The 56,413-nt window shown below is 54.1% G+C and carries 60 protein-coding genes and 1 tRNA gene (1 of these 61 running past the window's edge); 18 read left to right on the forward strand and 43 right to left on the reverse strand.

Annotated features, from left to right (window positions below; translation table 11 throughout):
* The 3 genes from ABJI08_RS03605 to ABJI08_RS03615 form a co-directional block, all read left to right on the forward strand.
* Positions 1-907, forward strand: partial view of a MerR family transcriptional regulator gene (locus ABJI08_RS03605; protein WP_348400454.1) — the 3' portion only. It extends 128 nt beyond the left edge of the window; the window shows 907 of its 1,035 coding nt (coding positions 129-1,035); its start codon lies beyond the left edge, outside the window; its stop codon occupies positions 905-907.
* Positions 908-965: 58 nt separating this feature from the next.
* Positions 966-1,042 (forward strand) — tRNA-Pro (locus ABJI08_RS03610).
* Positions 1,043-1,100: 58 nt separating this feature from the next.
* Positions 1,101-2,177: a 2'-deoxycytidine 5'-triphosphate deaminase gene (locus ABJI08_RS03615; RefSeq protein ID WP_348400455.1), complete on the forward strand. Its 1,077-nt coding sequence runs from the start codon at positions 1,101-1,103 to the stop codon at positions 2,175-2,177.
* A gap of 72 nt (positions 2,178-2,249) precedes the next feature.
* Here the strand turns inward: ABJI08_RS03615 and ABJI08_RS03620 are convergent, their stop codons facing one another.
* The 7 genes from ABJI08_RS03620 to ABJI08_RS03650 all read right to left on the reverse strand — a co-directional run bounded on the left by ABJI08_RS03620 (position 2,250) and on the right by ABJI08_RS03650 (position 9,010).
* Positions 2,250-2,459 carry a hypothetical protein gene (locus tag ABJI08_RS03620; protein ID WP_348400456.1) on the reverse strand — a complete coding sequence of 70 codons (210 nt, stop codon included), beginning with the start codon at positions 2,457-2,459 and terminating at the stop codon, positions 2,250-2,252.
* Positions 2,460-2,546: 87 nt separating this feature from the next.
* On the reverse strand, positions 2,547-3,203 hold the full coding sequence (gene scpB, locus ABJI08_RS03625; RefSeq protein WP_348400457.1) for an SMC-Scp complex subunit ScpB: 657 nt from the start codon (positions 3,201-3,203) through the stop codon (positions 2,547-2,549).
* Entirely contained in the window at positions 3,196-3,993 is a 798-nt protein-coding gene (locus ABJI08_RS03630) for a ScpA family protein (RefSeq protein ID WP_348400458.1), read from the reverse strand. The genes scpB and ABJI08_RS03630 overlap by 8 nt, the downstream gene beginning before the upstream one ends.
* A 12-nt stretch (positions 3,994-4,005) precedes the next feature.
* Positions 4,006-4,989, reverse strand: a complete 984-nt coding sequence (gene nagZ / locus ABJI08_RS03635) for a beta-N-acetylhexosaminidase (RefSeq protein ID WP_348400459.1) — start codon at positions 4,987-4,989, stop codon at positions 4,006-4,008.
* Positions 4,986-5,987, reverse strand: coding sequence for an SPOR domain-containing protein (locus ABJI08_RS03640; protein WP_348400460.1), 1,002 nt, complete (start codon positions 5,985-5,987; stop codon positions 4,986-4,988). Before ABJI08_RS03640 ends, nagZ begins: the two co-directional genes overlap by 4 nt.
* 80 nt (positions 5,988-6,067) lie before the next feature.
* Complete coding sequence (argS, locus tag ABJI08_RS03645) at positions 6,068-7,813, reverse strand: arginine--tRNA ligase (protein WP_348400461.1); 1,746 nt, start codon at positions 7,811-7,813, stop codon at positions 6,068-6,070.
* Positions 7,814-7,864: 51 nt separating this feature from the next.
* Positions 7,865-9,010 (reverse strand): deoxyguanosinetriphosphate triphosphohydrolase, encoded by a 1,146-nt coding sequence (locus tag ABJI08_RS03650; protein ID WP_348400462.1) that lies wholly within the window; start codon positions 9,008-9,010, stop codon positions 7,865-7,867.
* Between the two features lie 98 nt (positions 9,011-9,108).
* Here ABJI08_RS03650 and ABJI08_RS03655 point away from each other — a divergent pair, with 98 nt between their 5' ends.
* Positions 9,109-9,432, forward strand: a complete 324-nt coding sequence (locus ABJI08_RS03655) for an iron-sulfur cluster assembly accessory protein (protein ID WP_348400463.1) — start codon at positions 9,109-9,111, stop codon at positions 9,430-9,432.
* Here ABJI08_RS03655 and ABJI08_RS03660 read toward each other — a convergent pair whose 3' ends face one another.
* Genes ABJI08_RS03660 through ABJI08_RS03670 form a run of 3 tightly spaced genes read right to left on the reverse strand, consistent with a single transcriptional unit; the run spans position 9,433 to position 12,229 of the window.
* Complete coding sequence (locus tag ABJI08_RS03660; protein ID WP_348400464.1) at positions 9,433-10,383, reverse strand: DMT family transporter; 951 nt, start codon at positions 10,381-10,383, stop codon at positions 9,433-9,435.
* Positions 10,383-11,459, reverse strand: coding sequence for a hypothetical protein (locus ABJI08_RS03665; RefSeq protein ID WP_348400465.1), 1,077 nt, complete (start codon positions 11,457-11,459; stop codon positions 10,383-10,385). Before ABJI08_RS03665 ends, ABJI08_RS03660 begins: the two co-directional genes overlap by 1 nt.
* A gap of 59 nt (positions 11,460-11,518) precedes the next feature.
* Positions 11,519-12,229: a hypothetical protein gene (locus ABJI08_RS03670; RefSeq protein ID WP_348400466.1), complete on the reverse strand. Its 711-nt coding sequence runs from the start codon at positions 12,227-12,229 to the stop codon at positions 11,519-11,521.
* 418 nt (positions 12,230-12,647) lie between these two features.
* On the opposite strand from ABJI08_RS03670, the gene xth reads away from it, so the two are divergent.
* On the forward strand, positions 12,648-13,427 hold the full coding sequence (gene xth / locus ABJI08_RS03675) for an exodeoxyribonuclease III (RefSeq protein ID WP_348400467.1): 780 nt from the start codon (positions 12,648-12,650) through the stop codon (positions 13,425-13,427).
* A 111-nt stretch (positions 13,428-13,538) separates the two neighbouring features.
* Here the strand turns inward: xth and ABJI08_RS03680 are convergent, their stop codons facing one another.
* Together ABJI08_RS03680 and dksA are read right to left on the reverse strand one after the other, a co-directional pair.
* Positions 13,539-14,711, reverse strand: coding sequence for an FAD-dependent monooxygenase (locus tag ABJI08_RS03680; protein WP_348400535.1), 1,173 nt, complete (start codon positions 14,709-14,711; stop codon positions 13,539-13,541).
* A 69-nt stretch (positions 14,712-14,780) separates the two neighbouring features.
* Positions 14,781-15,203 carry an RNA polymerase-binding protein DksA gene (gene dksA, locus ABJI08_RS03685; RefSeq protein ID WP_348400536.1) on the reverse strand — a complete coding sequence of 141 codons (423 nt, stop codon included), beginning with the start codon at positions 15,201-15,203 and terminating at the stop codon, positions 14,781-14,783.
* Between the two features lie 184 nt (positions 15,204-15,387).
* Here dksA and ABJI08_RS03690 point away from each other — a divergent pair, with 184 nt between their 5' ends.
* The 8 genes from ABJI08_RS03690 (at position 15,388) to ABJI08_RS03725 (ending at position 22,178) form a co-directional block, all read left to right on the forward strand.
* Positions 15,388-16,227 (forward strand): MoxR family ATPase, encoded by an 840-nt coding sequence (locus ABJI08_RS03690; protein WP_348400468.1) that lies wholly within the window; start codon positions 15,388-15,390, stop codon positions 16,225-16,227.
* A 173-nt stretch (positions 16,228-16,400) separates the two neighbouring features.
* Complete coding sequence (locus ABJI08_RS03695) at positions 16,401-16,853, forward strand: GNAT family N-acetyltransferase (protein WP_348400469.1); 453 nt, start codon at positions 16,401-16,403, stop codon at positions 16,851-16,853.
* On the forward strand, positions 16,850-18,214 hold the full coding sequence (locus tag ABJI08_RS03700) for a DUF2927 domain-containing protein (RefSeq protein ID WP_348400470.1): 1,365 nt from the start codon (positions 16,850-16,852) through the stop codon (positions 18,212-18,214). Before ABJI08_RS03695 ends, ABJI08_RS03700 begins: the two co-directional genes overlap by 4 nt.
* Positions 18,215-18,220: 6 nt before the next feature.
* Positions 18,221-18,388 (forward strand): hypothetical protein, encoded by a 168-nt coding sequence (locus ABJI08_RS03705; RefSeq protein ID WP_348400471.1) that lies wholly within the window; start codon positions 18,221-18,223, stop codon positions 18,386-18,388.
* 5 nt (positions 18,389-18,393) lie between these two features.
* Positions 18,394-19,578 (forward strand): VWA domain-containing protein, encoded by a 1,185-nt coding sequence (locus ABJI08_RS03710; RefSeq protein ID WP_348400472.1) that lies wholly within the window; start codon positions 18,394-18,396, stop codon positions 19,576-19,578.
* 102 nt (positions 19,579-19,680) lie between these two features.
* Entirely contained in the window at positions 19,681-20,151 is a 471-nt protein-coding gene (locus ABJI08_RS03715) for a GFA family protein (RefSeq protein ID WP_348400473.1), read from the forward strand.
* Between the two features lie 203 nt (positions 20,152-20,354).
* Positions 20,355-21,443 carry a Xaa-Pro peptidase family protein gene (locus tag ABJI08_RS03720; protein ID WP_348400537.1) on the forward strand — a complete coding sequence of 363 codons (1,089 nt, stop codon included), beginning with the start codon at positions 20,355-20,357 and terminating at the stop codon, positions 21,441-21,443.
* A 42-nt stretch (positions 21,444-21,485) separates the two neighbouring features.
* Complete coding sequence (locus ABJI08_RS03725; protein WP_348400474.1) at positions 21,486-22,178, forward strand: M48 family metallopeptidase; 693 nt, start codon at positions 21,486-21,488, stop codon at positions 22,176-22,178.
* A gap of 35 nt (positions 22,179-22,213) precedes the next feature.
* Here ABJI08_RS03725 and ABJI08_RS03730 read toward each other — a convergent pair whose 3' ends face one another.
* The 24 genes from ABJI08_RS03730 to ABJI08_RS03845 form a co-directional block, all read right to left on the reverse strand.
* Positions 22,214-24,148 (reverse strand): CoA-transferase, encoded by a 1,935-nt coding sequence (locus tag ABJI08_RS03730; protein WP_348400475.1) that lies wholly within the window; start codon positions 24,146-24,148, stop codon positions 22,214-22,216.
* A gap of 423 nt (positions 24,149-24,571) precedes the next feature.
* Positions 24,572-28,006 carry a glycoside hydrolase/phage tail family protein gene (locus ABJI08_RS03735; protein WP_348400476.1) on the reverse strand — a complete coding sequence of 1,145 codons (3,435 nt, stop codon included), beginning with the start codon at positions 28,004-28,006 and terminating at the stop codon, positions 24,572-24,574.
* A gap of 488 nt (positions 28,007-28,494) precedes the next feature.
* Positions 28,495-28,935: an NlpC/P60 family protein gene (locus tag ABJI08_RS03740; RefSeq protein ID WP_348400477.1), complete on the reverse strand. Its 441-nt coding sequence runs from the start codon at positions 28,933-28,935 to the stop codon at positions 28,495-28,497.
* Positions 28,935-29,822 (reverse strand): DUF2163 domain-containing protein, encoded by an 888-nt coding sequence (locus ABJI08_RS03745; protein ID WP_348400478.1) that lies wholly within the window; start codon positions 29,820-29,822, stop codon positions 28,935-28,937. Before ABJI08_RS03745 ends, ABJI08_RS03740 begins: the two co-directional genes overlap by 1 nt.
* Positions 29,822-30,454, reverse strand: coding sequence for a DUF2460 domain-containing protein (locus tag ABJI08_RS03750; protein WP_348400479.1), 633 nt, complete (start codon positions 30,452-30,454; stop codon positions 29,822-29,824). Before ABJI08_RS03750 ends, ABJI08_RS03745 begins: the two co-directional genes overlap by 1 nt.
* A gap of 14 nt (positions 30,455-30,468) precedes the next feature.
* Positions 30,469-31,128 (reverse strand): phage tail tape measure protein, encoded by a 660-nt coding sequence (locus ABJI08_RS03755; RefSeq protein WP_348400480.1) that lies wholly within the window; start codon positions 31,126-31,128, stop codon positions 30,469-30,471.
* Positions 31,121-31,324 carry a rcc01693 family protein gene (locus ABJI08_RS03760; RefSeq protein WP_348400481.1) on the reverse strand — a complete coding sequence of 68 codons (204 nt, stop codon included), beginning with the start codon at positions 31,322-31,324 and terminating at the stop codon, positions 31,121-31,123. The genes ABJI08_RS03755 and ABJI08_RS03760 overlap by 8 nt, the downstream gene beginning before the upstream one ends.
* Positions 31,321-31,647 (reverse strand): gene transfer agent family protein, encoded by a 327-nt coding sequence (locus ABJI08_RS03765; RefSeq protein ID WP_348400482.1) that lies wholly within the window; start codon positions 31,645-31,647, stop codon positions 31,321-31,323. Before ABJI08_RS03765 ends, ABJI08_RS03760 begins: the two co-directional genes overlap by 4 nt.
* 1 nt (position 31,648) lies before the next feature.
* Positions 31,649-32,062, reverse strand: a complete 414-nt coding sequence (locus tag ABJI08_RS03770; RefSeq protein ID WP_348400483.1) for a phage major tail protein, TP901-1 family — start codon at positions 32,060-32,062, stop codon at positions 31,649-31,651.
* 17 nt (positions 32,063-32,079) lie between these two features.
* Positions 32,080-32,496: a DUF3168 domain-containing protein gene (locus ABJI08_RS03775; protein WP_348400484.1), complete on the reverse strand. Its 417-nt coding sequence runs from the start codon at positions 32,494-32,496 to the stop codon at positions 32,080-32,082.
* On the reverse strand, positions 32,493-32,828 hold the full coding sequence (locus ABJI08_RS03780; protein ID WP_348400485.1) for a phage head closure protein: 336 nt from the start codon (positions 32,826-32,828) through the stop codon (positions 32,493-32,495). The genes ABJI08_RS03775 and ABJI08_RS03780 overlap by 4 nt, the downstream gene beginning before the upstream one ends.
* Complete coding sequence (locus ABJI08_RS03785) at positions 32,825-33,427, reverse strand: hypothetical protein (RefSeq protein WP_348400486.1); 603 nt, start codon at positions 33,425-33,427, stop codon at positions 32,825-32,827. The genes ABJI08_RS03780 and ABJI08_RS03785 overlap by 4 nt, the downstream gene beginning before the upstream one ends.
* A 143-nt stretch (positions 33,428-33,570) precedes the next feature.
* Positions 33,571-34,752 (reverse strand): phage major capsid protein, encoded by a 1,182-nt coding sequence (locus tag ABJI08_RS03790; RefSeq protein WP_348400487.1) that lies wholly within the window; start codon positions 34,750-34,752, stop codon positions 33,571-33,573.
* A 31-nt stretch (positions 34,753-34,783) separates the two neighbouring features.
* Positions 34,784-35,341, reverse strand: a complete 558-nt coding sequence (locus tag ABJI08_RS03795; protein ID WP_348400488.1) for an HK97 family phage prohead protease — start codon at positions 35,339-35,341, stop codon at positions 34,784-34,786.
* A gap of 21 nt (positions 35,342-35,362) precedes the next feature.
* The gene (locus ABJI08_RS03800) at positions 35,363-35,590 is read right to left on the reverse strand and encodes a hypothetical protein (RefSeq protein WP_348400489.1); all 228 of its coding nucleotides are present in this window, start codon (positions 35,588-35,590) and stop codon (positions 35,363-35,365) included.
* Entirely contained in the window at positions 35,583-36,764 is a 1,182-nt protein-coding gene (locus ABJI08_RS03805) for a phage portal protein (RefSeq protein ID WP_348400490.1), read from the reverse strand. The genes ABJI08_RS03800 and ABJI08_RS03805 overlap by 8 nt, the downstream gene beginning before the upstream one ends.
* Before the next feature lie 144 nt (positions 36,765-36,908).
* Entirely contained in the window at positions 36,909-38,195 is a 1,287-nt protein-coding gene (locus tag ABJI08_RS03810) for a terminase family protein (protein ID WP_348400538.1), read from the reverse strand.
* A 557-nt stretch (positions 38,196-38,752) separates the two neighbouring features.
* Positions 38,753-39,904, reverse strand: a complete 1,152-nt coding sequence (gene mltG, locus ABJI08_RS03815) for an endolytic transglycosylase MltG (protein WP_348400491.1) — start codon at positions 39,902-39,904, stop codon at positions 38,753-38,755.
* Positions 39,904-41,163: a beta-ketoacyl-ACP synthase II gene (gene fabF / locus ABJI08_RS03820; RefSeq protein WP_348400492.1), complete on the reverse strand. Its 1,260-nt coding sequence runs from the start codon at positions 41,161-41,163 to the stop codon at positions 39,904-39,906. The genes mltG and fabF overlap by 1 nt, the downstream gene beginning before the upstream one ends.
* A gap of 188 nt (positions 41,164-41,351) precedes the next feature.
* Positions 41,352-42,098, reverse strand: coding sequence for a 1-(5-phosphoribosyl)-5-[(5-phosphoribosylamino)methylideneamino] imidazole-4-carboxamide isomerase (locus ABJI08_RS03825; RefSeq protein ID WP_348400493.1), 747 nt, complete (start codon positions 42,096-42,098; stop codon positions 41,352-41,354).
* Positions 42,099-42,332: 234 nt separating this feature from the next.
* Positions 42,333-42,566 (reverse strand): acyl carrier protein, encoded by a 234-nt coding sequence (locus tag ABJI08_RS03830; protein WP_348400494.1) that lies wholly within the window; start codon positions 42,564-42,566, stop codon positions 42,333-42,335.
* Positions 42,567-42,801: 235 nt separating this feature from the next.
* Positions 42,802-43,539, reverse strand: a complete 738-nt coding sequence (fabG, locus tag ABJI08_RS03835) for a 3-oxoacyl-[acyl-carrier-protein] reductase (RefSeq protein ID WP_348400495.1) — start codon at positions 43,537-43,539, stop codon at positions 42,802-42,804.
* Between the two features lie 30 nt (positions 43,540-43,569).
* Positions 43,570-44,508 carry an ACP S-malonyltransferase gene (gene fabD / locus ABJI08_RS03840; protein WP_348400496.1) on the reverse strand — a complete coding sequence of 313 codons (939 nt, stop codon included), beginning with the start codon at positions 44,506-44,508 and terminating at the stop codon, positions 43,570-43,572.
* Positions 44,509-44,667: 159 nt separating this feature from the next.
* Positions 44,668-45,162: a hypothetical protein gene (locus ABJI08_RS03845; RefSeq protein WP_348400497.1), complete on the reverse strand. Its 495-nt coding sequence runs from the start codon at positions 45,160-45,162 to the stop codon at positions 44,668-44,670.
* Between the two features lie 276 nt (positions 45,163-45,438).
* Here ABJI08_RS03845 and rpsF point away from each other — a divergent pair, with 276 nt between their 5' ends.
* From rpsF to ABJI08_RS03870, 5 genes are all read left to right on the forward strand, one after another.
* Entirely contained in the window at positions 45,439-45,792 is a 354-nt protein-coding gene (gene rpsF / locus ABJI08_RS03850) for a 30S ribosomal protein S6 (protein ID WP_348400498.1), read from the forward strand.
* Between the two features lie 29 nt (positions 45,793-45,821).
* Positions 45,822-46,049 (forward strand): 30S ribosomal protein S18, encoded by a 228-nt coding sequence (gene rpsR, locus ABJI08_RS03855; RefSeq protein ID WP_005982441.1) that lies wholly within the window; start codon positions 45,822-45,824, stop codon positions 46,047-46,049.
* Between the two features lie 11 nt (positions 46,050-46,060).
* Positions 46,061-46,690: a 50S ribosomal protein L9 gene (gene rplI / locus ABJI08_RS03860; RefSeq protein WP_348400499.1), complete on the forward strand. Its 630-nt coding sequence runs from the start codon at positions 46,061-46,063 to the stop codon at positions 46,688-46,690.
* A gap of 168 nt (positions 46,691-46,858) precedes the next feature.
* Positions 46,859-47,857 (forward strand): hypothetical protein, encoded by a 999-nt coding sequence (locus ABJI08_RS03865; RefSeq protein WP_348400500.1) that lies wholly within the window; start codon positions 46,859-46,861, stop codon positions 47,855-47,857.
* Positions 47,857-48,354 carry a lytic transglycosylase domain-containing protein gene (locus ABJI08_RS03870; protein WP_348400501.1) on the forward strand — a complete coding sequence of 166 codons (498 nt, stop codon included), beginning with the start codon at positions 47,857-47,859 and terminating at the stop codon, positions 48,352-48,354. The genes ABJI08_RS03865 and ABJI08_RS03870 overlap by 1 nt, the downstream gene beginning before the upstream one ends.
* 93 nt (positions 48,355-48,447) lie before the next feature.
* Here the strand turns inward: ABJI08_RS03870 and aqpZ are convergent, their stop codons facing one another.
* From aqpZ to ABJI08_RS03905, 7 genes are all read right to left on the reverse strand, one after another.
* On the reverse strand, positions 48,448-49,134 hold the full coding sequence (gene aqpZ, locus ABJI08_RS03875; RefSeq protein ID WP_348400502.1) for an aquaporin Z: 687 nt from the start codon (positions 49,132-49,134) through the stop codon (positions 48,448-48,450).
* A 267-nt stretch (positions 49,135-49,401) separates the two neighbouring features.
* A complete protein-coding gene (gene tig / locus ABJI08_RS03880) occupies positions 49,402-50,736 on the reverse strand; it encodes a trigger factor (RefSeq protein WP_348400503.1) in 1,335 nt (444 codons plus the stop codon).
* Between the two features lie 137 nt (positions 50,737-50,873).
* Positions 50,874-51,977 (reverse strand): porin, encoded by a 1,104-nt coding sequence (locus ABJI08_RS03885; protein ID WP_348400504.1) that lies wholly within the window; start codon positions 51,975-51,977, stop codon positions 50,874-50,876.
* Positions 51,978-52,262: 285 nt separating this feature from the next.
* Positions 52,263-53,519 (reverse strand): DUF3179 domain-containing (seleno)protein, encoded by a 1,257-nt coding sequence (locus ABJI08_RS03890; RefSeq protein ID WP_348400505.1) that lies wholly within the window; start codon positions 53,517-53,519, stop codon positions 52,263-52,265.
* A gap of 65 nt (positions 53,520-53,584) precedes the next feature.
* A complete protein-coding gene (locus ABJI08_RS03895; RefSeq protein WP_348400506.1) occupies positions 53,585-54,379 on the reverse strand; it encodes a hypothetical protein in 795 nt (264 codons plus the stop codon).
* 88 nt (positions 54,380-54,467) lie between these two features.
* Complete coding sequence (locus ABJI08_RS03900; RefSeq protein ID WP_348400507.1) at positions 54,468-56,135, reverse strand: sulfatase-like hydrolase/transferase; 1,668 nt, start codon at positions 56,133-56,135, stop codon at positions 54,468-54,470.
* Positions 56,136-56,140: 5 nt separating this feature from the next.
* On the reverse strand, positions 56,141-56,386 hold the full coding sequence (locus ABJI08_RS03905) for a hypothetical protein (RefSeq protein WP_348400508.1): 246 nt from the start codon (positions 56,384-56,386) through the stop codon (positions 56,141-56,143).
* Between the last annotated feature and the right edge of the window lie 27 nt (positions 56,387-56,413).

A 56,413-nucleotide genomic window follows, 5' to 3' on the forward strand; every position in this document is an offset into this window, starting at 1 on the left:
GCGCAGATATTACCGCCCTCAAGACATGCAGCTTTTGGGTGGCATCAAAAAGCTGCTGCATGACGATGGTATGACCATCAAGGGCGCGCAAAAACTGCTGCGCGAAAAGGGCGTCAAACACGTCGCTGGCTTGTCACAATCTCTGGATTCCGACCAAGTGATTGAAGCTAAGGCAGAGTTGCCTCAGCACTTGCCCGAGCAAACACAAGTGCCGGATTCCGCTGAGGTACCGGTTTTGGTTGAGTTCGTTCCGGTCGATGATGAACCGCTTGCAAACGACTTAACAGACACCCTACCCGATGCGGCCGAACCGTTTGATGATCCAATTGACGCCCTACCCGAGGACGATGACACGTCATTGCCCCCTCTGGATGCCGATGAGCCAGAAGAGATGGCACCACCACCCCTCACACATGACGGCACACAAGACGACGCATCAACACCTGAGTTTGAGGATGCCGACGACGTGCCAAATATGCCAGAAGAAGCCCCTGCAGACGCGTCGGAACCAGAGTTGGAAATGGAACCCGAGTTGGAAATTGACCAAGGCGCATTGATTACGCAAGCTACGGAAATTCCGCCGACATCTGGTCAGCCTGAAGAAGCTGTTGATCTTGAGGAAGACGACGACCTTCCTTCGCAAGACAAAATGCCCGCATTTATCAATCGCGCTCCGGACCGTTCCTCAGCACACGAGGAAGAGGACGTCCCCGCAACAGCAATAGAACCTGCTGAAACTGCTCCGCAACCCGTCCTGGACCGGAGCAGCGAATTTATGCGCGAAGACTTTCTAACGCAGCTTTCTTCGGCCACAGGAATTGCTCCTGAATATCGCACTGAAGCGGCCGAACTGGTCGCAAGACTAATCGCCTTACGCGCGCGATCTAACGAAACCGAAACGGTCTGAGAAAAGTTGCGTTTTTGACTTGCTCCTGTCAGCAAATTCGCTATGAACAGCCCATCGTCGGGCTATGGCGCAGCCTGGTAGCGCGTCCGTCTGGGGGACGGAAGGTCGCAGGTTCGAGTCCTGCTAGCCCGACCAAACAAAATCGCCCGGGTGCCGCAAGGTCCGGGCGTTTTGCATATCTGGGGAGAGCATCATGACCGGCGTATTGCCCAGCCAAACCATTGAAAAAATGCTGAATTCCGGCGAAATTAACGTCAGCCATCCGATCGTTGACGGACAGGTTCAACCGGCGTCTCTTGACCTGCGACTTGGTCAGACAGCCTATCGGGTACGCGCCTCGTTTCTGTCTGGCAGCAACCGCACGGTGTCTGACCGATTGAATGAATTCGAAATGCACCGCATTGATCTGACGGATGGCGCCGTTCTGGAAAAGGGCTGCGTCTATGTTGTCCCATTAATGGAAAGCCTCGCCCTGCCCGAGGATGTTCAAGCCGTTGCCAATGCCAAAAGCTCAACCGGACGACTGGATTTGTTGACGCGCACCATCACGGATGGTGGTACGGAATTTGACCGCATTCCTGCCGGATATACCGGCCCGCTCTATGCCGAGATCTGCCCCCGCTCTTTCTCAGCGCTGGTGCGTCCGGGCATGCGGCTCAACCAGATCCGGTTTCGTGCCGGACAAAGCATCCTCAGCGACGCCGATTTACGCGTGCTGCATGACCGCAGCCCGCTTGTTGATAGCCCCGCAGTGATTGACGAAGGTCTGGGGTTTTCGGTCGATCTTGAGCCTGAAAATGACACACTTGTCGGCTATCGGGCCAAGCCGCACACCGGTGTAATAGATCTGGACAACATCGGTTATTATAATCCCGCTGAATACTGGGAAGAACTACACTGCTCCGACGGGCAGATCATTCTTGATCCTGGGGCGTTTTATATTCTTGTCAGCCGTGAAGCGGTGCATATTCCCCCTGCCTATGCCGCCGAAATGGCGCCGTTTCTGGCTATGGTCGGCGAATTTCGTGTGCATTATGCAGGCTTCTTTGATCCTGGGTTCGGCCATGATGCCGCCGGCGGAAAAGGATCACGTGGGGTGCTTGAAGTCCGCTGTCACGAGGCGCCCTTTGTGCTGGAACACGGTCAAGTGGTCGGTCGTTTGGTCTATGAGCGTATGGCAGATGTTCCGGATCAGCTTTATGGCTCTGGGATTGCGTCAAATTATCAGGGTCAGGGGCTGAAGTTGTCTAAACACTTTCAAACACGCTGATATCGGCACGCACAAAATAACGAGATGACATCGGATGCATCCCGAAAACAATTTCCAATCGAACTAAACTGCTCAGAACTTGCCGACGCGACGCGCGACGCGCATTGCCTGTTTGGCGCGTTTGGTATTTTGCGGCGCTCCGCCGCCCTGTTTCTGACGTGGCTTGCTGCGTCCTGCATTGTCTGATGAAGAAAGCGCATTAACTCCGGCTTTAACGCCATGGTTCATTGCCTTGCGTATAAACATACGCGTGATCATGTTGATAAGTTGATTGACGTTCATGACGTCCTCCGTACCTGCTCAGCATAGTAAATAGGTATCAATTGTGCCCAGAATAAGGCCGACAGGTCGCAAATCGGCGGATTGTTCTCAATCCTCGAACAATTCGGACTGCCCTTCCAGACTTTCATCTTCGTCGTCCTGCTCGGGTTTAAGCGGCATTGCACTGGGTGGTGGTCGGTTTTCCAACAAGCCCGCTGCTCGCAATTCTTTCAATCCTGGCAGGTCGCGCGCACTTTCCAGGCCGAAATGATCTAAGAACTCGGATGTCACCACAAAAGTAACCGGCCGCCCTGGCGTCATGCGGCGGCGTCCGAAACGGATCCACTCCATCTCCAGCAACTGGTCAACTGTCCCTCTGCTGACGCTCACACCACGGATTTCTTCGATTTCCGCACGAGTGACAGGCTGGTGATACGCAATGATCGACAAAGTTTCGATCGCCGCACGGCTCAGCTTTCGCGTTTCGACCGTTTCTTTCTGCATCAGAAAACCAAGGTCAGGCGCTGTGCGAATGGCCCAGGCATCACCCACTTTGACGACCTTAACACCGCGCCCGTCATAACGTTTTCTCAGATGCGCCATCGCCTCAGCTGCGTCACATGCATGCGGCATACGCGCGTTCATTTCAGCTATCGTAACCGGCTCTGTGCAGGCGAATAGGATGGCCTCGCACATGCGTTCCTGTTCACCCATCGGTGGCGCCTCGAACAGGCTTTCTTCTTTTTCGTCAACGGGTTCAGACATAATCTTCGTCTTTCCTGCGCAACTGTATCGGTGCAAATATCTCAGATTGGCGAATTTCGATCTTACCTTCTTTGGCCAGTTCCAATGAGGCTGCAAATGTCGCCGCTGTAGCGGACCGGCGTTTCTTGGGATCGTCTTCCCACCCGGCAGGCAAATAGCTGTTGATGTCGGTCCAGGTACCTGCAAAACCTATGAGCCCGCGCATGCGCTCTAACGCCTCTTCCATGGTAAACACCGACTCGCGGTCTAACACAAAGGGACGGAATTCATCGCGCGTACGCAACCGGGCATAACCTTGCATCAAATCCAGCAATGTCGCCGAATACGTCACACGCCGCACTCGCGTTACGTCTTCGGGAATACCACGCGCAAAAAAGTCACGACCCAGCCGATCGCGCGCCATCAACTTGGCGGCAGCATCACGCATCGCCTGCAGACGCTCTAGTTGAAACGCCAGATGCGCCGCTAATTCTTCACCACTCGGACCCTCCTCGCTTGGATCAGGAGGTAATAACAGCCGTGATTTCAAAAAAGCCAGCCACGCTGCCATCACCAGATAGTCAGCGGCCAACTCAATGCGCAACCGTTTGGCTTGTTCCACAAATTCAAGATACTGGCGCGCCAGATGCAAAATGGAAATCTTGCGCAAGTCTACTTTTTGGGTACGTGACAGGGTCAACAAAAGATCCAATGGGCCTTCATACCCATCGACATCCACAATCAACGCTTCTGCGGCCAACCTGTCGGCAACAGAAATGTCCTGTGAGTCTTCAAATTCGTCTTCGCCCATATTTCCGCCTGCTCAGAACGCTTTAAATTCCGCAGTGAGCGCCTGAATGTCAACAGTTTCGGGGGGCTGACGTGCAGCCAGCGCAGCATGCGCGCGGATTAAACCTAGTCCACTCAGGACACCGCTGGCGGTCGCAACATCCTGCATTTCATCGAATTCGCCATTGCAATGCAGAACCACATCACATCCCGCCGCAATTGATTTGCTGGCCCTTTCTGATACGGGGCCAGACAAGGCCTGCATCGAAATATCATCCGTCATGATCAATCCGTCAAACCCGATCTGATTACGGATCAGGCCCATGACCCTGGCTGAGTGTGTGGCTGGCTCAGTATCCAAAGCTTCATAAACAAGATGCGCCGTCATCCCCATGGGAATGTCATTTAACGCAGTAAACGGTGCGAAGTCATTTTCAAGCGCTTCGACAGAAGCCGCGACTCTCGGCAAATCCAGGTGGCTGTCAGCCACAGCCCGCCCGTGTCCTGGAATGTGCTTTATGACCGGCAACACTCCGCCGTCCCGCAAACCATTTGCAACAGATCGACCAACGCGCGTCACCAAATCCGGATTGTCGCCATAACAGCGATTTTTCAGGAACGGGTGAGTTTCATCGCGCGCCACGTCGACCAGCGGCGCGCAATTGGCATCTACGCCCAACGCCCGCAGCTCATGCGCCATGATCAACGACCGCAGATACATGACGCGTTCAGCGTGAACGCCTGCCGCCCGAACCTGTTCCAACGGAGGCACCCACTCTGTCGCCAATGGCGGTCGAAACCTTTGTACGCGCCCGCCTTCTTGATCAATCAGGATCGGCGCTTCGTGCGCCACACAGCCCCGCAGTGCATCACACAGCGCGCGCACTTGCGGCGCTGACTCAATGTTTCTGCCAAACAGAATAAACCCAAACGGGCGTGCTTCGCGATAAAAGGCACGCTCGTTGTCGCTCAGCGTCAGTCCCTTACACCCAAATATTGTCGCCCTAAAGGCGCTCACCGGGTCGTCACCGGGATGCAATCCGCATTTTCAGCTTTGAGCGCAGAACATAACCGACGAGCGTCGCTAACATCTGCGAATCCCATCGCGCGGAGACGATAAAAAACTTTTCCGCCACTGGATGCTTTCTGAATCACACGAGTCTTGTCAGTCAGATAATCGCCAAACTTAACCGAAAGCTTATCCCACTCTGCCGCAGCAATCTCGGGGCTGGCATAGGCACCCAACTGCACCATTCGCGTCCCGGTTGGAATCTCTGAGGCTTCAATTGCCTTTGGAACCGCATCAATGGCGTTTGAGGCAGACGCCAACTCAATCTGATCAGCCGAGGATACCGCCAAGGTCGACGGGCGCGGAACAGGACGTAAAGAACGCTTGATACCGCCTTTGATGGCAGGCCTAGCCGGTTCGACAGGATCAGCGATGGCTTCTGACGCGTCGTCAACGGATGCAACTTCTGTAATAATCGGAGGCGTATCAGCCGGGCCGGTGTCGCTTAGCGGGGTAACGCCTGCAGCCAACTGAGCGGCCAGTTCTTCAACAGACATTGTCTCTCCAGACGCCAAAGGGGGCGGCGCGACGATGGCTTCTGCATGCGCCGGAGCCGTTGGTAGTTCCAATTCCTCTGAATCCACAGCGGGAACACTTGTCGGAGTGATTGTGCTGTCATTTTCTGTGAGCGATATGGGTGGCGGCGCCAACACAAGCCGGTCCGCAGGTTTTTCTGCTGACCCTTCTGCGGCGACGTTATTAACCGCCAACCCCTGATTTTCGGCAGGCCGCCCACCAGGTGTTTCGGGTTTTTCGCGCATTGGACCTTCCAACGCGCGCACCACCGGAACACCGCTGACATCGCGGGCCATAATTTTGTACGCCCAAACACATGTGCCAGCCACAAGCGCAATTGAAACAATTGCACCTGCCCAGTTCATCGCCCTGCCCGCGCTATCAGACTCGATCGGGTCGACGCCCCGCGTGCCCATCGGTATCTCTGCCATACTCGCCTCACTGCCACCGGCGATACGTTGTCACCGGGGTTGCCTTGCCTATGCCTCAACCCCGCGCGACGTGCAGCTTGTTACCGCATCTCCTGCGCTGGAGTTACACCAAGAATACCAAGACCGGCGGAAATAACAACGGCTACGGCCCGCGCCAGCGCAATTTTCGCCTGACTTGTGGCAACCGCGTCCTCTTGGATAAAGCGCAATGACGGATCATCGTTGCCCCGGTTCCACAATGCGTGCAACTCGCTGGCCAATTCATAAAGATAAAACGCCACCCGGTGCGGTTCGTTAGTGCGACCAGCGATCTCAACCAAACGCGGCCATTCCGCCAGTTTTTTGGCAACCCCAATCTCGGCCTCATGCGACAACTGCGACAGGTCTGCCGCGCTTAGCGTTGTGTCATCCGTCGGGATACCAGCCTCTCCTGCTTTGCGCAGGACTGAACACACGCGAGCGTGCGCATACTGTACATAGAAAACGGGATTGTCCTTGGATTGTTCCAGCACCTTGTCAAAATCGAAATCAAGCGGCGCATCATTCTTGCGCGTCAACATCACAAACCGTGTTACGTCCGGACCCACTTGTTCTACCACGTCTCGCAAGGTCACAAAATTACCGGCCCGCTTAGACATCTTGAACGGTTCTCCGTTTTTCCACAGCTTAACCAACTGGGTGAGCTTAATATCCAGCGACACCTGTCCATCGCTCAGCGCCGAAACTGCGGCTTTCATACGTTTGACATACCCGCCGTGATCAGCGCCGAATACATCAATTAGCCCGTTGAACCCTCTGGAAACTTTATCATAATGATACGCGATATCCGGCGCAAAATAGGTCCAGCTTCCATCCGATTTTTTAACCGGGCGATCCACATCATCCCCATGTTCTGTGGACTTGAACAGCGTCTGCTCCCGCGGTTCCCAATCTTCAGGCTTCTTGCCTTTGGGTGGCTCAAGCACGCCTTCGTAAATCAGCCCCTTGGATTCAAGTTCCGCAATCGCAGCTTCGATCCGTCCTGTTCCATAAAGAGACTTTTCGGAATAAAACTTGTCCATGCGCACACCAAGCGCACTCAGATCCTCGCGGATCAGATCCATCATTGCGTCAGTCGAAAACTCGCGCACGTCTTCCAACCAGACACTTTCTGGCTGATCTAACAGAGTGTCGCCGTATTTGTCTTTTAAAGCCGCCCCCACAGTTACCAGATAGTCACCCGGATACAGACCTTCTGCGATTTCGGGACTCAGCCCGTTAGCTTCGCGGTACCGTTCGAACACGGACCGCGCCAACACGTCGACCTGCGCACCGCCATCGTTGATATAATATTCCCGAGTGACGTCATACCCGACAAAATCCAGCAAACTTGCCAACGCATCGCCAAATACTGCACCGCGGGTATGGCCAACATGCAACGGTCCGGTTGGATTCGCTGACACATATTCAACGTTAACTTTTTTGCCCTGCCCCATTGCCGAGCGCCCAAAATCAGCCCCAGCCGCCAAAGCTGCCTTTACCAGACCTTGCCACAGTTCAGGTGCAAGCCGCAGGTTGATAAACCCCGGTCCGGCAACTTCGGCCGTCAGAATGCGTGCATCTCCAGCCAGAATGCTTGTCAGATTTTGCGCAATGTCGCGTGGCTTCATCCTGGCGGGCTTGGCCAGCACCATTGCGGCGTTGGTTGCCATGTCGCCATGCGCAGTATCGCGTGGCGGTTCAACCGCAACGTTTATAAAGTCCAGCTCAGCTGGCAACGTGCCTTCTGCTTGCATTCTTTCCAACGCGCCGATTACCAGCACGCGCATTTCGCTAAAGAGGTTCATCAAACCCGTCCTTTTAGATTTGCGCCGGGTTTATCATTGCCAGCGGTCAGGTCAATGTGCCTTGCCCAACAGACGCCCATGTTCCTGCAGGGCAAAACGATCTGTCATGCCCGCGATATAGTCAGATACTTTGCGCGCAATTGCCGTTTCGTCAGTGCATCGGCGTAAGTCAGGATGCCACCGTTTCGGCAACAACATCGGATCAGCCAAAAACAACGGAAACAGATCTTCGACGACCTTGGTCACGTCTTCGCGCATCTTTACAACGGAAGGCGCCCGGTACATTCGGGTGAATAAAAACGACCTGATAACCTTGAGGTCAGACCACAGCGCTGGTGAAAACTGCACCACCGGAGCGCCGTAATGTCGAATTTCCTCTACAGAACACGCTTCGCTTTGCGCCAACAATTCACGTGAAGTGTCGATGACGTCCGAAACCATTACTCCAAATACCCGTCGTAGGGCTTCATGCCGCCGTCGGATCGGATCGAGTGCCGGGTAAAGCTGATCGACCGCTTCATAGGCGGCGCCAACAATAGGTAAGTCGCAAATTTCCTTTTCTGAGAACAGGCCCGCCCGCAATCCGTCATGCAGATCGTGGTTGTTATAGGCGATGTCATCGGACAATGCGGCAACCTGCGCCTCTGCGCTGGCGTGGGTGTGCAATTCCAGATCATGTTCGACATTATAGTCAGCCAAAGCATAGGGCAATTCGCCAGCAACAGGGCCGTTATGTTTTGCAATGGCTTCAAGGGTTTCCCAGGTGAGGTTCAACCCGTCAAACTCTGCATAGTGACGTTCAAGCATAGTGACAATGCGCACTGCCTGAGCGTTATGGTCAAAGCCGCCATAAGGCGCCATCAACGCATTTAGCGCATCTTCCCCGGTATGCCCAAACGGCGTGTGCCCCAGATCATGCGCCAATGCGACAGCCTCGGTCAGTTCCTGATTAAGCCCCAACACGCCTGCAATGGTCCGGGCAACCTGGGCCACTTCTATGGAATGTGTTAGCCGCGTGCGAAAATAGTCGCCCTCGTGCTCCACAAACACCTGCGTTTTGTGCTTTAGCCGGCGAAATGCGCTGGCATGTATAATTCGGTCCCGATCACGTTGAAAACACGACCGAAAATCACTTTCCTCTTCCGGAAAACGCCGTCCCCTGACGTTTTCCGGATCAGAGGCATAGGGCGCATGCATATCTGCTGGTCCTTGTAGCCTGTCCTTGGTCTATCTATATTGCAGCGTAGCCCCGGATAGAACCGGGAATGCGCGCGAAACTGCCTCAGGGTGACAAAATGCAACTGCCTCCCCAAGTAACTGAACGGGCCTTTGCCCGTTTGGCCGAAATCGGAGCCGCCTCTCAGGGGCAGGCTCTGCGCGTCGCGGTTGAGGGGGGCGGGTGTTCCGGTTTTCAATACGAAATAAAACTAGATGCGGCGCAAGACGATGACTTGGTGCTTAAGGGCGGCGGCGAAAGCGTCCTCATCGACAGCGTTTCGCTGCCATTTCTACAGAATGCCGTCATTGATTTTAGCGAAGAATTGATCGGCGCCCGGTTCGTTATCAACAATCCAAACGCCACCAGCTCCTGTGGATGCGGAACAAGTTTTTCAATGTAACTACAAAAAGTTACGTGCCAGTTTTCGTGCACGTGATAAGTGCGACGCATGCGTCTTAATACGCAATACCCACGGGTATGGTGCATCCGCTGGCTGAATCTGATCATAAACTAAGAACACGCCCGACCCGATTACGATTGCGACACCTAAATATATGTTCAGGCCGGGCATTTCCCCAAAGAACACGCCGCCAAGCACCACCATCCAGACAAACTGCAAGTTCATCAGAGGTGTCACGGTATAAGCAGCCAAAAGCCGAAGCGCGATAACAGATAACCAACGCGCTGCGAACAAAAACAGCCCATATGCCGCAACCCATCCAACATCCGTCAAAGGCATCGGTTTGAAAACAAACGGTAAGGCCAGTGCCATCGTCACAGCCAATGCAAGGTTTGGGTAAAACACCTGAGCCAATGAGTTGCTTTCATGTTGGCCTATATACCGCGCCAATACCAGCGACAGCGTACCGCAAACACAAGCGAACAACGCCACAATATGCCCAATTGACACGCTCGACACGCCGCCGGGGAACAGACACAGCATACCCACAAATCCCGCAGCCAGCGCGGCCCACGCCATCGGGCGCACATGTTCACGCAGGATTGGCCCCGAAAACAATCCGGCAAAAATGGGCATCATTCCAATGAAAACAAATACTTCCGCGAGAGGTAGCAACCGGAACGCATAAAAGAACGCAACGGACCCTATAACCGTGAGTAGTGACCTCAACGCCATTGTCTTTGGGCAAATAGTTGTCAAATTTTGGCCTTCGCCCTTAAGCCTTGCCGAACCCCAACTCAGCGCGACCACCAAAAAGCCAGACACCGCAAAGAGTTGCGGCGCTGCATACCCGGACGCGATCAGTTTTGTGATCGCATCAGCCGATGAAATCATCAATGTATAGACCACCACCAATGCGGTCCCGATCAAGGCAGGCCGATTTTCCCCCATCAGTTCGCCTCCGCCATGGTACTGACTCGCGCAAACCCTTCAAAGAAAGAATCGAATATATCCGTGGATTTCTCTGCGCACGCCATAATCACCTGCGATTCCGGGCTTAACGACTCAAGCACTGTGGCACGCATCGCCCCCCAATCCCCGGATCGATCATCGCCCAGTTTGTACATGCATTCCGAAAGCTCTCTCAGCGGGCCGCCAACACCTTCTGGTCGATAAAACCCCATGCGATCGAACTCGAACGCCTTAGCAAAAGGTGCCTTGCCAGCGGTCGCTAACATCCAGTTACACACCAGAAACTCGTGATAGTCATCTTGCTGAGCCACTTGTTGACCACTTGCCACTTCAAACAACGCTGCATGCCGCAGCAACCACGTTTCCCAAATTTGAGGCACTTCAAATCCACCAAAACGCATCGCCACACAGACTTCGGCCAAAAGGTCGGCATTTTGTTCGAGAAACGCCATCAAGCCGACGAATTTCAGCGAAGTGGACACGGCTTTATCAATCATCGGGTCCTTGCGGCCATATTCGGACAGATAGAACACCGCATGGGTCAGCTCATATGCCGCCTTTTTGTTCGGCATCGCAAATGTTGCGTTGCGCACCATAAAACCACGCATTCTTGCATCCAGCCCGCCATCTTCGGGCAAAGGATCAACACCACGTCGCATTATCAGTCGGCGGGCTTCCATACGTTGCAAGTCCGACAGTTCGGCGCGCGCAAACCCTTGATCAGCAACCCAGCGCGATAATTTCGCACCTTTGTTACCTTTCATGCCGAGATCCTCCAGATCCAGACAGATCGACAGCAAGAACCGATAGTATTGAGGGAAAAACTGCAGGCGTTTTTCCACATTCTCATAGAAACCATGATAGGCGCTCAACGCGTCCTCATCAAACTTGGCCCCTGTGCATTCCAGAATATTTAGTAGTTCGGCATTTTCTTTCAGCCAGAACACATCATCCCCGAACCGTCTGTGTTTGGCAAAACTCTGCATGAGCGCCCCATGGCGCTCTGCAGGTGTTTGCCGCTGGGACGGGACGATCAATTGTACGACATTAGACATCGAATTTCTCCGTTGTTCAGTAAAGGCGCGCAAACACGCCCCGTTCCCTTAGCGTCGGATCAAAGACCCGAAGTGAACAGCTCGGCGCCTTCGCCAGCAACTGTCTTGGCTTCTTCACGTGGGGCCAAACCGCTGGTGAACATCTGAACCAGGCCGCTGGTGAACATTTCCACCGCATCACCGTCTTCTGCAGACGTCCCAACTGCTGAAAGTCCCGATGTGAACATTTCCAGACCTTCACCTGTTGTAGCCTGGGCAGTTTTAGTTGGCGCCAATCCGCTAGTGAACATTTGCACCAAACCGCTGGTGAACATCTCGACCGCATCACCATCTTCTGCCGACGTTCCACTTGCCGACAAACCCGACGTGAACATTTCAAGGCCTTCGCCGGCGGTTGTCTGAGCTTTTTCCGAGGGTGCAAGTCCGCTGGTAAACATCTGAACCAGCCCACTTGTATACATTTCTACTGCTTCGCCAGTTTCAGAAGACGACCCGCTTGCAGCAAGTCCTGAGGTGAACATTTCCAGACCTTCACCTGTACCAGTTTCGGCGACTTCACTTGGCCCCAAACCGCTGGTGTACATCTGAACAAGACCGCTGGTGAACAGCGCGGTTGCGTCGCCGTTCATTGCGTCACCGGCCATATCTGGGGAGAGTCCTGAGGTGAACATTTCGGTTCCGACACCATCCAGCAAGCTTGTTTCGGAGGTCTGCCGCGAACGCTGTGCAAATGTTTCGTTAACCATTTCAGTAGATTTTTGAGCGAGCATTTTTTGTTTTCCCAGTTGATGTTTCGAGCCCCTTCACGTTTGCACCCATCCCGGGATTTTAAAACTATTTTTTCTCGCTATGCGAGTTCAAATAACTCAATTTAACATTAATTATGATCGATAACATTCTATTTTAATTAAATTAAATTCCCCCATTTTTGAAACAAATTTTTGCCAAAAATTCGCCGCATTTCTGCCATATTTGAGCGGAGTCGTTTCACTTGCAATCAAAATTACGACAGAATCACAGGGCGTCGGTGCGCCGAATCTACCCAAGTGAGTCGGAATTCCTGCTGCAAAGCATGGCGCGGAAATCGACAGGCGCCGGGCAACCTTCGCCCCTTGCTGTTGTCGGCGAACCGGTAAATAGTCAGGCTCAAGCCAGCGCCATCACCAGTGACTTTGCAGGGACCAAAACATGAAAATTGCGACGTTCAACATCAACGGGGTAAAAGCCCGGATAGACACTCTGCCCCGTTGGCTGGATACGGCACAACCGGATGTTGCTGTGTTACAGGAAATCAAATCCGTCGACGAAAACTTCCCAAGGGAGATGTTCGAAGATCGAGGCTATCAGGTCGAGACTCACGGTCAAAAGAGTTTCAATGGTGTCGCCATTCTCTCGAAATTGCCGCTGGAAGACGTCACACGTGGTCTGCCTGGTGACGAAAATGACGAACAAGCACGCTATATCGAAGCCACAGTCATGGGAGAAACTGCCATTCGCGTCTGCGGTCTGTACTTACCCAATGGCAACCCGACGCCCGGCCCCAAATACGATTACAAATTGGCCTGGATGGAGCGTCTGATTTCCCGAGCGCAGGATTTATTGACCAGCGAAGAGCCCTTCTTGATGACTGGTGATTACAACGTGATCCCGCAAGACGAAGACGCAGCCCGCCCGGAGGCTTGGACACAGGACGCGCTGGCCCTGCCCCAAAGCCGTGCCGCTTTTCGTCGATTGCTCAATCTTGGCTTAACCGAAGCTTTTCGGGCACGCACTAATGGACCGGGTCACTATTCATTCTGGGATTACCAGGCCGGTGCCTGGGATCGTAATGACGGTATTCGCATCGATCACTTTCTGCTCAGCCCACAATGTGCCGATCTTTTACTGGATTGTCAGATAGATCAACAGGAACGCGGCCTTACCAAGCCATCAGACCACGTTCCAGTCTGGATCGACCTCGCGGCCTGACCCAATCCTGCGAGGTTGGAACCAATTTGTTTTGCGCCGCCAAGGACGGATCAAAGCGTAAACAAGGGTGCCAAAGGCAGTCAATTAAACTATGTTAATTATGTCGTAGGCTCACTCTGCGGTGACATCACGGCGATAGATCCAGTCAAACTGTCCCATCAACCGCCTGGGCGCTAACGTTGCCCCCAATTTCAATCCCAAATGCGCCGCAGCCCTGATTGGCGGGGCGCTTAAATGATATTTCCATGCATTCTTTGACGCAGCTGCCACCACCTTGGTTACCCTGTCCTCGCGTTGGGACTGATATGCCGTCAACCCTGTGGCCACATCGTCCGCGCCAGCCAATTCATCGGCCAGCACCCATGCGTCTTCCATCGCCATCACCGCCCCCTGTGCCATGAACGGCAATGTAGGATGTGCGGCATCCCCGACCAATGCGACATTGTCCTTGTGCCAAACCGGCGCAACCGGGTGCCGAAACAACCCCCAGCGCTGCACAGTCTCAACTTGTTCCAGCAATCCACGCACATCGCCCCCAAAATCCGCAAAAACTGACCTCAGGTTTGCAGGGTCATCGGCTATGTGCCATCCCTCTTCCACCCAGGCGGCGCGTTCCTGAACAGCGACTATGTTGACCAAAGTCCCCTGACGAAGCGGATAAGACACCACATGTCGGTGTGGTCCCATATGCACCTGTGCCACAGGACCGTGACCCATGGTGTTAGGAACAGTCGCCCGCCACGCAACCTGTCTGGTGAAAAAAGGGGCTACAGTGCCATTCAACGCTGTTCGGGCTTTGGAATGCAGACCGTCTGCTCCCACCAGAAATGTCGATTTGGCCACAGACCCATTGGCCATTTGCGCCGTCGGTGTATCGCCGGGCACAACTGATTGTACCTTTTGCAACAAGCGTACTTTAATTCCGGCTTCCCGCACCGCATCAGCCAACAGATCAATCAAATCGGCCCGATGTACAAAGTAATACGGCGCGTCGTGAGGTAAATGTCCCAGATCCAGTCGCGCCACCAGTTTGCCATGCGCAAAGTCTCGCAATTCCACGGCCCGGCCACGGACCGCTTTTTGTGCAAGCCGGTCTTCCAACCCAAGTGCACGCAGAACCGCCACACCATTCGGACTGACCTGTAGCCCCGCTCCAACCTCAGAAATCGCTTCGGCCTGTTCCAGAACGGTGACATCCGCGCCGCGCTGCCGCAACGTCAGAGCAGCCGTCAAACCGCCAATTCCGGCGCCAATAATATTGGTTTTCAGCTCGCTCAGGTCCATGACCGCCATATGAAACGAAAAACGCCGGGACAAAAGCCCCGGCGCATCTATTTTTCTGTAATTGCCAACTTATTCGTCGCGATGAACTTTTTCGCGGCGCTCATGACGCTCTTGCGCTTCAAGGCTCATTGTGGCGATTGGACGTGCGTCCAGACGTTTGAGCGAAATAGGCTCGCCTGTCACTTCACAATATCCGTATTCGCCTTCATCAATTCGACGCAACGCCGAGTCGATTTTCAGTACCAGTTTGCGCTGCCGGTCGCGTGTGCGCAATTCCAGCGCCCGGTCGGTTTCCTCGCTGGCCCGGTCTGCAACATCAGGAATATTGCGGGTACTGTCCTGCAATCCTTCAATTGTGTCCCGGCTGCCTGCCAGCAACTCATCACGCCAGAACAACAGCTTGCGGCGGAAATACTCCACCTGCTTGTCGTTCATGAATGGCTCACTCTCTGCGGGACGATAATCGTCGGGCAGGAAAGTTTCTGCTTTCATTTCTGCTCCCTCATCGTGGCCAACGTCAATCGCGGTATTGTTTTCAGACATCGAACCCCCCTTTACTCCGCCTGCAAATACCCCTTCGTTCACTGATTGTCACTACCCCATAGCACTGCATTGCGGACAAAATAGGTTCAATGTAGTGTGCCGGTCGAAACAGGCGAACGGGCGGGAAACATTCATGAAATTTGAAGGCACCAAGGAATACGTCGCGACTCAGGACCTGACAGTTGCCGTTAACGCCGCTGTTACGCTGGAACGTCCCCTTCTCGTCAAAGGCGAACCCGGCACAGGCAAAACAGAACTGGCGCGTCAGGTTGCCGGCGCGCTTGGCGTGCGCATGATTGAATGGAACGTAAAATCGACAACCAAGGCACAGCAGGGCCTTTATGAATATGATGCCGTGTCTCGCCTTCGCGACAGCCAATTGGGCGAAGAACGCGTGCATGACATCTCCAACTATATCAAACGCGGCAAGCTATGGGATGCCTTTGACAGTGACGAAAAGGTCGTGCTTTTGATCGATGAAATCGACAAGGCGGACATCGAATTCCCCAACGACCTTTTGCAAGAACTCGATAAGATGGAGTTCCACGTCTACGAAACAGGCGAAACGGTGCGCGCGAAGCACCGTCCGATTATCATCATCACGTCGAACAACGAAAAAGAACTGCCGGACGCTTTCCTGCGTCGTTGCTTTTTTCATTATATTCGCTTTCCCGACGCCGAAACGATGAAAAAGATCGTCGAAGTCCACCATCCGGGGATCAAAAATGCGCTTCTCACCACTGCTCTGACCCAGTTCTATGAAATTCGTGACGTCGCGGGCCTCAAGAAAAAACCGTCAACATCCGAAGTGCTGGATTGGCTTAAACTGCTATTGGCCGAAGATTTGGACCCAGAGGATCTAAAACGGGGCGGTGAAAACGCCCTGCCAAAATTGCATGGAGCTTTGCTCAAGAATGAACAGGACGTGCACCTTTTTGAGCGCCTCGCATTTATGGCGCGTTCTGGTCGGTAACATCTCACATTGCTAAGAATCGTGTCGGCGAGGTCCAATTTCGCAAAATCGACCCAACTGTGTCCAGTAACTGCCGAACCTACTTCAAATTCTTGCCTAAAACCCGGCTTAAATTACGCAGAAGCAAAGACAGAAGCTATTTTTGTTAGTAACATTTTTTGAAGGAGTTCGGCATGTCAGACACAGAGATAGAAATTCGACCGTTGCAGGCTACGGACGAGCCGCAATGGCGGGATCTGTGGCAGGCTTATCTGAAATTCTACAATACATCTGTACCCGAGCAGGTCTATCAATCGACCTTACAGAGGTTGCTCGGGGATGATCCTCAAGATTTCTCTTGTCTCGTTGCGGTGAAAAACGGACGCCTTGTGGGCTTCACGCATTTCCTTTTCCACCGGCACGCGTGGAAGATTGAAAACACCTGTTACCTGCAGGATCTCTATGCGGATTCAGACGTGCGGGGTACTGGCGTCGGGCGGAAACTGATCGAAGCGGTGTATGCGGCTGCAGATCAGGCAAATGCCCCTGCGGTTTATTGGCTTACGCAGGATTTTAACACCGCTGCGCGTCAGCTGTATGATCGCGTAGGCAAACAGACACCTTTCATTCGGTACAACCGCCCGTGAAGATACGTCTGCTAATCCCGGTCCTTTTGACCCTCGCTGCCTGCACAACCACTGGTCAGGTAGATACGCCCACGCGCGCGGCTGTCGCCAACACGACTCTACCGCCGATGAAAAGCTTTGCCACCCCCCAACCGGTGCCGCCAACACGATCAAATCGCGACATCGCTCGCGATTTTCTAGATCTTGCATTCGAGCTGGAAAGCGGCCGTCAAATTGAAAAACTGACCCGCTTTGACGGACCTATAACCTTGCGCGTCACTGGTAATACCTCGGGCAGCTTGATGCCTGACCTCAAGAGCCTGATCGCACGATTACGCAGCGAGGCGCGCATCGACATTCAGCTTGTTCAGGATCGCAACGCCAATATTACCATTCAAGCAGTGTCGCGCCGCGATATCCGTCGTGCGTTACCGCAAGCCGCCTGTTTTGTTGTGCCCAATATTTCCAGCTTGTCGCAATACAGGTCTGCGCGCCGCAAGGCGTCGACCAACTGGGCGCTACTCGACACTCGTGAAAAACTCGCAATTTTTGTACCCAGCGACACAAGCCCTCAGGAAACGCGCGACTGTTTACACGAAGAACTGGCACAAGCACTTGGTCCGCTCAACGACCTCTATCGCCTACCTGACAGCGTGTTTAACGACGACAACATCCATGCGGTACTGACCGGCTTTGATATGACTGTCTTGCGAGCTTACTATGATCCGACACTGCAAAATGGTATGACCCGCGAACAGGTGGCTGCACGCCTGCCGTCTATTCTGGCCCGGATCAATCCACGAGGAGAAACTCTGTCTTCCCGCCGCCTGCCGGAAACACCCCGCTCCTGGATTGACGCCATACAAACCGCGTTGGGCCCCGGCACCACACCGTCAGGACGCCGCGTTGCAGCACGACAGGCCTTGCAAATCGCACAGACCCAACGCTGGCAGGATCACCGTTTAGGCTTTTCGCATTACGCTCTGGGTCGCCTGCTTCAGTCGCAAGACATCGCCGCCGCACATGCAGAATTCGTCAAAGCAGATCGCGCCTATGCAAACGTGTCCCGGTTCGGTCCGCACCGCGCCTTTGTCACAACTCAACTTTCAGCCTACGCCATTTCTGCTGGACGCGGTCAGGAGGCACTGAACCTGATCAACCCACAGTTGGGACCCGCCGCGCAATATGAAAACGCCGCACTTCTATCGACACTGATGCTGCTGCGCGCAGAAGCGCTTGAACTGCAAGGAAAGCATGAAGAAGCCGGCACCGTGCGACTGGACAGTCTTGGCTGGGCACGATACGGCTTTGGCCCGGACTGGGCGGTGCGCTCTAAACTACGCGAAATTGCTTCACTCAGCCCGCTGAACGGGAGATTCTGACGCGCCATGTTTGTTATTATCGGTATCATTCTGGGAGCCATTATAGGTGGCTCTCTCGCCAAAAAACGCGGCGGTAAACGTCTCGATATCCTCCAATATGCTGCGACCTATGCCATTGGTTTCGCCATTTTGGGGCTGTTCATTACGATCTTCGCGCATCGCATGAGCGTTTAATCCCTATGTTCCTGCGCTTCTTTGACAACCTCAGAGCAGGCGGTGTTCCCGTGTCACTGCGTGAATTTCTGGGGTTTCTCGAAGGATTAAACGCCGGTCTGGCCACATACGACATCGAAGCTTTTTACTACCTCGCGCGCACGATCATGGTGAAAGACGAACGCAATATCGACAAGTTCGATCGTGCTTTCGCAGCCAGTTTCGAAGGCCTGGCTAACATCTCGCCCCAACAGGTGATGGACGCTGTCGATATTCCCGAAGAATGGCTGCGCAAAATGGCTGAAAAACACCTCAGCCCCGTGGAAATGGCCGAAATTAACGCGCTTGGCGGGTTTGACAAGCTGATGGAAACGCTCAAGGAGCGCCTGAAAGAACAAGAGGGTCGCCATCAGGGCGGCAATAAATGGATCGGAACCGCCGGCACATCGCCATTTGGCGCCTACGGGTATAACCCCGAAGGTGTTCGGATCGGCCAAAATGAAAGCCGTCACCAACGCGCGACCAAGGTTTGGGACAAACGCGAATTTCGCAATTTCGACGATACCGTCGAATTGGGTACCCGCAACATTAAAGTTGCCCTGAAACGCCTGCGCCGCTGGGCCCGAGAGGGCGCAAACGAAGAGCTTGACCTGAACGGCACCATCCGCGCCACCGCCGAACATGGCTACCTTGATGTAAAAACCCGCCCGGAACGTCACAACGCGGTCAAAGTACTTTTGTTTCTGGATGTTGGCGGTTCAATGGACCCCTACGTCAAAGTTGTGCAGGAACTGTTTTCCGCCGCGCGCGCCGAATTCAAACATCTGGAATATTTCTATTTCCACAATTGTCTTTACGAAGGCGTTTGGCGCGACAACCAGCGTCGCTGGAACGACCAGACCTTGACGCACGAAATTCTGCGCACTTATGGCTCAGACTACAAATGTATCTTTGTTGGCGACGCTTCCATGAGCCCTTATGAAATCGCCTATCCCGGCGGTGCCAACGAACACTGGAATGCCGAAGCCGGTCAGGTCTGGCTTGAACGCGCCCGAGATCAATGGGCCTCCAATCTTTGGATCAACCCGATCGCTGAAAAGCATTGGCAATACACGCATTCGATCAAAATGGTGCGCGATATCTTCGAAGATCGCATGGTTCCCATGACGTTGCAGGGTCTCGAACAAGGTATGCGGGATCTGACCCGTTAGTTCGGCAGAGGACAGGCCCTGTATTGCAGCTTCTTTTTTTCTGAGTGTCTGCGCATGATCACCGGTGGCCCATTCAGGTTCTCATAAAATGAAAGATTACAAATGGTTAAGCCCAACCTGCCCTTAAATGGCACCTGTCTTTGTGGATCAGTTCAGATACAAGTATCCGCCCCTGCCCTTCTCACTCTGGCGTGTCATTGTCACGATTGCCAAAAACTATCAGCGAGTGCGTATTCGCTTACAACGATGTTCCCAATCGACGGGTTTTCCTGCACCGGAGACTTAATAAGAGGTGGGCGCGGTTCTCACGACCGGACACACTTTTTCTGCAAGAGTTGCCTGAACTTCATCTATTCTTTGATTGGCAAAGGCAACCAACGGGTCAATCTGCGCACGTCGATACTCGACGCTGCCGCGTCATTTGAACCGTTCGTTGAACTAATGACAGACGAGAAATTGCCTTGGGCAATCGTGCCGGCAGTGCATAGTTTTGCGCGATATCCACTGACAGTTGAAGACCTTCAAGAGCTTATGGGCGCGTATTCCAAACGGGATTGCACCGGTTCAGTTTAAAGAATTCTGTTGCGACGCAAGCAACGACCGATCGCTGGCGCCGCATACAATTGTAAATTGTCCGACCCAGTCACACCTGCAAGAAAACACTTGTGCGCTGACCTTCGCTGCTCTCTGCTGAGAGAAACACCGGAGAGCTCATCCCACGCCATTTCACGCCCGAAGAATTCGCCGCCCGCCACCAGTCCCGCGCTTGCGCAGCACTGCCGGAAAACGGGCTTGACGCAATCCTTCTTTTTGCTCCAGAGAGCCACTATTGGTTAACCGGTTACGACACGTTTGGGTTTGCTACGTTCCAGTGCATGGTGATGCCCTCGTGTGGCGACATCCATCTGTTAACGGGTGCCCCAGACAGGTTGCAAGCACAGCAAACATCGACACTGACGTTGGACCATATTCACATTTGGAAAGACGTAGAAGGTGTTGATCCAATAGATAATTTATCAATTCCTCTATCAGAACTTGACCTCTCAACCAGCGCACTTGGGTTAGAGTCTTGCACCGTCGGTCTGACCGATTTTTGGGACCAGAGACTGCGTACCACATTGCCTGACCTGTACGATGCATCTGACATTTTTCCAACTCTGCGTCGCCTGAAGTCCGACGCCGAAGTGGCCATGCACCGACGGGCTGCCGCGCTCTCGGACGACGCACTCGACGCTGCATTTGCCCTAACTAGGCCTAGCGCTTTTGAAGGTGACATCCTGGCTGCGATGCAAGGCGCCGTTTTTAAAAGTGGCGGCGATTATGCAGGGAACGAATTTATCATCGGGTCCGGCGATACGGCTCTCTTGTGTCGCTCCGCCTCTGGCCGCCGACATCTCGGTCAACAGGATCAGATGACGCTGGAATGGGCCGGCGCTTTTGCCCGTTATCACGCTGCGATGATGCAAACCCTGATCATTGGCGCGCCGCCCCCTCAACACCACCGCAAGCACACAGCCGCTGCCGAGGCGCTGCAAGCATGTGAGGCCGCAATTCGCCCGGGTGCACCTATGGGTGACGTCTTTGGGGCCCACGCCGCCACTTTTGATGCGCACGGATTTGGCCACGCGCGCCTAAACGCTTGCGGCTATGGAATGGGCGCCGTTTACGGGCCTATTTGGGTGGATTTTCCTATGTTCTATGAAAACAGCCCAACGACCATGCAAGAAAATCAAGTCTTCTTTCTGCATATGATCGTGATGGATGACACCACAGGAAACGCAATATGTCTGGGGCACTCGGTATTGGTCACAAAAACCGGAGCAGAGCGATTGTCCCGACACGCACCCGACCTTTATACGTTTTGATACGACCTTGCCCTTACCGTGGCCCTGCCCCATATCATAGATATGCTGCGCTTTACTCCTATCCTGCTGGCCATGCTCTATGGGCTATTGATGTTTCGGTTCTCGGCGTGGCGTACAGCGCGCGAATTGGATGCGCGTTCCAGCGAACTTGTTGACCCGAACCTTGTTCCCCTGATCACGCAAATGGCCCGGGCGCTCGATCTGCCCCGCATCAAAGTCCACATTTATGAGATCGAGCCAGTGAACGGGCTTGCTGCACCCGATGGGCGCATTTTCATCACCCGGGGATTTTACAACCGTTACAGGGCTGGCGACGTCAGCGCCGCCGAACTGGCCAGCGTGGTCGCGCACGAACTGGGCCATGTCGCGCTGGGTCATTCGCGTCGCCGCATGATTGACTTTTCCGGACAAAACGCGCTGCGCACGGCGTTGGCCATGGTGCTGTCCCGCTTTTTACCCGGTATCGGCCCCATGATCGCCAACTCAGCAATGTCGCTCTTGATGGCCCGCCTGTCCCGCTCTGATGAATACGAGGCTGACAGCTATGCCGCGGCTTTGCTTACCAAATCCGGCATCGGTACCGCTCCTCAAAAATCGCTGTTTGAAAAACTTGAGAAACTCACACAATCGGGCGCGGCCCCCATGCCCGCCTGGTTGTTGAGCCATCCAAAAACCAAAGAACGCATCGCCGCCATCGAATCTTTGGAACACAAATGGGGAGTCACTCCGCCTTGATCTTCATTTTGCCAAAAATACTCAAATAAGACAAATCAACCGCCGGAACGATCTTTCAAAAACTGGCGCGCCTCATCCGCGCTTTCAAAGATGTGTGGCGCCCGACCCCGCTCAAACACTGTTCCCAGTTTCATGCGCATGAACGCTGATCCTGAATAGCGTGTCACCGTCGCATAGAACCGGTCTTCCAGATCATTCACCATGGCCCCGTACGTATCTTCAATATCCGGATCAATGCGCGTCCGGTCATAATTCGCGATCACATCAACACGGTGATCCAGCGCTCCGCACACTTCTTCCACCCGCGCACGTATCATGTCCAGTTCGCGCAATGTGCGCAGCCGCAGTCTGCCAAAATTGATGAAGAGCACATTTGTCTGCGTGTCCAGCGCAATGCGGTCTGCCAAATCCAGGTGCAGCAGATCAACCCGCAAATCCATCGGGGCCGGATCAAAGATGCGCGCATCCATCAATTGGGGTTGGTTCACAATGGGTGCAAACCCCATTCTATCCAGTATGTCCCGCTGCAAATCGATGCCCGGCGCAATTTCAATCAACTCGATCCCGTCAGCCCCAAGCGAAAAGACACAGCGTTCGGTCACGTAAAGAACCGGTTTTCCCAGGCGCGAGGCGCGTGATCCGGAAAATGTGATTTGTTGTATAGCCTCGATAAACTTGGAAACACGCCCTTCTTGCCGGATATTCAAGGCACCATCTTGCACATCGACGTCAACACCGACCGACGTGAAAGTCCCGGCAAAAACCACAGCGCGTGCATTTTGGCTGATATTGATAAACCCGCCCGCTCCGGCCAGCTTTGGGCCAAAGCGCGAAACATTCACGGCTCCGTCAGGGCCGACCTCGGCCATGCCAAGAATGGCAAGATCAAGCCCGCCACCATCGTAAAGATCAAACTGCTGGTTCTGGGCCACAATCGCGTCCGTATTGATCGCGGCTCCAAAATCCAACCCAGACGCAGGTTGCCCACCAATCACACCCGGCTCGGCCGTCAGTGTAAGATGGTCCAACAGTTTCTCTTCTCCAGCCACAGCCGCCACACCCTCGGGCATCCCAATGCCCAAATTCACGATGCCGCCAACTGGCAGCTCAAAAGCAGCCCGTCTTGCGATAATTTTGCGCGCATTTAGCTGCATGTCCGCCAGATCATCGCCTTCGACCCTGTATTTTCCAGCAAAAGCATGGCTGTAAGGAGTTGCAAAGGTTTGCATGTGATCTTCGGGCGGAGCCACAACCACGGCATCGACCAACGCACCAGGGATCTCTACGTCGCGCGGGTTCAACGCGCCACGGGCCACCGTGCGCTCAACCTGCACAATCACCACACCACCGGAATTTTTGACGGCCATCGCCTGAGACAGGTTATCGATGGTCAATGCCTCACGCTCCATCGTTATATTCCCAGCCCGATCCGCCGTGCTTCCACGCAACAGAGCGACCTGCACCGGGAATGCCGGATAGTACAGATACTCTTCGCCATCGATCTCCATCAGCCGCACAATCTCGTCCGTGCTGCGCGCGTTCACCCGTCCGCCCTGAAGACGTGGATCAACAAACGTTTCCAATCCAACTTTGGTCAATGTGCCGGGTTTACCGGCAGCAATATCACGATACATATGGCTGATCACACCCTGGGGCAGGTTCCACCCCTCAATATCGTCCGCCATCGCTAACGCGGCGACGCGTGGGATCAACCCCCAATGTCCGCCAATGACTCGCTTGACAAGCCCCTTATGCCCCAAACGGTTCAGGCCCCGCGTTTTACCATCCCCCTGACCAGCGGCGAAGAACAAATTAAGGTCACGCGGTGCGCCCGTGTCGGTGAACCGGGTTTCCAGAGCCTTTAACAACGCCTCGGGTACGCCGATCCCGACAAACCCGGACGTGGTGACGGTATCACCATCTGACACAAGCCGTGCAGCGGCCTCAGCGGATATAACTTTGTTGGGCATGGCACAGGTTCCTTCCTGCCCCAACCTCACCAACCACGCGATTCATTGCAATCCCGTAGAAACCCTTGCCGTGAACAGCCTTCAATATCTAATTTCAGGACCCATTAAGTGTCTCGATGCTTCCTGAAACTAAATGCGCGAGATTATACGCCAACGCACCAATTCGTTTAATAGAAGCTCTGTGCATAGACAATAATCAGAATTTGAAAAGCTCGGTTCTTCCAAAGCGTTATCCGCAAAAACTACGCTCTGCAAAGAGCCATTACCCCAAATGGGATGAGATCTTCCAAACCGTTTGTGGTAACGGTGCGCCGCGTCAGCCAGTTCCAAAATATCACGACACAGAGATCTCCGTGCTTCAGGGGCGACGGTCATCAGTTTTACAGCGACGCTGATCACGTCAGCAGGCAAAACGCGCCTCATCTATGCGACCTGAACACTTCGAAACGCGCCGACCCCGTATCGCGCCGATATTTGGGCAACCTCCATCTGGAAACCATCAAGAACACCGTCGGCAACTTGATCCACGTGACTGTAGGTCCAAATCGGAACAAGGGTCGTTTCTTCGCGGCGAACTTCACCATTCTGGGAAATTCGGATGTGATAGTTCTCGGATTCCTCGCCCAAAGGAACTTCCGGTATATCCCAATCATCTCCGTCAATACGGGTGCGACGTATCCACGAGAAACCAATGTCTCCCTGTGCTGTTTCCTTTACATTTAGGTGAACCGGCGACAAAGGCCGGAGACCAATACCAGAAAATGCCTCAACTCGATGCGTGAAAGTACTATCTTGCAAACTCCTTCTCGCTGAGCCAATCCGATAATGACGCGCAAGGTTTCTTGATGCTGCAGACAGGTCAATTTGACGAACGTTGCCATCTAACAATACGACCCAACTCCCTACTGGCCAAACTGAAGGTGTCACTGCATCTGATCCCAACTGGCCACGCAACCGTCGAGAGAGCCAATACTGGCGATCGCCAAAAAGCTCTGCATGGCCGAACTGAAAAAGCTCCCAGTGATCGCTTGATCCGTCACCAATTGCCATGAGGTTGCCACCATTCAGCAATTGTGCGTCTGAAATGCTTTCCAGTTCGCCAGAAATTAGGCGGACCTGTAGCGCATCACCATTGTCGTAAAGGCCTGGGCTTGCCGCGAACATTGGAGACTCTGTAACGCCCACTACGGCTCTGACATTGATCGTCGAATTCAGAATGTACCCTTCATCGGTTGGTGCATCATACACGGCTACTGATCCTGGCCAGGGTTTGCCAGTCACGGCCAAATGCGGCGCGTGTGGCACTTCATCCCCGGTAATTAAGGGGATATCCAAAAACAGGGGAGTGACAGGAATTGGGGGTTCATAGAGACTTGATCTCGGCAGTTCCTCGGGATTGGCAATCGAACGATAAATGGAACTCTCGATTGCGATCCCGTCGACTTGTTGCAGGCTGCCCTGTTCAACTCGATCAATCCTGTAGTTCTGGAAACCACCTTGCTGGGAAGAAAGACCGACAACATCACCAGCACCAAGCGAAAGACGGGATGGCGGCAGCGCAAATTTGACCTTGTCCCTGGCCACACGCGATTCAGCCAACCATTTTTCCGTAATAAGACGCCCTTCACCTCTGAGTAAAGCCAATGGTGTCTCACTGACGCCTACAGAACTTGTTGGTTCTGCCGAATGAATGGCCTCTTCCGATGCGGTCTGAAAATCGGAACCAGCCTGAATGAAACTCAAACGAATTTTTCCGGCAACTTCAGCCTCCGACTCTCTTTCTCGCTCAACGATGCCGTCTGCATCAGGTACAATTGCGAATTCGTCTGGATCAAGAAACTCTGGCCGGGCAGTTCCCCGCGTTTTGAAAATCAACAGACCGTCACGTTCAACAGCATCAAACCCGTACGCAACCATCAGAGGCTGCAATGCTGACCGTGCATCCGACACGTCATCCTGAACATACCCACGAACCGTTCCGTGCAGAGATGAAACATCGAAGTTTTCGAGCCCCGCGTTTGTACAAATTTCGGCTACAACATTCGCAAGGGTACGGTTTCCGTTACGCCCATTGATCCAGTGGCCTTTTTGATAATTCAACCCGTCGCTCCAAACGGTTTGGTTGTTTGGAAACGCGGGAAAAGGACGTGCGTCCCAAGCCCAAACATGCATTCGCGAAACATCAACCATTTTTCCGACATACTCGGTAGAACTGGGATTATTGGCGTCACTGGACCAATAGTTTGCCATGGTTTGCAGGTATTTTTGCTGAATCAGATCATCACGTGCCCCGTTTGAATAATGCGGGATTTGCGATTCTGACGATTTTGGATCCAGAAATTTGTTGGGTTGGTTGGTACCTTTATCAATGGCCGCGCACCCGATCTCAGTAAACCACACCGGCTTGCTTTGCGGTGACCACGACGTTGAAATTTCTGACCTTACTCCCGCAACTCTTTCAAAATGAGGATTTGACCACCAGTTGCGAATGTCTTTGTATCGAAACACCCAAGGCTCATTATGCGTTCCGTCAGAAATCTCAGATCGTATCTGAGCCTGACGCGCCTCTTCTGAATGATAATACCAATCATACCCTTCGCCACCTTCTATATTAGATGCAAGATAGGCTGTATCGTAAATTGACGACCATCTCTCTGCGTCCAGATGTTCGTCCCCATCCCGCCAATCGGACAACGGCATGTAATTATCGATTCCTACAAAGTCGATATTGTCATCTGACCACAAAGAGTCGAGGTGGAAATAGACATCCCCGGAACCGTCCTGTGGGTGGTATCCAAAATACTCACTCCAATCGGCGGCATACCCAATTTTCACTTCTGGGCCAAGCAGTTGCCGAACTTCTGCCGCCAGCGCAACGAGAGCGTCAACTGCCGGAAAACCCGCACTCCCCATAACTTGCGTAAGGCCACGCATTTCTGAACCAATACAGAAAGCATCAACCCCACCAGCGCTTGCGCACAAAGCAGCGTAATGCAAAATAAACCGTCGATAGCTCCATTCGTCAGGTCCGGAATAGCTCACGCTATTCGTACCGATCGTAAAATCACTGGCTGATGCCGATCCAAAAAAGGTCGCGACCTCAGCATCTGCGGCTGCAGAACCAGATGACGATCCCTCCTGCCCTTGCGCGACGGATAGGGTTATTCGCCCTCGCCACGGCAAAACAGGTTGGTGTTCTGCATCGCTCCAGGGGTCTGGAAGGCCATTTTCACTTAGTTGATCCATCAAGATAAACGGATAAAAGACCACCTTCGTTCCGTTTGAATTAAGATGGGAAATCGCCTGACAAACGGATAGATCACATGGCGTACCGCCATAAACCGGACGCGCATCAATCTGAGGGGTTTCACTGACAGAGGTCCGAGATATCCCGCTGACCGTCCAGGGCATTGTGTCCCCATCGAACTGTATTTGCTCAACTTTTGGATGCAACTCGCAATGATTGGCCCGCAGGTCGTTTCCAAACCAGCTCACGATTAACGAAGTAGATTCTGCGTTGGGAAGTTCCTCAATCAAGCTGTCCACTGATGTCACAAAATCAGTTTGACCTGACGGAGAATGCTCATTCGCGCTCTCAAATGTTGCCGGTCCAGTTTTCAGGCGTACAGGTGACGTTGCAAGCGCATATTCTCCAGTGCCAGGCATCAGGGCGACTGCCCGAACACTTTCAGACATATCCGATGAAGCGTCTGTAACTTCCGCCGGACTGCCCTTGACGACTTCAAATGAAAACTGCGGAACCCTGTTTCCAAACCGTTCAAGGGAGACATCTTCTAGAACGACATACGCGGTCCCACGATACGCGGGCACATTCCCGACACCTTCAACCGCTTCCATTTTGGGGTCAGGCAACTGATCATGTTCGCCTTTGTAAACTCTCAGGTTCAAGTCAGAGGGCGAAATTTCATTGTCATCTGCCCAAATCCGGCCAACGCTTTGAATTTCGCCTTCACAAAGAGCAACTGCCATCGAAACGGAATAACTGTATTCACGCGTTTTGGGCTGTGTTGGCGCGCCCTTTCCGCCGCCTCTGACCGAGACGGTTTCCTGAAACTGTGTTGCCCAGATCACCTGACCCGCGACACGCATCCGTCCAAAAACGCGCGCAGTGGTTGCCCCTTCGGCTGACCCGGTTAACCTGAAGCGATCAATCTTTCCGGTTTCTACAACCTGTGATCCCGAACCAAGGATTTTCTGATCGATCAGCCTGCCCGCCGTAGCGCCAACCAGGCGGCCAATCGCAAGAGAAGTGACCCCCGCCACTCCGCCGCCCAATGTTCCGCCAATCGCCGCACCTGCAGCAGCTAATACAACAGTCGCCATCTCTATCTCCTTGGGAATTCAAACCGTGCAACAACTCTTCGTTGCCAGGGTTCACTGAGCGGGCTTTCAACGACGGAATGCCCCGAATAGGCGTGAATAAAAGTTGGAAAAGTCCCGACATCTGCCGCAATGCCCAGATGCTTTGCCACGCTGTCGGCTTTCATCCTAAACAACAGAACATCGCCGGGACCCTGATCCTGCAAAGCTTTGGGAATTAGGTGGAGCAGAGCTGCTTGCCATAGCTTCTCTTGACCCTGCGGTTCTGACCAATCACGCGTATAGGCAGGCAGTTCTTCTGGCTCTTTACCATAAAGGTGCCGCCAAATGCCCCGGACCAGCCCAAGGCAATCTGTTCCACCACCTTTGCATGACGCCTGGTGCACATAGGGTGTATCGATCCAGCTTCTGGCTTCGTCGACAATACTCGTCTTGAAGTCAAACATCAGCGCAGACTCCCGCCAGTGTTTTCTCCGTCTTGCGATGGATAGCTTGCCGTCCACCCTTCGCCTGGAATGTCCGGAAAGCCCTGGAAATTTGTCAAATTCCCAAACTTCAGACGACATGTGGAAAACGATTTATCGCACCCCGCCAGTAACTTGACGGTGTCTCCGACAGCAACTGATGCGCGTACTGGTTCCCAAAGCTCTAAAACGCGTCGTCCATCGTCATCGACGTAGTCGCGTTTGATCGCGCCACTTAAACCTGCGCTAAGCCCTGTTAAAACGGACAGCACGCCCTTGGTGAACCATCCCGGTTCAAAATCATCCAGTTCTGGCCAATAGAACACGCGATTTTCTTCAATTTCCGCGAGTTGCAACTGGTGTGAATATCCCCCTGCATCGACGGAAAATCCACATGCCGTGTCGCCTAAGACCGCGGTGCATGGTTTCTGAAACACGCGTCCTGTCGGCTGATTCAGCGTTTCTGAAAGCCCACGCAGCTCCGCCCGAAAGGCACCACCAGCACGTCGAATTTCTCCGACTGTACCCCGAAACAAGACACTGCGCATCGAAACATCTGCCCAGTTTACCAGCCATGCAACGACTTTTGCGCCATCAAAACGCCCCGCCTCAATGTCTTGCTCGCTGACGGCAAGGTCACTGAGCACGCCCAGTGCTTCAGTATTATCAATAGACAGCCCTGATGTCTGTTCCAGCGACATCGCGGTCAGACCGCTATCGGCCTTGAACTTAAATCCCTCAAACGCAAGATCACGGTCGTGGTCCGTAAAACCATAAGTGACCCCATCGGTACGGGTAATGCCCCATGCGCGCACCACCGTTGTCAGACCCGTTTCTAAATGTGCGCTAAGTGCTTCCTGCAAGGCCATCAGACACGCACCTCAACCACGGGAACGTTTGGCACATCCCCAGCACGAAAACTCGCGACGCTTGTCTGAATTCGATCCGTGTCAAAACGAACTGGCACGTCAAATTCAAACCCAGCCGTAATTTCCGCTTCGGAACCGGGGGGACTGTCCAGCCGAACGATACCATGTTCAGTGTCGACTTCGTAATGCACGCCTTCTTGCAGCTCGTCTCCTGCAAGACCGACTCTCACTGTGCCTTGAGCAGGTTTTTTGATAGGGCGTTCATAGCTAAACTCGCCCGAACGATACTGTTTGACGAGCTGGTATTCGATCGTCGTGTCATCCCCATACGCGATCACCTGATCGCGGTAGTCAACTTTGGCTGAAGCGGGGCAGGATTTATAATCGGACCAGTCTTTCCAGCGAAATCCATACAACTGCCCACGCCGCGCTTCAAAAAACGAAATCAGAATTTCAATGTCATCCATGGACCGCATACCAACGCCAGCATCATACCGCCGCCGCGAATGCGCCCATGGTGTATTGCGCTCTTCATATCCGTTGGCCAACGTCACAACATCCGTGCGCCGTTCCGGCCCACCAACCGAACCAAAGCTCAGATTTGCCGGAAACCTTATTTCGTGAAAATCCATTTTGATTACCTCGATCAGCGATTACGTTGTCCACGCGCCAGCACCCGGCTCATTTGCGCGGCGATCTGCCCTTGTGAGCGTTGGAAACTATCCGCATCAGGCGTTTGAATATTCATCACGACATTCACGCTACCACCAGATGCCGAGCGGACTCCCAGTTTGCCGTCGGCCCCTCTGGCCAGCGGCATGATGGCCTCCGGTCCCGCCTCGCCCATTAAGCCCATTCCGCCACGCATCGGAAAAGAAACAGGGCTGGACACGATCCCGCCATTGGCGAACGGCGTGACCCGCCCTTGCGAAAAACTCGCTCCATTGGCGAATGGTAATATGCCTTCAACCAGACCTCCGATACCGGAGGCAATGGCACCACCAATCTGATCAGTGACCGGGTTCATCGCTGCTCGATAGGTCGCATCAATCATCGAGCTCGCGACCGTTTCCAACGCATCAGACAATTTCATCCCGTCAAAGATCACGCCATCAAAAGCCTTTCGCAGCCCTCTGCTCATTCCTTTTTCAAGTGAGCCGATATCCTGCCCGGTAGCTTGCAGGGCCCCGCGCATTTTCTGCAACTCCGAGTCAAATCCCGCTGCTACAGCAGTTGTTTGGCCAAGACTGACTTCCAACGCGTCGACCTGCGCCTCCAACCCTTCAAGCTCTTCTATCTCAGTCATCCAGATCCCCTTTCGTTGCGTCGGGATACGCGTTTAACAATGCGTCCAGCCCGGTCCGCGACAAAGGTGCCAAACCATTGCCGCGGCTTACGATCATTGTGAATTCAACCGGAGTCAGCGCCCAAAACCGATCAGGTTGCATCTGCAGCTCCTGAATTGCGATGCGCATCAGGGCCGGCCAATCAAAAGCCTTCAAACCCGATCCCCGGTTGGCAAAGCAAAGGCGCGCGCCAGTAGTTGTGCGGCCAGCCGCGCCGCCTGCATCACGCCCCCTTCGATCTCCGCAGACATCAGATCGGCCGCACTCCCGCGCCACCCTCCTCCACGCAAGCCCGCGACGATCAACGCCAAGACATCACGCGTGGAAAAGTCTTTACCTTCAAACCGTTCCACCAGCTCAATCAACGTTCCGCTGTGCAAGTCGGCCTCCAGTTCAGCCAACGCACCAAGCGTCAACTTCATCCGGTGCACCTGCCCGTCAATCACAAGCTCAACTTCTCCAGCCCACGGATTTGCCATATCAAAGCGCCGCGAAAGTCAAAACGCCAGCCGACGCCATCGACAATTCGTAAGTTGCCTCGCCGTTATGCGTCCCCGAGTATTCGACAGACGTCACCTGAAATGCGCCTTCGACAATGCCAAAATCCGGAATAATGACCTGAAAGTCAGGCGTTTCGCCGTCAAAAAAGATCTGACGCGTGCGTTCGTCGGTATTGGCATCTTTGAAAACGCCTGACCCGGAAAGTCCGGCAGACTTAACCCCGGCACCACTCAGGAGTTCGCGCCATCCGCCCTGGCTTTCAAGTGACGTGACATCGACGCTTTCCGCGTTAAAACTAATCCGCGTTGCGCGCAGCCCCGCGATAGTTTCGAACTGACCGTCACCAGTCAGGTCAACCTTTATCAAAAGATCCTTGCCGTTTTGAGCACCCATAATGTGCCTCCAGTTGTTTATGGTTGTTCTTCTTCCACGCGAGCGCGAAATCTCAAATCAATGCGACGCAACCCGGCTGTCGAATCCCGTCGTGCCGAGGCTTTCTCAAAGTTCAGATAGACCAGCCGGCCGCGCGTCATCGTGAGGTCTGACTGGTGCAGTGCGTCGCTGACTGCGCTTGCCGCACGTTTCGCTTGCACAAAACCACCCGCGCTGGTCAGTACAGAAACGGTAAACCTGTGCTCTGCGCCAAAAGAGTTGGCATCAGAACGATCAACGGTCGTTTCTGAGCCGAGGACGACGTAGGTCTCGGGTAGCGTTCCACTGGGGATTTCGTCGTAGACCGCACCCTGGACAAGTGCGCTCAGATCGACATCGCCGATCAAGGTTTGATAGATGGCTGATTGCAGGCTTTCCGCCAAAGCATAACTCATACCACCAGCTCCTCTTTGGCATAGCAGGTCAAAAACCATCCGTTTGGGTCGCGCTCTGAAACGGCTTCGATATTGAAAATTCGCCCCGGCTCGCGAAACCTCTGGCCTGCCTGAGGACGCGAAGGCGTTCCCACCGGCGCGCCACGGACCGTTATTTTGAACCCAACCAAAGACAAAGCCGCTTCACCAGCGTGGCGTTCACGACCCGTGCGCATCTGGATATCTGCCCACATCGACCCAAGCGTGATCCAGCTTTCGACGAATCCTCCGGCGCCGTCTGGCAGGGTATCCGATTGCTCCAGAGTGAGCTTGCGAGACAAGTGAACATTCATTGTTGTGACGCCCCCATATGAATTCTCAGCGAACGGTAGCGTTCCAAAAGACTGGTTACGCCAAATGGGACACAGCCGCTTTGCAGGGATATCTCGTGGCGGAATTCATAATAATGCGCGGCCAAAAGCAGCATCGCCTGACGCAGATCGCCGGGAACATCACCCCACTCTGCGCCAAACCCGGCAACAAATACCGTCACCACGGACCCATCCGTTGGCACCATTGGCAAGCAACTGCCGATCGGTTTGATCACTGGCCTATGATGGTCTTGCACCAATCGGTACGCACTTGGGGCAACTGTTGCCGCTTCACCCAACCGGTCGACCAGTTCAACACTGATCACCTCTGACACTGGTGCAACTGGCATGCCCTGCGCCTGATCATTTCGCCACCCTGCCAGTGTCCAGGAAAACTGGCGCTCCAACAAGATCTTGCCTGTGCGCGCTTCAATTGCGCTCATCGCTGCCAACAAAAAGCTTTCCAGAACGCTGTCCTGAAGGCTTCCATCGGAAAAACCGCTGCCCAGCCTGAGGTGGGCCTTAAACTCGTCAACCGGCAGGGCCGACGGCGGCACCGAGGTCTCTTCGACTAACATCATGGAAAAACTCCGCAAAATCACCCTCCTGTATGGTTGGGCGCGCGCCCTCACGCCGCTCGAACGGAGGGGGTCGGCTAGACAACGTAAGGCATCTGGCGCACGCCCGAACGAAGACGGTTTCCCGTCCCCGCCCGCTCGGTTCCTTAGGAGACCGAGAAGCGCAGCAACTTGATCGCAGCAAAGTCGCTGACATCACCGCCAATTCGCTTGGTCGCATAGAAAAGCACATGTGGCTTAGCACTGAACGGGTCACGCAAAACGCGCAGATCAGGCCGTTCTGCCACTGTGTAACCAGCGTTAAAGTCCCCAAAGGCAATGGCGTCCGCACCTGATGCGATGTCCGGCATGTCCTCTGCGATCAAAACGGGATAGCCCAGCAATCGTGCTGGTTCACCAGCGGCAAGACCGTCAGACCACAAGAACCGACCATCTGCATCTTTCAGCTTGCGCACAGCGCCAGCGGTTTTGGAGTTCATCACAAACGTGCCATTGGATCGGTATTGCGCGCCTAGTGCGTACACGAGATCGATAATCGCCTCACCGCCATTGAAATCACCGTCAACACCGGTCGGCACGTATCCCAGATTGCCCCACGTCCAAACGTCGTTATCCACCGCCGTGTGGTTCAGAATGCCCGTTGGCTTGTCGACACCATCACCATTGATGAATGCCGCCGCTTCTGCGCGGGCAAACTTGTCGGCAATCCGTCCGGCAAGCCAGCTCTCAATGTCAAACGCGCTGTCGTCCAACAGTCGCTGAGACGCTTTGGGAAGCGCAGACAGTTCATTTAGCGGAATCGTAATCCGCTCAATTGTCGGCGTGCTGGATTCAACCGTCGACGAAGTTTCATCTGCCCAGCCCGCACCGGCCTCGGTTGAATCGATCAGAACATCGTACGATGCCGCTTCAACATTCACCACGTCTGCAATCGCACGGATCGACGCAGTCGCGTTCAGCACAGACTTGATCGATTCGGCGGTCTGAGGGTCAACCAGATAGCCACCGTCACTGTTCACAGCCGTCGACATGGATTTCCCATCCAGCTCCAAACCGCGCAATCCGTCATCTTCGCCTGAACGCAAATAGGCATTAAATGCCTTTTGATGCGGGGCGCCAAAATCTGTGGCTGCGGCCAGAACCGGGCGTACAGTTGTTTTCGATTTGCGTTCAAACATGGTCATTCGCTCTTCCTGTTTTTTCAAGCGGTCATCAATGTCTTTTGAGAAGTCTTTGAAATCATTTGTGAACCCCACCACGGCAGACTTCACCTCGGCAATCGGAGACACAACTTCCCCGGCCCGAGCCTTTGTCTCGGTCTTACTCATTCGTTTGTCCTTTATTGAGGTGATGCGGGCGCTAGGTGCGCGCCAGCTCCTGACGGGCGTCCTCAAAGGCCGCCGCCAATTCACGCAGGGTCTGGTCGCTCTCAGGGGTTTCCCCTTTGGCCGCCACCCGCGCACTGGGCAGCATTGGGAAGGTCACCAAAGAGACCTCCCACAGCTCCAGTTCCTTTAAGAGCCTCTGGCCCTTGCCATCCTTCGTTGCTTTGACTGTGCGGTAACCAATTGACAAGCCATCAATAGCACCCGCTTCGATTAAACTCGCGGCTTCTCGACCACGCGCGACGTCATCTAACAGTCGACCACGAACCCACAGACCTTTGGCATCTTCGCGAACGTCGTCCCAGGTTCCGATTGGTTGCGCAGTATCATGCTGCCACAGCATTTTCACCCGCCGCCCCGATGATGCCAAAGCCTTTAGCGACGCGGCATATGCGCCTTTTTCGACGATGTCGCCGCCCTGATCCTTTGTTCCAAACAACGATGCATAGCCTTCGATTACTGTGCCGTCGTGCACACTCAATCCGTCTCCAAATCGTGCAAACTTGCGGTCTAGCCCGGTTGCAAATTCCATCTTTTGTCCTTTCCAAGTCCCCTAAGGGGTCGCGTTCAGCAGCGATTGAAATGCCTGAGCAAGGATCACCCCGACCACGCCGTAAACCGTCAGCCAAAGCCGCTTTTCCAGCCGCTCAATTGATTGTTCGATCTTGTCCAGCCGCCGGTTCAGCCCATCGAACTGCAACTTGGCGACCCGTTCGTGCGCTTCCAGCCTCAGACCGGGCGCGCAATCAAATTGCTCAAACCCATATCGCTGTTCACTCATCCAGTTCCCCATCTGCCTGCGCAGGTAACCCCAATAAGGCGCGCTTTTCTGCAACTGTTAAGAAATCCGCAGCCGCCACACGCGCCCATTGCGCATCACGATCCGCCGACAGCGCAGACACCTGATCAAGATCCGGTTTCAATGTGACTGTTTCGTCAGAAAAAGCCGACAACCACGCACCCACCGACGCTGCAACCCTTGTCGCCAGCGGCAATACTGTCAGGCGGTAAAACGCACGGTTGGCTTCCTGATAGTTGGCATAGGTCGCATCGCCCTGAATGCCCAACAACATGGGTGGCACTCCGAATGCCAATGCGATCTCTCGCGCGGCGGATTCTTTTGTCTTCTGGAACTCCATATCGCTGGGCGAGAACCCCATGGGTTTCCAGTCCAACCCGCCTTCCAACAGCATCGGACGCCCCGCATTTCGCGCGCCTTGATGGTGGCTTTCCATTTCACTGACTAGGCGATCATACTGATCCGAACTCAGGCTGCTTTGTCCTTCGCTGCCATTGTAAACAATGGCCCCCGACGGGCGCGCTGCATTGTCCAAAAGCGCCTTTGACCAACGCGACGCGCTGTTATGCACGTCCAACGCCATGGCCGCGGCTTGCATCGGGGAAAAACCGTAATGATCATCTTGAGGATGGAAGTTTTTGATGTGGCACACCGGCGAATGTTCCGTCGCATCAAACCGGTGCTTTCTATTGGCAACCGCATATTCATACGCGACTGGCCAACCATCCTGCCCAGGCACCACGCTCATGCGATCTGACCGCAGCACATGCAACTCAAGCGGCAATTCCTGCTCTCCTGCGACCGCCTCAAGGTATCCGTTTCCAGACAACAGCAATTGGCCGTACAGCGCCTCAAACAGTTCCGCGCGTCCCTGAGCGGCATTTGGCGACGCGATCAACGACAGGATCGGGTGCGCCTCAAAGCGTTGCGCGCTGTCCTGCAAAACCAATGGAAGCGCTGCAGCGGCTTCTGCAATCAGCTTGACCGAACGATATCCAACCGGATTTCCGGAAAAACCGGTCTTGGTCAAAGACACCGTATCACGAGGGCTCCATGCCACGCGCCCGGCGCTGTGCCATGTCACAACGGGCCCTGTCGCACTCGCCTTCTGCTCGGGTGCGTCTGTGCTCCCCCGTCGAAAGAAATCAAATACCATCGTCTGACGCTCCTAAGCTTTCACTGCCCTGTTGCCGGTGCTCCGGCCGTTCGGTCAATTTCTCTGCCCTCTGTGGACTGCGAGAGTTATCGCCTATGGAAATTAATTTGAGGCGACGTCACCGTGCGCTGCCTGTTGCAGCACCTAAAGCGCGCGAAATTGTGGGCGACGCCATTTGGCAGCCGGCTCCACGATCAGATCGGTCAGCGCCCAAACCAACGCATCAACCCTGTCCGGGCTGCCCGAGCCCTGGAACCCCTGCAGCGTGATGGCACACATCTGATCTTCTAACTGATCCAACCCGGTCAGATGCCGGACTCTGCCCTGCTCATAAAGCGCCGCCACAGGTTCTGCCCTTGCCACCTTGCCACGCGATGCGCGAACCGCCTTGAATGGCACCATCGGATCAACCTGCTGAATGACGGAATGCACCAGATCACCACCCTGATTGACCTCTGCCACCAGTTTATCTGCACCCCAGCTTTCCATGGCCGCAACTGCCACGCGCGCCCAGGCATCCGGGCTTGCTGCCCGCACTGACACATCGTCCAGAACAACCGCCGACCAGTCGCGCACCGGGCCGCGTGTGATCGCTCCAACAACAATAATCCCACATTCGTCCGATCCGGCATGCCCGGTCACGGGTGGATCGACCGCCACAACAATACGGTCCAATTCAGGCGGCTTGTTCAGACGCGTCTCATCAATTGCACGACGTGTCCAAAGCGCGCCTTCAAAATCGTCCATCAAAACGCCATCCAGCTCCTGACGACCCAGATGTGTTCCTTCATACCGCGCGCGCACTTCTTCCAAAAAGCTCTCTGCCAGATAGGCCCGGTTTGCTTCTGTGGGCGCCGTTGTCTGAACTGTGCTCGGCACTTTCAAAAGGTCCTTCAGCACCGATACATTGCGCGGTGTCGTCGTGACACATTGCTGCGGGTGTTCCCCCAGCCGCAGGCCAAACTGCAGCATATCCCACGTGTCTTGGGCATTTCGCCATTTAGCCAACTCATCAACCCACGCGGCGTCAAACTGCGGCCCCCGCAAACCTTCCGGGTCATGGGCAGAAAACGCCTGCGCCACCGCGCCATTGGGCCAGACCAGGCGTTTGCGCCCTACCTCCCAGACCGGTGTGCGATCTGGCGGCGAACACGCAATAATTCCGCTTTCGCCAAACACCATCACTTCGCGTACTTGATCTATGGTTTCTCCAACCAATGCCACGCGTCGCGCCTGACCAATGTCGCGCGGTCCGGCGCCTTCGACTTTGCTGCGCACCCATTCCGCGCCCGCCCGAGTCTTGCCCGCGCCGCGTCCTCCCAGGATGACCCAGGTTTTCCAATCCGCGTCTGGCGGTATCTGATGCGGCAAAGCCCAGAAGTCGAACAAAAAAGGGAGAGCCAAAAGCTCTCCCTCAGTCAGGTTATCCAGAAATTCCGCCTGAACCTCGGCAGGTTCGGAGGCGATCCAGTCGGCACCGGATCGAAGATCGTGCGGCCTCAAGGTCGAGGGCTCTGGCCCGGCTGCAACCGGGTGTCGTTTCCTTTCGTTTGTCAAAGCGCGTCTCCGTTTCTATCGCCAGTCGAGTGCAAAAACGGATTTGTTCCAACAATCTTCGAACATCTTCTATCGCGTTCGATCCACTGTTTTGCGTGCCCTCATTCAGGCGCCCCAAAGTATGGGTCATTTCATCCAGCGATTTGCGAAGTTCACCGATATGCCGATCCAGATCCGTTACGCCATCGGGCGGGGATTTTAAGGTCATATGTGCTCATTGCCTCTCATGCGCAGTCCACCCCTCCGCACAAGCAACATAAAAAACGGCCCTCGGGAAACCCCGGGACCGTTTCGCATGTCTTCCAGCCTGTATTAACTTGTAGCTAGCAACGCCCCAAAAGTCAAGTTAATGTTCTTTTTCAACACGTTAACTGACCGTTCGTTAAGTCAGGCGAATGACAGAACTGAAAGTCATGTCGCAACGGCACGTGTTATTGATTGGCCCGCTCAGCTTCGATCTGGCGCCACTTAACAACGTTCTGATTGTGTTCTGCCAGGGTAGCGGCAAATGCATGCCCCCCTGTGCCATCCGCGACAAAAAACACGTATTCGGTGCTGTCCGGATTTGCTGCTGCCTCAAGACTAGCCCGGCCAGGATTGGCAATTGGCGTTGGTGGCAACCCCGTAATTACATAAGTATTCCAAGGCGTTTCCCGACGGAGTTCACTTTGACGCAACCCACGTCCCAGCACGCCCTCGCCCTTAGTAATGCCATAAATAACGGTCGGGTCGGTTTGCAAGCGCATACCGCGCTTAAGACGGTTCTCAAACACGCTGGCCACCTGTCTTCGCTCTTCGGGAACACCGGTTTCTTTTTCAATGATAGAGGCAAGTATCAGCATGTCACGTGGCGCAAGAAGAGGAACATCATCCGCCCGCCCTTCCCAAGCGGCCGCAAGCAACACGTCCTGTGCCTCCTGCATACTCTCGATCACACTTTGACGCGTGTCACCGGCACGCACTTCATAACTGTCAGGTGCCAGCGAGCCTTCTTCCGGACGTTCAATTTCGCCCTTCAACAGGTCCATCCCATTGAGCGCGTCCATCACCTGCCAACTGGTCACACCTTCGGCCACCGAAATCCGGTACCGTGTATCGGGACGGTCGCGAGTCTCAGAATAGCTTGCAGGAATTTCGTCGCCCTTGGGATTGAACGAAACCACTTCGATAAATTTCGCGGTCGCGGGATCTAACTCTCGCACCAAAACGGACTGCCGGGTCACACCTACGCGGTAAACGATCTCGGTCCCGCATGTGCTGGCACCACCCACAGTTACAATTTCGGTAATCTCTTCCATTGTGGCGCTGGCCGGAATCAAAAAGCTCCCTGCTTTCAGCGCACCGGACTTGTCAGAATACTCTGCGCCCAAACGAAACAAAGTGCCGTTTGATATTGCGCCCTTGGTTTCCAGTTCTTTTGATACCCGGCTCATGTTTGATCCGCGCTCTACACGCAAACAGATCGCTTCTTCCAGCGGTCCTTCAGCTGTGTACTGCGATTGACCAAACAGAATGACGCCGCCCAAAAGAAACATCACCACGATCAACATTGTGATCGCGTTCGAGGCGATGTTGCGCCACATTAGTCGACCTTTCCGAAGATCACCGAAGCGTTGGTGCCGCCAAAGCCAAATGAATTCGACAAGGCGACTTTGATCTCACGTTCGCGTTTGCCATTTGGCGCCAGATCAACTGGTGTTTCAACAGCTTGCGTGTCCAGATTGATGGTCGGCGGAGCCACTTGATCCCGGATTGCCAGAATTGAGAAAATCGCCTCAATTGCACCCGCAGCACCCAACAGATGGCCAGTCATAGACTTTGTGGATGACATCGTCACTTGGTCTGCCGCATCCCCCATCAGCCGTTCCACAGCGCCAAGTTCGATCACATCCGCCATGGTCGAGGTGCCATGCGCGTTGATGTAATCGATATCTTTCGGCTCCAGCCCGGCCTTCTTCAGCGCAGCGCGCATCGAGCGTTCTCCGCCTTCACCGTCTTCGGATGGCGCGGTGATATGGTAGGCGTCGCCAGACAGGCCATAGCCCAGTACTTCGGCGTATATTTTCGCGCCGCGCGCCTTGGCGTGCTCGTATTCTTCCAGAACAACAATCCCGGCGCCTTCGCCCATCACAAACCCGTCACGGTCTGCATCATAGGGTCGGCTGGCGGCCTCGGGGTTGTCGCCATACTTGGTGCTCAGGGCTTTACAGGCGTTGAAACCCGCGATCCCGATTTCACAGATCGCCGCTTCACCACCACCTGCAACCATGACATCCGCATCATCGGTCATGATCAGACGCGCCGCATCTCCGATAGCATGCGCACCGGTCGAACAAGCCGTCACAACAGCATGATTGGGACCCTTAAAGCCGTATTTGATTCCAACCTGGCCCGAGATTAAGTTGATCAGAGCACCGGGAATAAAGAACGGCGACACACGCCGTGGCCCTTTTTCAGCCAGAATAAGCGTTGTCTTCTCGATCGATTGCAATCCGCCAATTCCGGATCCAATCATGACGCCCGTGCGCTCGCGCCCTTCTCTGTCTTCCGGTTTCCAGCCCGAATCTTCCACGGCCTGCATAGAAGCAGCAATACCGTACAGGATAAAATCATCCACTTTACGGCGTTCCTTGGGCTCCATCCAGTCATCCGGATTGAACGTACCATTGGTGCCATCACCATACGGAACTTCACAGGCATATTTGGTTGTGACGCGTTCCGGATCAAACCGGGTGATCGGCCCTGCGCCCGATTGCCCGTCCAGAATTCGCGACCAGCTTTCTTCAACACCGCAGGCAAGCGGAGTAACGAGCCCAAGCCCAGTAATAACAACACGACGCATTATGATGTGCCCTTCCTCAGAAGTCTTTTCCCGCTCTTACCCTGCATCACCCCCTCTGGGCAAGAGTGTGGTGCAGGAAACCGCGCATACTTCTGTGACGTTCGAGCGCTCACAACGACGCACACGCAACTTTGTGGAACGTTTTAGAGTTCTTCTGCGTAAACGCCACGCAAGTTGCTCTTATCCCCCTAGATAAATGCGGCAGTTGTTGATGTTTCTGATTGCACCAATGCCAGCGCATCCCCCAGGTCGATTTCGCGGGAAAACAAGGCACGACCAATCAGAGTTCCTGAAATATTTGGTACAAATTTTAGTCGGGAAACGTCATCCGCACTGCGCACCGTGCCGCGTGCGATCACAGGGTGCCGCGTTTGGGCGGCCAACCCAGAGATGACGCCCAGTTGCCCATCATTGTCTTCAATATCGCTATCGATATCTGTCACAATGACCCCGGCCAAAGGACTATCCTCAAAAGCATTGATGACATCAGCCGGCTGTATTGCACTGGTTTCCTGCCAGCCATGACTCATCAACTGACCTTGAAAAACATCTATTGCCAGAACAATCTGGTCAGGATGAAACTTGGCCATGTCTCGAACCAAAGATGGGTCCTGAATCGCAGCCGTTCCGATCACAACGCGACCGACACCCTTATCAAGCCAATCCTGAACATGATCACGGGATCGGATACCACCGCCCAATTGAACCGGAATACCGGCAGCGCGAATGATCTCTTCGATTAAAGCACCGTTATCGTGATCCGCACCAGCCACCCGATCCAAATCAGTCACATGCATCCAGCTGGCACCAGCCTGAGCGAACCCTCGCGCGGTCTCTACTGGATCCACATGCCAAATAGAAGCTTCGCTCAACCGACCGCGCGTCAACGAAACACATTTTCCGCCCATGAGCTCAATTGTGGGATAGATGATCATAGCGTTTCCTCCAACCAGCTGCGCAACACAGCCTAACACCGCAATCCTGCGGGCAATGTGGAAACAAGGATATCCTCAAATCGGCAAACTTGGTGCGTTTTCCGGCAAATTCGCCGACGCACTGCCCATCCGTTCAGGACAAAGTTGCCATTCAAATAGAAAACGCCCGCCGCGGATCACCGGGCAGGCGTCAAAAATCTCAAATCTCCCTCAAGCGGGAGAATCAGCGCTGCTTCAGACAGCTTCCGAGATGAATTTGACCGCGTCGCCAAAAGTCTGGATAGTTTCGGCCGCATCATCAGGAATTTCGATCCCGAATTCCTCTTCAAAAGCCATCACCAGTTCCACGGTGTCCAGGCTGTCTGCGCCCAGATCGTCGATAAAGGATGCATTCTCAACAACTTTATCTTCTTCAACACCCAGGTGCTCTACAACGATCTTTTTCACGCGGTCTGCGACGTCGCTCATATCAATTCCTCATTCTTCATGGTCGATTTGACCCGTTGAAGTCCTACCCTTCCGGCAGGCTCTGATTTTGCCCGTATGGGCGGTTCTTTTTCCGGCTGCCCGGTCTGCCCCAAGTTTGCTTTGAAAGCCCCCCCGAGGAAAATCTTTGCCGCCTATAGCACATCCGCCCAACAAGGCAAACGGTTTCGGCATGTGATCTGTTGCCGCTACCATCTGCCCATACTGGGCAATGTTGCTACAACATGGCCATGCCACCATTCACATGCAAGGTTGTTCCTGTAACATAGCCCGCCTCCGGGCTGGCCAGATACAAGACTGCCGCAGCAATCTCTTCCGGTGCGCCCATCCGATTTGCAGGAATTTGCGTGTTAATTTTGGATTTCTGATCGTCTGTCAGCTTGTCAGTCATCGGAGTCGCAATAAAGCCAGGCGCCACTGCATTAACCGTAATCCCGCGACTTGCGGTTTCATACGCAATCGACTTGGTCATGCCAACCATACCGGCCTTGGATGCAGCATAATTGGCCTGCCCCGGATTGCCCGTTGCGCCAACAATGGAACTGACATTGATGATCCGTCCCCACCGCGATTTCATCATCGGGCGCATCACGCCGCGACACAGACGCATTGTTGATGTCAGGTTCACATCCAGAACTGTCTGCCACTCATCGTCAGACATGCGCATAAATATCTGGTCTCGTGTGATACCCGCGTTGTTCACAAGAATGTCGACCGCACCCATCGCTTCAATCGCTTGCTTGGGCAAGGCATTCACTGCGTCGGCGTCACTCAGGTTACAAGGCAAGACATGTGCCCGCTCTCCCAGTTCAGCCGCCAGGGCCTGCAACGGCTCCACTCGGGTGCCCGAAAGTCCCACGGTTGCACCAGCTGCATGCAAAGATTTGGCGATCTCGCCGCCGATACCGCCAGACGCACCAGTGACCAGTGCGCATTTTCCTGTCAGATCAAACATTTAGTTGTCCTCTAAAATTCAAATTCGAAGTCAGCTCAGGCTTTCCGCCGCGGCCTTCACATCATCAGCTGTCCCTACGGCCTTGCATGCAATCGAACGATCGATCCGACGTATCATGCCAGACAATGCCTTACCGGCTCCGATTTCCCAGACCTCAGTGACGCCATTGGAAGCCATCCACAAAACCGATTCGCGCCAGCGCACGGAACCAGTCACCTGATCGACCAGAAGCGATCGAAGCGTGGCCGGATCAGAAATCGCCTCGGCCACCACGTTTGCGATAACCGGAACGGCGGGTCGGTTGATATCCACATGGTTAAGCGCAACGGCCATTTCCTCTGCGGCCGGTTTCATCAATGCGCAATGGAACGGTGCGCTTACGGGCAGCAGAATGGCGCGCTTGGCACCTTTTTCTTTGGCCAGTTCAACAGCTCGCTCAACCGCCCCTTTGTGGCCGGAAACCACAACCTGTCCCGGGTCATTGTCGTTTGCTGCCTGACAAATTTCGCCTTGAGCAGCTTCATTTGCCACGCCGCGCGCTGTTTCGAAATTCAGCCCCAACAACGCCGCCATCGCTCCTTGCCCGACGGGCACGGCGTCTTGCATCGCCTCACCACGTTTTCGTAACAGGCGCGCTGCATCGGAAATACTCAATGCACCCGCTGCCGCCAGCGCCGAATATTCGCCCAATGAATGTCCGGCGACGAAAGACGTATTTTCAATGGTCACACTTTCCGCCTCAAGCGCCTTCATCGCCGCCAAGGACGTCGCCATCAATGCGGGCTGCGCATTTTGGGTCAGCGTCAATTCGTCCTGAGCGCCCTCCCAGATCAAAGCACTCAGTTTCTCGCCCAGTGCGTCATCAACTTCGTCAAACACCGCCTTGGCAGCCGGATAGGCTTCAGCCAATGACTTGCCCATTCCTTTGGTCTGGGCTCCCTGACCGGGAAATACAAATGCACGGCTCATGGACGGTTCTCCTCGAAACTGTTTTGTTGGGAATACCGTGCCCGGACTCGAGGCGCAACGTATTGCTTGACGTCGCGAATACAAAGAACCGCCGGAAATACCAGCGGTTCGATTGATTGATGTGTTTGAATCGTCCGGAAGCTTCAGCCTCTGACCGGATCAGCCCGGGAAAATGGCCTGGCTGCGCAGCTGAGCAATTGCGTCCAGACGGGCATGCGCCCCATCCAGCGGCAGTTTTACGAGCGAAACACCATTGTCGCCGTCGACTTCCAATAATGTGTCGGTCACATTTACCCGCGCAATATCTTCGTAGTTGATCGCTTGCGTCACGTGTTTGCGCCCCCGGGGAAGCGACTCATATACCAACAACTGTCGATTACGCGCATCAAAGTGCAATTCCATATGCGGTTTTGCGGTTGCAATCTGGGTCATCCCCACACCCGCTGTCACCATCAGGATCGACACACCCATCTTCGCAAGCAGGATGCTGGGAGTCATGTCCAGCCCCGGCACCAGCCAAAGCCCTGTACCAGCCCAGATAAACCCAAATCCAAAAATGACCGATGCTACGCGGACAGCGGGCGAATGCCCTTTACCCTCGACTGTTGCCACCCGAGAGCTGGTTTCTTCTATGAAATTCGTCAGCGCGACCATGGTGATGATCTCCTTGCTGGCTGGACACTTCTGCGTTGGGTTTATCCTTGCGCCAGAATCCGGCGAGAATGGGGCATCACTTGGGAATTACCGTCTGGCTGTGCCCCATTTCGATATCCGTCATCGCAATGCCTTCCGGGGTTGCGCCACGGCCGTATTCCGCTATACAGCGCCATCCTTTCGTAATCACTTGAACTGCGCAGTCTCTCGTGGGTGGGGCGCGAAAGGTCTGATGCCTCACACTTTGAAATGCGCCTATAATTGAATGGAGTGCACATGCCGCTATATGAGCATGTTTTCATCTCGCGCCAGGATCTGTCCAACGCGCAAGCCGAAAGCCTCGTCGAACATTTTGGTACCGTCCTGGCGGACAATGGCGGAAACGTCGTTGAAAGCGAGTACTGGGGCGTCAAAACGATGGCCTACAAGATCAACAAAAACCGCAAAGGCCACTACGCCTTCCTGAGAACCAACGCCCCTGCCGGCGCGGTTCAGGAAATGGAACGCCTGATGCGCCTGCATGATGACGTGATGCGCGTTTTGACCATCAAGGTCGACGATCACGCCGAAGGCCCTTCGGTCCAGATGCAGAAACGTGACGAACGCGACAACCGTCGCGAGCGCCGCTGATCTCTCGCTTGAAGAAAGGACACTAAGTTATGGCTGCAAAACCGTTTTTCCGTCGCCGCAAGGTCTGCCCCTTCTCGGGCGACAATGCACCAAAAATCGACTACAAAGACACACGTCTGCTGCAACGCTACATCTCTGAGCGTGGCAAAATTGTACCGTCACGCATCACCGCCGTATCGGCCAAGAAGCAGCGTGAACTGGCCCGTGCTATCAAACGCGCCCGTTTCCTCGCCCTTCTGCCTTACGCTGTGAAATAAGGAGAAAACTGATGCAAGTTATCCTTCTTGAACGTGTAGCAAAACTGGGTCAGATGGGCGACGTCGTCGACGTCAAGTCGGGCTATGCCCGCAACTTCCTTCTGCCACAGGGCAAAGCTCTGACCGCTTCGGACGTCAATGTTGCACGTTTCGAAGACCAGAAAGCCCAGCTGGAAGCCCGCAATCTCGAAACCAAATCCGAAGCGGAATCTTTGGCCGAAAAACTCGACGGACAGCAGTTCATCGTGATTCGCTCGGCATCGGACGCTGGCGCTCTCTACGGTTCTGTCACACCACGTGACGCCGCAGACGCAGCTACCGAAGCTGGCTTCTCGCTGGACAAAAAGCAAGTTGCTCTGTCCAAGCCGATCAAAGATCTGGGTCTGCACGTTGTGCATGTCATCCTGCACCCCGAAGTTCAGGTCGACATTGAAATGAACGTCGCCCGCTCGCAGGAAGAAGCAGAGCTGCAGGCTTCTGGTAAATCGATCCAGGAACTGGCTGCCGAAGCAGAAGCCGAAGCAGAATTCGAGATTGCTGAACTGTTTGACGATATCGGCGCTGCCGCATCTGATGATGACGATCTTGGCGATGCTCCCGCAGAAGCGACTGCCGAAGAAGAAACAACCGAAGAGACCTAAGTCTCCACCGGCTGAAAATCGCAGGCCATGCCCGGAATGCCCGGGCATGGCCTTTTTTATTGCACGAAGCTCCGTCATACTCACATCAATAATAACACGCAGTTCATCAGGCGGAGTCACAGGCGTGCCAATTGCAGCTGAACCCAAACAATATTTCCGGGGCGTCTCATGACTGAGCTGACGATCCTGCACAATGTTAGCCCACATATTGGCTGGGCGCCGATCAACCATCTGATTTCACTTGCTTGCCACGAATTGGGCGCAACCGCGGTTCGAGCACCCGAAAATACGTCCCGATTGTCCCGCCAAATGGCCAGACTTCGGTCACGACCGTGCAATTCCGGCAAACCTCATGTGCTCTATATCGCCATGACCGCCGCTGATCTGCGTCACGCAGTCACGTCGCCCGGGTGGCGCGATGCGCATGACAAGGCTGCCGTTTGGGTCATCGACAGCTTTCATACAGACCTCGTAAACGCACGTGATCTCAAAGGTCAATTCGACCAGGTGTTCGTCACCCGCCCCAACGATGTCAGCGCCTTTGCAACCACGTCTGGCCTGCCGACGACCTGTTTGCCCTGGGGCAGCGACGTGCTTGGGATGGGCGGGTATCAGGAACCACGCGACCTCGATCTACTGCGCGTGGGTCGCCAACCGCCTGTCTGGGAGGATGATGACGCTGCGACCACAGATTGCGCCTGCCAGAACATTCAGTTTCACGGTCGCCCCCCAATGGGGACCAGCGACGACGAAATGGCGCATCTATTCTCCTGGTATCGACGTGCAAAGTTTGTGCTGGCCTCATCCAACCTCGTTTCTCCGGCGGCCTATGTGCACAAGACCCAAGAATACGTCACCGCCCGATGGACTGACGCGCTGGCCAATGGCGCGATTGTCGCTGGCGTCCCGCCCAAAACTGATCAGACCTATTCTGATCTGCTCTGGCCCGAAGCCACTTTGGAAATTCCATTGAGCAGCCGCGCAGACGGATTGAAGGTTCTGACTGACGCCCTGCACAACTGGACGCCCGATTTGTCCCGCCATAACTATGAAATGGCGCTGGCGCGCCTCGACTGGCGTCACAGATTGGCTCAGATTGCTGAAATATTCTCGCTCCCCGCCCCTACCCTGCATAACTCCCTGGCCAAACTCAAAGGCTCAATATAATGACTGATCCCCTGTCCCGACGCAGTGCCTTGTGCCTGATGGCTGCGGCCCCTTTACTGGCCGCCTGTGGCGGCAAACGACGCGACCGCCGCCAGGCCCGCAAAGCCACCAAGGGCAGCGAACCACCGCTTTACCCAAATGAGACGCCGGAATTGCGCCGCCTGATTAATAAATACGCAGATCATTACGACGTCCCCCGCGATCTCGTGCAGCGGGTGATCATCCGTGAAAGCACCCACCGCCCCAGCGCTCGCAACGGCCCCAACCTTGGCCTGATGCAGATCCAACTGCCGACAGCACGCGGCATGGGCTACAACGGCAACGCAGCCGGGCTTCTGGACGCGGAAACCAACTTGAAATACGCCGTAAAGTATCTGCGCGGTGCCTATCTGGTGGCAGACGGCAACTATGATAAATCCGTACAATGGTATGCACGCGGGTATTATTACGAGGCCAAACGTCTGGGTCTGCTGAAAGAAACCGGACTACGCCCGTAACAATCGGTCGACCAAGCAAGTCAACTGCCGACCATCCTCACAAAAAACGGGCCGTCCCTGCGAACGGCCCGTCGTTAATCATGTTAGCCCTGTCTATTCGTCCGACATCATTTTCCAGATCGCGGCACCAATCGCCGCGCCGATCAGCGGTGCCACCCAGAACAACCACAGCTGCCCAAGCGCCGGACCATCAGCAAACAACGCCACACCTGTCGATCTCGCCGGGTTTACCGACGTGTTGCTGATCGGAATGGAAACCAGATGAATCAGCGTCAGTCCCAAACCAATCGCGATTGGCGCAAACCCCGCAGGTGCGCCGCTGGACGTAGAGCCCAGAATGATGATCAGAAAAAACGCTGTAAGCACAATTTCAGCAACCAGCGCGGCCACCATGGAATAGCCTTGCGGAGACGCATCACCATACCCGTTGGACGCAAATCCGCCCGGCCCCGTGAAACCTGCCGCGTTTGACGCGATCACATACAAAACCACCGCCGCAACAATGGCGCCAACAACCTGAGCGACCCAATACGGGATCAAATCTTTGCTTTCAAAGCGTCCCGCAATCATCAATCCCAGCGAAACCGCGGGATTAAAATGCCCGCCTGAAATGTGGCCAACTGTAAAAGCCATTGTCATAACAGTCAGGCCAAATGCCAGACTGACACCCAGCCATCCGATGCCAACATCTGCAACACCTGCCGCGAAAATCGCGCTGCCGCAGCCTCCAAATACCAGCCAAAATGTTCCAAAAAACTCGGCCATCAATTTCTTACTCATGTGCACTTCCTCTGCTCCTGAATACCAACACAGTAACCAAAGCGTGATCGCTCAAGCGAGGGGAAAATACCAATTGCCAAGTCACGCGATGTTAATTAGCGAATAATGCGTGGGTCATTCCGTGAAATAGATTTAAATATCAGATAGATACAGACCATCACTCGTACGGTCTGTCATGCTCATCTGTCACTGTTCGATCACGTACAAATGAAAAAGGCCCGAGGCCTTTTCAGCCCCGGACCCAAAATTTCGCATCAAACTCAGTGATTATTCTTCGTCGAGCGCTTCAACTGCTTTTTGAAGATCGTCTTTAGAAACTTCTTTGTCAGAAACTTCAGCCAGTTCGAAAACATAGTCTACAACTTTGTCTTCGAACAACGGCGCACGAAGCTGCTGCTGCATCTGGGCGTTCTGCTGAACGAATTCAAAGAACTGACGTTCCTGACCCGGATACTGGCGCGCCTGATTCATGATCGCCTGCGTCATCTCTGCGTCGGACACTTCAACCTCGGCCTTCTGGCCCAGCTCAGCCAAAAGCAGGCCCAAACGCACGCGGCGTTCGGCCAGTGTCGTATGTTCGTCAGTTGTTTCGATTTCCGGGTGATCGTGGCCTTCCACGTCCGGGTTTTCTTCGTGCCACAGCTGGTGCGCAATCTGACCGGCTTCGGCTTCAACCAAAGAAGGTGGCAGCTCAAACGAAACCAGGCCGTCCAGCTGATCCAGCAATGCGCGTTTCATAATCGCACGTGCCGCACCCGAATATTCAGCTTCCAGACGCTCGCCGATCTGACCTTTCAGACCTTCCAGGTCTTCTGCTCCGAACTTTTGTGCCAGATCATCGTTGATCTCAGCTGCAACCGGCTCTTTCACCTCTTTTACAGTGCAAGAGAACACGGCCTCTTTGCCTGCCAGATGCTCGGCCTGATAATCGTCTGGGAAAGAAACAGTAACTTCTTTCTCTTCTTCGGCTTTCACGCCAACCAGCTGCTCTTCAAAGCCGGGGATGAACTGGTTTGATCCCAACACCAGCGGAAAATCTTCGGCCGCGCCGCCTTCGAACTCTTCACCGTCAACTCTGCCGACAAAATCCATAACGACCTGATCGCCGTCCTTGGCTTTCGATCCTTTACGGCGTCCTTTGAAATCTTGCGCGGTTTCGGCCAGATTGCCGAGCGCCTCTTCAATGCCAGCGTCGTCAGCCTTGACCACCATTTTCTCCAGAGTGATGCCTTTCAGCTCAACTTCGGGAATTTCTGGCAGCGCTTCGTACGACATATCAACTTCAACATCGTCTCCGGCTTTCCATTCTTCGCCGTTCTTCATCTCGACCTTAGGCTGCATAGCAGGTCTGTCGCCAGACTCCTCGAAATGCTTGCTCATGGCGCCATCGATGGTTTCCTGCATCGCTTCGCCCATCAGGCGCTCGCCATACTGCTTTTTCAGCAGTGGCATAGGAACTTTGCCTTTGCGGAACCCTTTCATCTCGATTTCAGGCTGCGCTTCGGACAGCTTTTCGTTCACTTTGTCTTCCAGCTCGGAAGCGGTAACAACGATATTGTAGCCGCGCTTCAGGCCTTCGTTCAGCGTTTCGGTAACCTGCATCGGGATTCCCCATAAGTAGCGGCGCGCGGGCCCCGCCCACGCGCAATAAAATCTGAGTTCTTCTAGAGTCCAACGTGCGCTTGCGCAAGGGGCATTCGGTCGGTTTCTGACGCCTCAGACGCGGTCCAGCCAAACATTCAGAACTTAAAGCGCGCACCGAGCATATAGTGGTTTGCGCCCCGATAAGACACAGCACCGGTCGTGTCAGTCAAATCATAGTCCCGGTATCCGAAATAGGCCTCAATATTCTGGTCATCAAACTTTTGAACCACACCAAAACCAACAGCATCGCCTTCTTCGCCAGCGATAAACCCATTGCTTTGGAAATAATCAACCGCAACCGCCGTCGTGCCAACGCCGAACCATTTTCGAATGATGCCCGCCTTGGCATAGAAATAGTCGCCGCCGCCATCAACGCTTCCGCCGGCCAACGTTCCATTCACGCCACTGGGTTTGTGCAACACAGCCACAGAGCCAACCGTTTGCTGTCGTGTCCCTGTGCTCGTATCCGCCCAAGCTGACCCCAGCCCAGCTTCAAACGCCACGTCGTCATTTCCACCTTTATAAGATGCGGAAAGATCGTAATACGTATTGTCATCACCGGATTTCAAAATCTCTTCACCAACAGACGCGGACAAGGTGAACCCGGAAAAGCTTGGTGTGTCATACCGCAATCGTCCACGCCGCCCTCCATCCAGATCCGTAAAGACGTCGCCAACTTCCCGGGTGGTCAAGGCGCCAGCCGCATTTCGAAACAGAAAAGATCCGGCAGAGTCAGCTATGCCCGCATAGGCGACAAGATCCGTGCCCGAGAAATCCTTCTGACCTATGCCGTCCGTCGACATGCTGCCCTGGCCAACATAAATTTTACCCCAATCTCCAGCATACGAAATATCGACTTTACGCAGTTTGGTAGCGTCCCATTCCCAATCAGGTGTCGATATCTGCGATGTCGCGCTGGACGAAGGCAAACCCAATGCCGTTTCGAAATTGAAACTCAAACCCTCTGTGTTGAACATATCGCGCACCCAAAATCCGACGCGCGTGTTTGAATGGTCATTGTCCGTCAAATAATCATTCGAGCTTACGCCGTCATCAAACGACAAAAAGGTCGGGTTAATATGTCCATAGAAATCGACCGGAACCGTCTCTTGTGCGGAAGCCATGAATGCGGGCGCCATAGCAAGAACGGCACTTGTCGCACCAAACGTAGTATGCTCAATAAATCGCTTCAAAATCATCGATTGGTCTCCAAACCATACACTTCATAAAAGAATCTGAAGCGTATCATTGCACCACCCTATGTCCTCAGTATGGCGCAGAAAGGTCAACGAAACAATCAATGCGGGAATTTTTTTGTTGTGTGATCTCACTTTAGTGTTTTCTGATCGGCTTTTGACTAATGAAAAGACCATTCAATAACACGACCAACAATAGGGTAATTTCCGGGCGCTCGACGCAAAAAGCAGCGCCCACGGGCACTGCTTTGTGTATCGGTTAAGCCAATAAACCCAAGAGCCGTCCATTCAGCTCGTCTGTTGCGCAACCTGGGCAGCGGTATCCTGAGGCATATGTGTGTCGGCAAGCCGGTTAACATCCGTGTGCGGAAAGAACTCGACCCAGACATGCCAGAAAAGCCCGGACCGCAGTGTTTCAACCCGCTCAAGCTTACCTTGATCGCTGTCACCCCAAAAATCGCATCGTGTCACCGGCTGTCCGCTGTCATTATACCACGCCCCCAGACTTTCAAATTTGGGGTCATAGCTTAGCACAACGTCGCGCCCACCAACCTGAGCATTCACCAGATTGTCGTGATCCATCACAAAATCATCTGTCCAGCACACGGCATCGGTTCCCAAAGTGATCCCCCAGACATATGTTTTGTTAGGCAGGCGCGCGTCAAAATGGGTCATGTTATCCATCACGGGCGCTGCTTCCTGATGCTGGCGCTCAATGCCCCAGCCAAATACGATCCCCATCACCATATCGAACAAACGCAGCAGCGGATTGGCTGACGGTTTGTTCAGAAACACTTCGCCTTCGGGATAGGCTTTTTGAAAGGCACGGAACGACATTCTGAACGTGGGCCAGGGTTTCATCGCCATCGATGGCTTCATCGCGCACACCGCTCCGTTATCTTCGGTTTGCGCATCTGCGTCTTTGAAGCCATAGATATGCTGAATTGGCTCGCCGGAAACATTGTCGCGCAGGATCAGGTTATTGCCGTGCTGCGCCAACACTTCCAACTTAAGGTTTTGCCCTTCGATCGTCGGTGTAAATCCGATCCCCAGATTGGCCATGGCGCAATAGGTCATCACGACATCTGCGCCGTCCAACCCTCGCTGATCGCCTGCCAAATGCGGCCGCATCATCTGAGCGTCCGAGTGGGCACGCGCATGTCCATTATTCTCAAACACCATCACGCTGGCCGATGGGTTGATAAAATCCCGTGCCTCTTTAATCGGATAATACTCGGCCTTGGTGCTTTGATTGCGCAGCCCGACATGCACCCAAACCCATGGGAAAACGTACAAAAACGCGACAACAGGCAATGCGATCCAAAACACCCAACCGAAACCGCCGCCAAACGCATACGCCACGATCATCACCAGCACGGACAACGCCCCAACCGCAATGAATTTATACTCATGGCGGATAAACCGCACGGTATTTTCGCGTTTCACCTTCAAGAGCATTTGCGACACGTCACCAAGATCGCGGAAGTACCAAAACCCAATCACAAACGACGTGATCATCCCAGCGAAGAACAGTAGATGTGCCATCATTTCAGCCTTAAATCAGATATTTAGCGTGTGTCAGGTCGCCAAAGCCAGTGCGTAAAGTCTTCCTAGAAAAAGAACTTTACACCGACATAGGGCCCGTGCTGATCAACATCATATGCAAACCCGCCGCCCAGATTGCTGCTGTAATCAACGCTCAGGTAACGATACCCAAAGGTCAGCGCGACATTCTCCCATGGCTGGTAATCAAATCCCGCATTCACAGCCGCCTGCAGATCGTTGCCACCGGCCCCGAAACCGCCCAAATCTGCGGATGCGACCGTGGTCCACTTCTCATTCAGACGCCACATGCCTCTGAGCCCGACCACAGGCTCAATCCAGCTTTCGTCACCTCCAGCTGTTGCCGGTCCAACAGTGAGGGTCTGCTTGATCGAATTCCAGCGAAGTCCACCTTGAACATCAATTGCAAACGGCTGACCGCTTTTGGTTGTTCCCGAGTTGACTCGGTAGGCGCCCAAAACGCCAAACCACTTTTGCCGCACGTTGACATTAAAAGCCGCCCCGCCAGGTCCAGGAAGATTACCGCTCTGTTCAATACCCGCGTAATTGGCATCCAGAATGATCCCAAAATCTCCGTTCCAGCCTTCGTAGCGCCCCGCCAGCGCAAAATCCAGGACATCCAGCAGATCACCCAGACTTAGATCAATGCTCGCTGTGGTGCCGCCAACTGTTGAATCCCCCCAAGTGCGCAATGGCGCGAACATGTAGACTGCCAGCGCATGGCGCCATCCATTGTCTTCGGATTGCCCGGGCGCTGGCAGAGACTGCGCATTTGCTCCGCCGGTGGCCGAAACAATTCCGGCGGTCGATAAAAACAGGGCTGTCAGTAAATTCGATTTCATGGCTCTCTCACTTTCGCGGATTCAAATTCCGCTTGAATGGGTTGAGTGTAGTGGCCGGGCACGAAATTGCGCTGCCCGGCCATGCTTTCTATTTTTGTACAGCGGCCCGTTTGATTTTCCAGGCGTCAACAGCCTTGATTGTTTCAGGTCGCAGATTTTCAATGCCCTCATAGGGGATCCCGGTGGCGTGTTCGACATCGGGATACAGTTGCTTGCGGGCCAGATGACGCCCCAAAACCCGTACCATCTCCTGACCACCCCATGCACCAACTTCGGTCGAAATCGGATATTCCTCTCTGGTGTCCCAATACAAGTTATAGAATTTGGCACCGATTGGGTTCTCACCCTTTGGCGGTACTTTCAGCTTCAGCTGGTCTTTGATGATCGCTTCCGGCACCACGTCAGAATACACAATCAAACTGTCACGGCGACCTTTTCCGGCATCAGCGAACAAAAGCGACGCCGACTGATCGATGCTGTCAATAATCCGATCTCTCGGGATCAAGTGCGTGGCCCCGGCAAACCGGATCAGCGTCTGGTACATGTCAGACACATGGAACATATTGTTCACGATACCATCTGCTTTGATCATGCCCGGCCACCGGATAAAGGCATCAACCCGAATACCACCTTCAGTCGTGTCCGCCTTTCCGCCCCGGAATATCATCGCCGAAAACCCGGATTGCGGTGAATACTTGGTAAAGTGTCCATTATCGCCCGAGAACAGAACGATGGTGTTTTCAGCCAGCCCCAGCTTATCAAGTTCGGCAAAAATCTCGCCCATCCATGCATCCAGCTGCTGCATTTTCTCCACGTACAACCCGCCATTGGCAGAATCATACCCATCGCGTGTGCTGCGCGTATTGTGCAGCGGTAGAAGTGGCCAGTATTGCAGAAAAAACGGTTTATCGCCTTTGGCCAGAACATTCAGCGATTCAATGGTTTGATCCTGATATCGCTGGTTCATTTCATCATATTTTTTGGCGGTCCAACGTTCGCCTGCCTCCATATGTACTTCGCGGGCTTTTTCGCCTTTGGCGGCTTCAACCCCTGTGACCATAGTGGAGGAGTCGGGTCGGAAAAACGCATCCAACATGTATTTTGCATCATGATCCCGATTGCCAACCACAACACCTTCCTTGATGCCGTCATCGTTAAATATCGACAACTGACCTTGCTGATGAATTGGAAAGGCTGCCCAATCAAACCCGTTATTCTGCGGCCATGATTGTTCGATGTCACCCATATGCCATTTGCCAACATGTCGCGTGGCATATCCCGCCTCAGACAGAACTTCGGGCAAAATGACTTCATCACCCCGCAATCCAAATCCAGCGATATCAACGGCCGTGTCCCCCATGCCCTGACGCGCCGGAAAACGCCCCGTCATTTGCGCAACGCGGGTCGGTGTACAGGATGGCTCAGTGTAAAACCGCGACATCCGCATGCCTTCGTCAGAGAACTGATTGATATTAGGGGTTTCATACCCGCGAATAGCATTCAGTTCCGGAATACCCAGATCGCCAAACCCGACATCATCAATCAGAATGTTCAGAATATTTGGCGGCTTTCCGTCGTTTTGTTCTCGAAAATCTGCAAGCATTTGGTCGACGGCCGCGTCATCTTCCGCCCATTGCTCAGCATGTTGCGCCTGAAGTATATAAAACTCCGCGTCCTGAATGATTGGCGCATCTTCAGCCGCAGCGCCTAGCGCCGCCGCTGAAATAGCCAAACTTAGAATAATTTCTCTTCTCATAACCGTCAGCCCCCTTCGACCGTTTTTGGTTTTTTAGCAGTTGCCAAAATTTCCGTTTCAAGCCCACGGATTGAATCCCTCAGATTTTGTAAGGATTGCGGCTCAAGCGTTGCTTCCTCTTTTTCAAGAATGGCCGCCAACGCTTCCAGGTCACAACAAATCTCGTCCAAAAATGGATCTTGCAGACGTTGATCAGCTATCTGCGCATAAAGCGCAGGAAACCGACTTTTTATCTGAACCGACTCTGTCATGACTTGTATATCCGGGAAAACCTCTAG

The sequence above is a fragment of the Shimia sp. genome, assembly GCF_039969785.1.
Taxonomy (GTDB): domain Bacteria; phylum Pseudomonadota; class Alphaproteobacteria; order Rhodobacterales; family Rhodobacteraceae; genus Shimia.

Excerpts from the sequence above, each read along its gene's own strand:
- ABJI08_RS03905 (WP_348400508.1), bottom strand. The coding sequence starts at position 56,386 with ATGACAGAGTCGGTTCAGATAAAAAGTCGGTTTCCTGCGCTTTATGCG.
- dksA (WP_348400536.1), bottom strand. The coding sequence starts at position 15,203 with ATGAAAGCAGAAACTTTCCTGCCCGACGATTATCGTCCCGCAGAGAGT.
- ABJI08_RS03775 (WP_348400484.1), bottom strand. The coding sequence starts at position 32,496 with ATGAGTTATGCTTTGGCGGAAAGCCTGCAATCAGCCATCTATCAAACC.
- ABJI08_RS03830 (WP_348400494.1), bottom strand. The coding sequence starts at position 42,566 with ATGAGCGACGTCGCAGACCGCGTGAAAAAGATCGTTGTAGAGCACCTG.
- ABJI08_RS03755 (WP_348400480.1), bottom strand. The coding sequence starts at position 31,128 with ATGACTGAGATAGAAGAGCTTGAAGGGTTGGAGGCGCAGGTCGACGCG.
- ABJI08_RS03890 (WP_348400505.1), bottom strand. The coding sequence starts at position 53,519 with ATGGCACATCTACTGTTCTTCGCTGGGATGATCACGTCGTTTGTGATT.
- ABJI08_RS03750 (WP_348400479.1), bottom strand. The coding sequence starts at position 30,454 with ATGGATTTTCACGAAATAAGGTTTCCGGCAAATCTGAGCTTTGGTTCG.
- ABJI08_RS03630 (WP_348400458.1), bottom strand. The coding sequence starts at position 3,993 with ATGGGCGAAGACGAATTTGAAGACTCACAGGACATTTCTGTTGCCGAC.
- ABJI08_RS03690 (WP_348400468.1), top strand. The coding sequence starts at position 15,388 with ATGAAATTTGAAGGCACCAAGGAATACGTCGCGACTCAGGACCTGACA.
- rplI (WP_348400499.1), top strand. The coding sequence starts at position 46,061 with ATGCAAGTTATCCTTCTTGAACGTGTAGCAAAACTGGGTCAGATGGGC.
- ABJI08_RS03900 (WP_348400507.1), bottom strand. The coding sequence starts at position 56,135 with ATGAGAAGAGAAATTATTCTAAGTTTGGCTATTTCAGCGGCGGCGCTA.
- ABJI08_RS03655 (WP_348400463.1), top strand. The coding sequence starts at position 9,109 with ATGCAACTGCCTCCCCAAGTAACTGAACGGGCCTTTGCCCGTTTGGCC.
- ABJI08_RS03615 (WP_348400455.1), top strand. The coding sequence starts at position 1,101 with ATGACCGGCGTATTGCCCAGCCAAACCATTGAAAAAATGCTGAATTCC.
- fabD (WP_348400496.1), bottom strand. The coding sequence starts at position 44,508 with ATGAGCCGTGCATTTGTATTTCCCGGTCAGGGAGCCCAGACCAAAGGA.
- fabG (WP_348400495.1), bottom strand. The coding sequence starts at position 43,539 with ATGTTTGATCTGACAGGAAAATGCGCACTGGTCACTGGTGCGTCTGGC.
- tig (WP_348400503.1), bottom strand. The coding sequence starts at position 50,736 with ATGCAGGTTACCGAAACGCTGAACGAAGGCCTGAAGCGCGGCTACAAT.
- ABJI08_RS03695 (WP_348400469.1), top strand. The coding sequence starts at position 16,401 with ATGTCAGACACAGAGATAGAAATTCGACCGTTGCAGGCTACGGACGAG.
- rpsR (WP_005982441.1), top strand. The coding sequence starts at position 45,822 with ATGGCTGCAAAACCGTTTTTCCGTCGCCGCAAGGTCTGCCCCTTCTCG.
- ABJI08_RS03845 (WP_348400497.1), bottom strand. The coding sequence starts at position 45,162 with ATGGTCGCGCTGACGAATTTCATAGAAGAAACCAGCTCTCGGGTGGCA.
- fabF (WP_348400492.1), bottom strand. The coding sequence starts at position 41,163 with ATGCGTCGTGTTGTTATTACTGGGCTTGGGCTCGTTACTCCGCTTGCC.
- ABJI08_RS03660 (WP_348400464.1), bottom strand. The coding sequence starts at position 10,383 with ATGGGGGAAAATCGGCCTGCCTTGATCGGGACCGCATTGGTGGTGGTC.
- ABJI08_RS03885 (WP_348400504.1), bottom strand. The coding sequence starts at position 51,977 with ATGATTTTGAAGCGATTTATTGAGCATACTACGTTTGGTGCGACAAGT.
- ABJI08_RS03740 (WP_348400477.1), bottom strand. The coding sequence starts at position 28,935 with ATGTTTGACTTCAAGACGAGTATTGTCGACGAAGCCAGAAGCTGGATC.
- ABJI08_RS03705 (WP_348400471.1), top strand. The coding sequence starts at position 18,221 with ATGTTTGTTATTATCGGTATCATTCTGGGAGCCATTATAGGTGGCTCT.
- ABJI08_RS03640 (WP_348400460.1), bottom strand. The coding sequence starts at position 5,987 with ATGGCAGAGATACCGATGGGCACGCGGGGCGTCGACCCGATCGAGTCT.
- xth (WP_348400467.1), top strand. The coding sequence starts at position 12,648 with ATGAAAATTGCGACGTTCAACATCAACGGGGTAAAAGCCCGGATAGAC.
- ABJI08_RS03725 (WP_348400474.1), top strand. The coding sequence starts at position 21,486 with ATGCTGCGCTTTACTCCTATCCTGCTGGCCATGCTCTATGGGCTATTG.
- ABJI08_RS03870 (WP_348400501.1), top strand. The coding sequence starts at position 47,857 with ATGACTGATCCCCTGTCCCGACGCAGTGCCTTGTGCCTGATGGCTGCG.
- ABJI08_RS03715 (WP_348400473.1), top strand. The coding sequence starts at position 19,681 with ATGGTTAAGCCCAACCTGCCCTTAAATGGCACCTGTCTTTGTGGATCA.
- argS (WP_348400461.1), bottom strand. The coding sequence starts at position 7,813 with ATGAACCTCTTTAGCGAAATGCGCGTGCTGGTAATCGGCGCGTTGGAA.
- ABJI08_RS03765 (WP_348400482.1), bottom strand. The coding sequence starts at position 31,647 with ATGGCAAATCCGTGGGCTGGAGAAGTTGAGCTTGTGATTGACGGGCAG.
- ABJI08_RS03730 (WP_348400475.1), bottom strand. The coding sequence starts at position 24,148 with ATGCCCAACAAAGTTATATCCGCTGAGGCCGCTGCACGGCTTGTGTCA.
- rpsF (WP_348400498.1), top strand. The coding sequence starts at position 45,439 with ATGCCGCTATATGAGCATGTTTTCATCTCGCGCCAGGATCTGTCCAAC.
- ABJI08_RS03670 (WP_348400466.1), bottom strand. The coding sequence starts at position 12,229 with ATGCTCGCTCAAAAATCTACTGAAATGGTTAACGAAACATTTGCACAG.
- ABJI08_RS03895 (WP_348400506.1), bottom strand. The coding sequence starts at position 54,379 with ATGAAATCGAATTTACTGACAGCCCTGTTTTTATCGACCGCCGGAATT.
- ABJI08_RS03770 (WP_348400483.1), bottom strand. The coding sequence starts at position 32,062 with ATGGGTGCTCAAAACGGCAAGGATCTTTTGATAAAGGTTGACCTGACT.
- ABJI08_RS03805 (WP_348400490.1), bottom strand. The coding sequence starts at position 36,764 with ATGGTATTTGATTTCTTTCGACGGGGGAGCACAGACGCACCCGAGCAG.
- ABJI08_RS03620 (WP_348400456.1), bottom strand. The coding sequence starts at position 2,459 with ATGAACGTCAATCAACTTATCAACATGATCACGCGTATGTTTATACGC.
- ABJI08_RS03745 (WP_348400478.1), bottom strand. The coding sequence starts at position 29,822 with ATGGCCTTGCAGGAAGCACTTAGCGCACATTTAGAAACGGGTCTGACA.
- ABJI08_RS03790 (WP_348400487.1), bottom strand. The coding sequence starts at position 34,752 with ATGAGTAAGACCGAGACAAAGGCTCGGGCCGGGGAAGTTGTGTCTCCG.
- ABJI08_RS03665 (WP_348400465.1), bottom strand. The coding sequence starts at position 11,459 with ATGTCTAATGTCGTACAATTGATCGTCCCGTCCCAGCGGCAAACACCT.
- ABJI08_RS03785 (WP_348400486.1), bottom strand. The coding sequence starts at position 33,427 with ATGATGTTAGTCGAAGAGACCTCGGTGCCGCCGTCGGCCCTGCCGGTT.
- ABJI08_RS03825 (WP_348400493.1), bottom strand. The coding sequence starts at position 42,098 with ATGATCATCTATCCCACAATTGAGCTCATGGGCGGAAAATGTGTTTCG.
- ABJI08_RS03865 (WP_348400500.1), top strand. The coding sequence starts at position 46,859 with ATGACTGAGCTGACGATCCTGCACAATGTTAGCCCACATATTGGCTGG.
- ABJI08_RS03650 (WP_348400462.1), bottom strand. The coding sequence starts at position 9,010 with ATGCATGCGCCCTATGCCTCTGATCCGGAAAACGTCAGGGGACGGCGT.
- mltG (WP_348400491.1), bottom strand. The coding sequence starts at position 39,904 with ATGTGGCGCAACATCGCCTCGAACGCGATCACAATGTTGATCGTGGTG.
- ABJI08_RS03710 (WP_348400472.1), top strand. The coding sequence starts at position 18,394 with ATGTTCCTGCGCTTCTTTGACAACCTCAGAGCAGGCGGTGTTCCCGTG.
- ABJI08_RS03800 (WP_348400489.1), bottom strand. The coding sequence starts at position 35,590 with ATGAGTGAACAGCGATATGGGTTTGAGCAATTTGATTGCGCGCCCGGT.
- ABJI08_RS03680 (WP_348400535.1), bottom strand. The coding sequence starts at position 14,711 with ATGGACCTGAGCGAGCTGAAAACCAATATTATTGGCGCCGGAATTGGC.
- ABJI08_RS03735 (WP_348400476.1), bottom strand. The coding sequence starts at position 28,006 with ATGGAAGCGGTTGAAGGTGTCGGGAATGTGCCCGCGTATCGTGGGACC.
- scpB (WP_348400457.1), bottom strand. The coding sequence starts at position 3,203 with ATGTCTGAACCCGTTGACGAAAAAGAAGAAAGCCTGTTCGAGGCGCCA.
- ABJI08_RS03780 (WP_348400485.1), bottom strand. The coding sequence starts at position 32,828 with ATGAATGTTCACTTGTCTCGCAAGCTCACTCTGGAGCAATCGGATACC.
- ABJI08_RS03795 (WP_348400488.1), bottom strand. The coding sequence starts at position 35,341 with ATGGAATTTGCAACCGGGCTAGACCGCAAGTTTGCACGATTTGGAGAC.
- aqpZ (WP_348400502.1), bottom strand. The coding sequence starts at position 49,134 with ATGAGTAAGAAATTGATGGCCGAGTTTTTTGGAACATTTTGGCTGGTA.